Source organism: Chryseobacterium sp. FR048 (assembly GCF_056844665.1).
Genome location: NZ_JBXDSE010000014.1, coordinates 29,382 through 87,052, shown reverse-complemented (window position 1 = coordinate 87,052; position 57,671 = coordinate 29,382). Strand labels below are relative to the sequence as shown.

Sequence of the window (57,671 nt, the reverse complement as noted above, 5' to 3'; positions counted from 1 at the left end):
TTTTTCCAAAAGCAGGACCAAGCATATTGACAGCAGCTTCTCCCATTACATCTTCTTTTCCTGCGAGCTGGCTCACCGGAGCATGCTTCAGCATAATGTAATTGACCAGAATATAACTTACCGTCACAAAAACAGTTCCGATGATCAGAGATTTGGGAAGGTTTTTCTGAACATCATTGATCTCCCCTGCGATATAAGAAGCCGAATTCCAACCGGTATAGGAATAAGTAACAAAAACCAGGGACGTAGCAAATGCAGGAAGCATGATCTCATTCTGCCAGCTGTCCGTAAAATTCAGGCTATTTCCGATCTGAGGAGAATCCGAGAGTCCTACTCCCAGAATAATAAGCACAATAATAAATGCTATTTTAATAAAAGTAAAGAAGTTATGAAATCTGCTGGAAGTCTTTAAACTGAATGACAGACTGACTGCAATCAGAAAAATAGCAGCAATCGCAAAGCTATTTCCGAAATTGTACTCAAATACCGAAAGATATTTTGACATCGCCAGCGCTGCCAGTGCAACAGGTGATGAAAATCCTATAATGAGTGAGATCCAGCTTATCAGGTATCCGAACAATGGATGATAGGTTTCTTTAAGGTAAATAAAATCACCTCCGTTTCCTTTGAAATAAGATCCCAGTTCGGCATAACAGAATGCCCCGAACAAAGCCAGAATTCCTCCAATGATCCACAACAGAAAAATACTGTAGGTATTGGTAATATCAGACAGCTGGAATCCCAGAGTGGTAAAAATACCTGTCCCTATCATATTGGAAACCACAATGGCCGCAGCTGTTTTCCATCCAATTTTATGTGAAACTGTACTCATTTAATGATTAAAAATTAAAATTAAGCCTTCCGAAGAAATAACTTCCCAGTGTTCCCATCTGCACCGGTGCATATTTGAACACACCATAATACGAATTTTTATAGACCTGAAGATCCGGAAAAACATCCAATACATTATTGGCCCCTACGGTAAGATTGATTTGTTTGGTAATATCATATCCTACACTGATGTCTGTAACGACCTTGGGAGAAAATTCCTGTACTTCACCAAACGGAAAACCGTCTCTTATCACTTTACCAAAATAAGTATTTCTTACCAGAAAATTAAATTTCCCTATTCCATAATTCAAACCTAATGAGGCCTTTGTCTTGGGTGAAAGTGTTTCAATGATGTTGATCTGATCCGGTCCGAAATATTGATCTCTGGGTGTACTGATCTTTTCAGGGAAATGAAAATCTGTTATTTTGGTTTCCGTATAGTTTCCGGCAAGGTTAATATTCAGGTTTCCACCAGCCAATTTCCAGTCATAGGAAACCACCAGATCAACTCCTTTTGTTTCAGTATCAATAGCATTGGCAAAAAATCTTCCACTTTCTACCTCATTTCCTGTGCCTACGACCTCCGGATCTGATAGTCGGGGATCTGTAATATTACTTGTAATAACGATTCTGTCTTTTACTTTGATGATATAACCGTCTAGGGTAATGAATAAACCTTTGGCTGGTTTTAAAGTAAATCCGGCACTTCCATTCACCGAGGTTTCCTGCTTTAAATGATCAAATCCAAGAGCCTCGGCTGCTTTACTGTCATTTCTGAAAATCCCTTTGGTCACAATATTGGACCCTGAAGTGGATATATCCGCATAAGAATTATTAAAATACTGCTGTTGAAGAGAAGGTGCTCTGAAGCCTGTTCCTACAGCTGCCCGTACAGCATAGTTTTTTACAAATTCATATCTCACAGCCAGCTTTCCGTTCAGGGTATTTCCAAAGTCGGAATAGTTTTCAAATCTTGCTGCCGCATCAATATTCAGTTTTTTATCCAGATCATACGAAATATCAGCATATACCGCAGTGGAATATCTGTCTTTTTTCAATGCATTTCGGGGTGAAAAGCCTATAAATGACTGCGATCCTCCAACTCCACTCACCGTTGAGCCGTCAGTAGCGATGTTTCCATTAATATCATACTGTGCGTAAGAAGCCTCCTCTCCGGGCTTAATCTGATATTGTTCGAATCTGAATTCTCCTCCAAATGCAATATTGAATTGGTTTAAATTTTTAGAAACATCAAGGTTCACCGTATTTTGCAGAAAGCTATGAGCCCCTGCATAAAAACGGGTTGGAGATTTCGCTCCTAAGGATGCGTTATTTGTATTGCTGACATTATAATTGAAAGTATTGCTTCCAAAAGTATTGCTCAGATCCACCAGCCAGTCATTCACGTTATATTTCGCTCCCACGGCATAGGAAAAATCATAGATCTGAGATCCCAATACCGCCTGAAACCCATTCGGGTAAATGGATGCAACGACATTCGAGGTTTCACTCGGAAGTCTTCTGAAACCATATCCTTTTCCTTCTTTGATGCTGAATCCACCAAAAGAATAGATTTTCAGCTGATCATTCAGAGGGTATTCTGCATTAAAAAACAGTTGCCCCTGCCTGATCTGTGCATCTCCGATCTGAAAATTAAAATCATCACGAGTCAATCCTCTTGCTCTGATTGCGTCGTCATCTGCTTTTTTTGCATCATCAAAATTGGGTGCAAATTCATACGCAAAATGATCTCCGAAAATATCCAGGTCATGATTTTGGGTTCTTGTTGTTTTTCCTCTATGGCTAAGTTGTAATGAAAGGTTGATATAGCTGTCTTTTTTCCCCAGAGAAGTTCCGTAGTTGACCCCGGCCTGGTAGGTTTCTCCATCATTTCTTCCGCTCAGTCCATAGGTGGCGCTTGCAGAAGCTCCTATATCTTTTTTAAGGATAATATTGATGACTCCGGCAATGGCATCAGAACCATATTGGGCAGCCGCTCCATCTCTTAGAACTTCTATTTTTTCAATAGCAATCACGGGAATTGTACTCATGTCTGTTCCTACTGAACCGTTGCCCACCGTATTCTGATAATTGACCAGAGAAGTTGTATGTCTCCGTTTTCCATTCACCAATACCAAAACCTGATCCGGACCCATTCCTCTTAAAGTGACAGGATCAATATGCTCTGTCCCGTCTGATGCAGACTGCCTTACGGAATTGAACGACGGGATAACATAGTTCAGCAGATCCTGAACGGTCATCTGAGGTGAAGACTTCTGTATTTTTTCAATATTGATCACGTCTACGGGAACCGGTGTTTCCAGCTTTGTTCTTTTCGCGTTACGGTTACCTACGATGATAATATCTTCGATTTGTTTTCCTTTTTCCTCCTGCTCCTGGGCAGCAATCAGAATTGTCCCAAGCAGTAGTACGGCTGTACTTAATTTTTTCATTTTTTCTCTTGCCAGTTAATAATATATTCCAGCGGATCAATCCGCAGATTACACAAGACTTCAGGAAAAGGAATTCATATAAGAATATTGATTTCGCTTATCTCCCCCATCGGGTTGGAATTAGCACCTTTACACTTCTGGAATCGTGCAGGTTGCTAAGGTTTCTCAGGGCCAAATCCCTCCACCTTTCTTGATAAATCTACTGCAAAGGTAGAGTATTTTTTTAAATATGCAAAAAGGCAAATTCGCTGATTCGCGAATTTGCCTTTTCATTTTTTTTATGATTTAATGTTTAGTTTACTGAATGATCATCTTCTGTAAAGCAGTACCCGTGTCTGATTTCAGCTGAACAAGGTAAGTTCCTGCAGGATATTTTACATTCACTTCATAGGTTCCGCTTTCTTTATCCAGTTTGAAGGTATTCAGTTTTTTACCACTCATTTCAGAAATAATGATTTCCCCGTTTTTTGCTTTGCTAAAGATCAATTTTGCCTGACCATTCTTTACCGGATTATCTGCAATCTGAAGAGATAGTTTATTTGCCGCATTCACATCTGCTGTGGATAAAGATCCTGTATAATTTCCAAAGATTCTGAACTCTCCTGGCTGCAATGTAATCGGTACAGTTGTAGAAGTGATATTGGAAACGGTATCATCCATCAGATTCTGCCATTGTCCGGTATAAGGAAAATAGGGAACGACATTCTGTACTGAAGTGGAATAATTAGCCAGAACCACTACGTTTTTCATACCATTAAGCGTATTATCATAAACGTAAATTCTGGTAATCAGTCCATCCGGATCATTCGCCAGATTGTTCGACTCTATACTGTATGTTTTGGATTTAAAAACCTGATGGGTATTTCTGATATCGATGATCTTCGCCCAGGTATCATACACTGCTTTCCTGTTTATATCCGTATCATAGCCTAAGGTAAAAGCTATAGGTTTCTCATCTGTTCTGCATCCGCTGTTGATGGTTCCGTCTGCACATCTGTTAATACTGAATTCATAGCCCAGTTCTCCAAACTGCCAGATCATCTTCGGTCCTGGAATGGTAAAGAATGTGGCTCCGAAAGTTTTCATTCTTTCAAGGGCGGTATTCAGATTTTTTACATTGTAGCTTCCGTTGACTGCTCCATAGGCCAGATTTTTAAACATCAGTCTCTCTTCATCATGGCTTTCTCCATATCCCACGGCACGCATATCGGTAAAACCGTGAAGACTATGATTCATCCGGTCATAATTACTATTTTCCTTATAGCCCATCGTATTTTGATTATAAGGTTCTGTCTGTTTGTTCCAAAGCATTACTCCTTTTCCTTCTGCTACTCTGTAATTCGCCCATTGCTGCTCTTCAGCATCTGTGCCTAGATGTTCAAAAATCATATAAGAATTGGGATCAATGGACCATTGTCTGTCTGCATAATGTTTCATAATATCTACACGGTCCTGTTGATAAGCATTGGTACAGGTTTCATCGTTTTCGGAACAGCTTTGGGTAAATCCTTTGGTCAGATCCCAACGGAACCCATCGATACGGTATTCTGACAGCCATTGCTGAAGGCATCTTTCAACGTAATATTGCGTTGAAGAACTGGAATGGTTAAAATCATTGAACACATTATAGGAATGTTTCGGAACCTGGTTGAAGTAAGGGTTATCCGGAGCCACATCTCCATAGCCGTCACCATCCGGATCGATATTCCAAAGTCTTACTAAAGGGGACCGTCCTGTGGCATGGTTGAATGCTACATCAAGAATGACTGCAATTCCGTTCTGATGGCACAGATCTACAAATTCTTTAAATTTTTCAGGGGTTCCGTAGGCTTTATCCAATGCATAGTGGAAAGAGGTATTGTACCCCCAGGAAAGGTTTCCGTCAAATTCCATGATCGGAAGCAATTCGATAGCATTGATCTTTAAATTTTTAAGATAGGAGATCTTATTAATCAGAGACTGCCAGTTTTTCTCCTGTGTAAAATCTCTCAGTAATAATTCATAGACAATAAGGTCTTCTTTCGCCGGTCTCTGAAAGTTGGTCACCTGCCAGTTGTATGGAGTTTGTCCGGTTTTGAATGTTGAAACTTCAAAACCCTGCCCAGCAGGAAATGCCGGTAAATTCGGATAGGTAGAGGATGAAATCCATTGATCGTCATAGGAAGACAGGATTTGTGGAGAGTAAGGATCTGCAACTTTTCTTAAATCGTTTGTCCTGTATTGAAATGAATACAGCTGCTGTGGAGTCAACCCGGTTAGCTCGATCCAGTAAAGATCAGGATTGGTAGTATCTCTTTTCATCAGATAGGCATCATTTACCGCCCAGCCGTTGAAACTTCCGATTACATGTACAAAGTTTTTCCCGGGTGCATATAAGGCAAGGCCTGCTTTTGTCTGGTCTGTCGGATGATAGTTGATTCCTTGTCTGATCCAGCTTGGAACGGCTTCAGAAATGACATTCCTGGGAACCTGCAAAATGAATGAAGTACTTTTGGAGCTTGAGCCCTGAGTGGCAATCAACTCCATATTGGCATCCTGAGAAACTGTATAGTTATAGCTAAAAGCCTGTGAAGGAGTAGATATAGAGTTCACAACAATCCCATTGGCTTTCAACTGAAAGGTTGCATTTACGTTGGTAGAAGCGGTAATATTGATTGAATTTCCTGCCGGAACCGAAGTAAGACTATTCGCCAGAGGATGGGTTAAATTCAGGTTTAAAATCCCTACATTCACAAAAATATCCGGCATAGTCTGATGGCTTCCGGTTTTATCTTTTAATAAAAACCCGAACCGTCCGATTCCTGTTCTTCCGAAAAACGTAGTGGGCGTCAATGTCAGAGAATAGGTATCGGTTCCTGCATTATAGCTTAGCTTATTCTGGTCATTGGAGTTATTCCAGCTTCCGTTGGTAGGACAGTCCTGAGTATTCTGATAGTTGGTATCGAAAGACCACGACCAGATATAAATTGAATTATTGGATACGCCCCAGGCCGTTTCATCGATCTGATCTCCTGGTACCGTGAGCGTAATTGCATCGGTTTCATTAAAAGGAGAAGGGGTAATGGTATAATTAATCTGCCCAAAAGCCCCCATGGTAATGAGAAGAAAAACAACAAAATAAAACTTTTTCATATCTTTATTTTTATCGAATATAGTACTAATTTTCTTTTTTGACAGTCATTTTTACTCTCTCCTCAGCAAATCCTTCACTATTCATAAAAAAAGACCCATGAAAATTTCATGAGCCTTCCAATAAAAGTAATTGTAATGAACTATATTTTTTATATGAACGAAAATTTGGTCAATATATTGGTTGCTACCCTTAAAAAGGATCAGTCTTTTATAATCTTTTTAGAAATGGATTGTCCGTTTTTAAATGTTAACTCCAGCATGTATACTCCGGAAGGGAATCTGCTTATATCAACCCGGTTGTTCGAGAACTCAGTTTTCATCTTCTGACCTACCGCATTAAAGATATTCACCGCTTCTACATGAGCATCTGTTTTAATGGTAATAATATCTTTTACAGGGTTGGGATAAATGCCTATTGCCGGGCTGTTCAGTCTCACCTCAGCAGTTCCTAATGATGCTGCGGGTTTGATACATCTTACCGAAGCTCCCTGTCCTCTCGGTGCTCCTGCAGAAGCATTTGCAACTGTTGCTCCCACATACAGATATTTACCTCCAATACCTGTAGGATCTGAACTCCAGTAATATCCTCTTTTTCCAACAAAGGTAAAATCACCGTCTAAATTGCTTCGGTAACCTGCTGCCGGAAGTTTTAAATTACTTGCATGCGCTTTCCCCGGGCTCGTAATATTTTCAGTACTGGTAATTGTTTTCCATTCCGGTTGGGAGGGCATTTTCCAATCCGCTCCTATTGCTTTGCAGGGATCTATCCCTACTGCGTCCGTAACTTCTGTTACATTTTTTCCGGCCCAGGTATCCGACAGTGCATTTGTATCCCACCATCCGGACGAACCTATGATAAATGAATGTATTCCTGCCAGTCCATCAGGATTGTTCACTTGTGGAACGGATGCCAGAGGAGAGTTTTTGAGCTGATGACCGTCATCCCATCTTCCCCATTGGAAAAAATCTCCATAAGAATTTTCATCATCCATCCCGGTCGCCACCTGTGAGCTTCCTAGGTTCTGCTGAAGCCATATATTTCCATCTTTTGCTCTTACGGTAGCATACGTTACCTGCTGTCCCTGATATACAAATCTGACACAGCCGGTATCACCTACGTTACTTCCCGGATCGCTACAGTTTTGCGGAAGACCCGTCCCCTGGGCCTGCAAAGGAACTCCCGTCATAAGTGTGAGCAATATTCCAGCACTTAGATTTCGAATGGTAAGAGATAAATTTTCAATCATATCGATATTATTTTTATTTATTCTAAATTTAATTTAATTTTGCGCAAAAGTACCGTACATAATTAATCCCGGGTTATCATTTCCCAACTTTTAGTTATCCTGTTTCAAGAAAGAGGCTTGGAATGGGGGATGGTCTGTTAAAAATATGTTGTATGAGGAAGCAACCGAACAGAAGGATGGTTTTCAGTGCTGAAGAAATTGAAATTGTGCAGGATAATTCTGAAAATGAAGCCATTTCAGGGACTTATATTTCTGAAAATACAGCCAGCTTTCATCTCCTTTTTTTATTAAGTTCTGATATTTACCTGGAAGCTATTGACTCCCACCCTAAATTTCTATTCGGGAAAAACCAGTATATTCTGTACTATTCTCCGGAGAAAAAAGGGTCAGAACTATGGACAGAAGGCAGAGATCCTCTCAGATATTTACACATTCAACTCAGCTATCGTTATATTTCACAACTTCTCAGCCCTGAATCGAATCAGGAAAATGAAGAAATCATGAAGAATATGATGAATAATCACTTTGTATTTCTCCACAAGGAAACTCCTCCGGATATGACGGTTGAAATGCATATGATTCTTAATGAGATCGTAAAGTCTACCAAAAAAGGAATTCTTCAGAAATTATTTATAGAAGCTAAGATCAGCAAGCTTCTCATTCTTATTCTTGAGCAGTTCAATGAAAAAGACACTCTGGAATCTATTCCCAAAACGCCTGAAATGATCCGAAAGTTCATCGATGAAAATTACCACAGGAATATAAAGGCCGAAGAGATCGGAAAGCTTATCGGGATGAATGAAAATACGATAAGAAAGGAATTCAAGGCTCAATATCATACTACTATAGCCCATTATATTGCTGAACTCCGGATGCTGAAAGCTAAAAAACTGATCGCTGATAAGGAAATCATGATCAAGGAGATCGCCATTGAGTGCGGATATGAGTACCTCCAGAATTTCACAAGGGCTTTTAAAAAGAGATTCGGAATTTCTCCCGAGCATCTCCGGAACAATAAATAGAAAAACCGCCTAATTGCTTAAGCGGTTTATATATGTTGTTTTGCTTTGATATTACTTTTTCAGAATTCAGGTGAAAAAGCAATGACAATCAATTAATGATGATGTCCGTGATCGTGAATGAAAGGTCCGTTCCCTTTAGGCTGGCTGTAGATTGTTTCTACACCTTCCTGCTCAGTAATAAGCTTTCTTCTGATATCTTCTGGGTCGAAAGGTTTTACTTTTCCGAAATACTCTTTCAAACCTTCAGTTAGCCACATTGGGATTACTAATCCGAAGAACATGAAAATACACCAGAACCCTACTAAGAACATAGTAATGAAGAATACAGTCCATAGGAACTGGTAGAACGGCCAAAATGCTGATAATATCGTTATCATTCTCTTAAAGATTTTAGGCAAAAATAGAACTTTTTTCTTTTTTACACAAAAGATCAGCGTTCTATTTTTTTATTTATTTTGATTTTAAACTAATTAATGAGCAAGGTTTGCAAAGAAATCGTTCCCTTTATCATCGGTAATGATGAATGCCGGGAAGTCTTTTACTTCGATTTTTCTTACTGCTTCCATCCCCAGTTCCGGGAAGTCTACAACGTCTACAGAAACGATATTGTCTTTGGCAAGAATCGCTGCAGGTCCTCCGATAGATCCCAGATAGAAACCTCCGTATTTGTTGCAGGCATCGGTAACATCTTTACTTCTGTTTCCTTTTGCCAACATGATCATACTTCCGCCGTGGCTCTGGAATTCGTCAACATAGACATCCATTCTTCCAGCCGTAGTAGGTCCGAAACTTCCTGAAGCCATTCCTTCCGGAGTTTTTGCCGGTCCGGCATAATAGATCGGGTGATTTTTGAAATATTCCGGCATTGGTTTTCCGCTGTCGATGATCTCTTTGATCTTAGCGTGAGCAATATCTCTTGCTACGATCAATGTTCCGTTCAGTTTTAATCTTGTTTTGATCGGATATTTTGAAAGCTCAGCCAGAATTTCAGGCATTGGCTTATTCAGATTGATTTCAACGGCTTCTTCCAGGTGTGGTGGTGTATCTGGTAAGAATCTTTTCGGGTCCTGTTCCAATTGCTCAAGGAAGATCCCGTCTTTTGTAATTTTTCCTTTGATATTTCTGTCTGCAGAACAGGAAACTCCCATTCCTACCGGGCAAGAAGCAGCATGTCTTGGAAGTCTGATCACTCTTACATCGTGAGTAAGGTATTTCCCTCCAAACTGTGCTCCGATCGCACTTTCCTGGCAGATTTTCTGAACTTTAGCTTCCCACTCAAGGTCTCTGAATGCCTGACCGCCTTCGTTTCCTTCTGTAGGAAGGTTGTCATAGTATTTTGCCGAAGCTTTCTTTACTGCTGCAAGGTTAGCTTCTGCAGAAGTTCCTCCGATTACCAAAGCCAAGTGGTATGGCGGGCAAGCTGCTGTTCCAAGATCTGAGATCTTTTCTTTGATAAATTCTTCAAGAGATTTTTCGTTCAGTAAAGATTTCGTCTTTTGGTATAAGAATGTTTTGTTTGCGGAACCTCCTCCTTTTGTCAGGAACAGGAATTCATAATAATCTCCTTTTTTAGCATAAATATCAATCTGTGCCGGAAGGTTTGATCCTGAATTCTTCTCATCAAACATCGTTAAAGGAACGACCTGAGAATATCTTAAGTTTCTTTTTTGGTAAGTATTGTAGATTCCTTTGCTCAGGTATTCCCCATCATCTACTCCTGTGTATACATTTTCTCCTTTTTTACCCATTACGATTGCCGTACCTGTATCCTGACATGAAGGAAGAGCTCCCTCAGCGGCAACAGCAGCGTTCTGTAAAAGGTTATAGGCAACGAATCTGTCATTATCCGTAGCTTCCGGATCATCAATGATTCTTTTAAGGCTCTCCAAATGAGAAGAACGTAACATGAATGAAACGTCTGCCATAGCTTCCTCAGCCAATAATTCCAATCCTTTCGGGTCAACAGTCAAAATTTCTCTGTCCCCAAGTTTTTCAACCTTTACATAATCTGATGTAAGCTTTTTGTACACCGTATCATCTTTCTGAATTGGATACGGATCCTGATATCTAAATTCCATTCAATTTTTTGTTTGTACAAAAATACGGCTTCCTTTAAAAAAATATGAGTAAAATCAGTCATTTCCATTGATATTTATAATGATTATAAATTGTGAAATTCTTCGGTTATCAGTAACTTTATAAAAATTTCAATCACAATGAATTACAGAATAGAAAAAGACACCATGGGAGAAGTGCAGGTCCCTGCAGACAAGCTTTGGGGTGCACAGACGGAACGTTCAAGAAACAATTTCAAAATCGGACCGGAAGGTTCCATGCCTCATGAAATCATTGAAGCTTTTGCCTACCTGAAAAAGGCAGCTGCGTATGCCAATGCAGATCTGGGAGTACTTCCGGCGGAAAAAAGAGATATGATTGCCAGGGTTTGTGAAGAGATTCTGGAAGGAAAACTGAACGATCAGTTCCCGCTGGTCATCTGGCAAACAGGATCCGGTACTCAATCCAATATGAATGTCAATGAAGTAATTTCAAACAAAGCTCATGTAAACAACGGGGGAACTTTAGGGGAGAAATCAGAGATTCACCCGAATGACGATGTCAACAAATCTCAGTCATCCAACGATACCTACCCTACCGCCATGCATATTGCCGCTTATAAAAAGGTAGTGGAAGTGACCATTCCTGCGGTTGAAAAATTAAAGAATACGCTGGCCGGGAAGTCTCAGGCCTTTAAAGATGTGGTAAAAATCGGGAGAACCCACCTTATGGACGCTACTCCCCTTACACTGGGACAGGAATTTTCAGGATATGTAGCCCAGCTGGAATTTGGATTAAGAGCTTTAAAAAATACCTTACCTCATCTTTCCGAACTTGCTTTGGGAGGAACAGCTGTAGGAACCGGACTGAATACGCCCAACGGCTATGATGTAAAGGTTGCCGAATATATTGCTAAGTTTACCAATCATCCTTTCATTACAGCCGAAAATAAATTTGAAGCTCTGGCCGCTCATGATGCCATTGTAGAAAGCCACGGTGCTCTGAAGCAGCTTGCGGTTTCTTTATATAAAATTGCTCAGGATGTAAGGTTGCTTGCATCCGGACCAAGATCAGGAATCGGAGAGATTCATATTCCTGAGAATGAACCGGGATCATCTATTATGCCAGGGAAAGTAAACCCTACACAAAATGAGGCAATGACAATGGTTTGTGCACAGGTTCTTGGAAATGATACCACCATTTCTTTTGCGGGAACTCAGGGAAATTACGAACTGAATGTCTTTAAACCGGTAATGGCTTATAATTTCTTACAGTCTGCCCAACTGATCGCTGATGCCTGCATATCGTTCAATGATCACTGTGCCGTAGGTATTGAGCCTAATCATGAAAGAATTAAAGAGCTTGTAGATAAGTCTTTAATGCTTGTAACGGCTTTAAATACTCATATCGGATATGAAAATGCCGCTAAAATTGCCAAAACAGCTCATAAAAACGGAACAACTTTAAAAGAAGAAGCCATCAATCTTGGTCTTGTTACCGCTGAACAGTTTGATGAATGGGTGAAACCTGAAGATATGGTAGGAAGCCTGAAATAAAAACACCTGATTGTCTTCACAGACTTTACATAAAACTCCGGAGAAATACTTCCCCGGAGTTTTCTATGAATGTTAATATGAATGTCAATTATTCTAATCCAATCGCAATCCCGAATATCAGGGCTTTATCATTTTTAAATGCACTGTCTTTAAAGAAGTTGCTGAAATCTTTCTTTACAAATACACTTATACTGTTGTAAGAAACCGTCAGCTGAGCTCCATAGATATAAGGATTCACCTGATAATTTTCTCTGTTTCTAAGCTCTCCGTCGCTGCCGTCAATAATATTGTTGGTAGACATTCTTGCTCCACCGTATACATTGGCTCCTATTTTGAATCCATTGTAAAATCTTCTGTACTGAACATCCATCCCTGCATTTCTAAGCTTAGAAAAATTGTACTGTACGCCTAAAGGAACGACAATATAACCTGTTCTCAGTTTACTTTTATTGAGTTCTCCACCTGCCTTTTCCAGGTAAACTTCATTGTTGGCATTCTTTGTAAAGAACATATTATTATCCAAGCGAACGGTTCTCCATGAGAAACCCAAACCGGAAGTGATTGCCCATGGGCTGGTTCTGCTAAGCTGATAATTCAGTTTCAGTCCGAATTCAAGATTATTGGAATAGCCGATATTTTTATCCAGCGCATTATCTGAAAGATCATTCGTAAGGGTCATGATCCCATAAGAGAAGTATCCTGTAATGCTGCGGGTAGGGCGAAACTTTTTCAGCAGCTTTTCTTTCAATTCTTCTTTGGAGGCAGCATCGGTATTGAGAAGCGAATATCTTACCTGTTTTTGAATAACTCCATCCAGATCAAATCCTAATTCTTCAATTCTTTTATCGATCTTCTCTGAGTAACGGTCAGCAATCTGAGCTTTTTGTTTATCGAAATCCCCTTTTTCCAGGTTCTTGGTCTGAAGCGCCAGCAGCTCAGTCTCCATCAGTTTCTTTTCTTCCTGAATGATCGCGTTGATCTGTGTGGCATATTCTTCTATTTTATCTTTTACAATAGGGCTTACTTCTGTATCTTTTTTAGACGCCAGATTGATGTTCAGTCCCTTCTGTCCGTAAAATGAAGACGAAAAAAGACACACCAATCCCATCATGACAAATTTCTTGATCATCGTATTAATTTTTAAGGTTTAATGAATTATTTTCTATTGAGTTCTATGGTAGCCACATTGCTTCCATCTTTTGTTTTTTCAATCACATCTTTATGTTCTACAGAGAACAGTAATGTAGAGGGATCTACATATTTTTTCTTTTTCACCGGAATTTTTGAGGAATCTACTTTTGCGATGATTTTCGGATCCGAGATCTGAATAAGTTCCGCTTTTTTGTTAGAAACCGTTTCTTTCAGTATCAGTTTCTTTTCATCTACTGCCAATGGGGAAAGTTCATCACCTTTATGCTGAGCAGTAATTTTCTTCTCATTCTTTTTTTCTTTATCCTGAGCTGCTAAGGGAATATTTTGTTGTTCCGGGGCTACTCTATTCTGGTCATCATTTGAGGGCACAGCCTCTTTTACGATCTGCGGTTGATTTTCTGAAGGCTTCTGAAGAAAAAACAGAACGGTACCCAAACTCACTGTCAGAACCAGGCATGCAGCGATCAAAAACCAGTTTATTTTTGATTTGGGCTGGCTATTCATTGCATTCTGAAACTCAATTTCAGTCCACAGATCACGGGATGGGGTAACTTCTCTCTCTCTGATCTGTTTTTTTATCTGGAATTCGAGATGATCTTTAGACTTGTTCATTTTTCACTTTTTTTTGTTGTTGAAAGTAAATCTTTCTTAGTTTTTCTTTTGCTCTGAACAATTGTGTTTTGCTCACTGCAATAGAGATCTGTAAGGTATCAGCAATTTCCTGATGGGAATATTCTTCCAGAACATAGAGGTTGAAAACCATCCTGTACGCATCCGGAAGCTGATCCAAAAGTTCCTGCGCATTAAAATCAAAATCAATGTCCGGTTCATGAAAATCCTCCTGAAAAGATTGGTTGATCTCATCCAGATAGAAAACCGTTTTATGGCTTTTGATAAAATTCAGGCATTCGTTGACGACGATTCGTCTTGCCCAGCTCTCCAGATTCGATTCTCCCCTGAAGCTTTCTATATGCTTAAAGATTTTACAGAATGCTTTAATGAGGCAGTCTTCTGCCTGATACAAATCGCTGACATAGCTTTTGCTTACACTCAGAAATTTTTTCACATTCTGCTCATAGAAAAGCTTCTGTGCTGCCGGATCCTGTTTCTTCAGGCGGCTAAGCAAATCTTCTTTTTTATTTCCGAACAAAAGTTTCATTCTAATGCTGTTTCTATCTTAAAGACAATGAAAACTGAGAAAGGTTACACAAAAAAAAATATTTTTTATTCTTAAGTCTGTTGATTCATCAAAAAAGGCAGAAAAACATAGCTTTTCTACCCTTAATATTTTCTGATCTATCCGATGTCGGAAACTGAAACCTGATCTGCAAAATACTGCTCCAGATCTTTCAGAGTTTCCGGATTGGTCCGAATATCTTTTACCAGCTGTCCTTTGTTTACGACTACAATCCTGTTACAAACCTCGGTGGTATGTGACAGATCGTGGCTGGATATAAGAAAGGTTACCCCGTCCTGTTTAGACAGCTCTCTGATCAGGTTTTTAAGTTTGATCTGTGTGGATGGATCAAGATTGGCAAAAGGTTCATCCAGAATGATGATTTCCGGATTTCCGATGATTGCTCCTACGATACCCACTTTTTTCTGGTTACCCTTTGAAAGGTCACGGATATATTTTCCGGACTTAAGGATCTCTCCGTTGAAAAAATCATGAAAAGGTTTTATAAATTCATCTACAGAAGCCTTATTCTGCCCTCGCAGTTCACCGATGAAATAAAAATACTCTTCGGGTGTCAGGTAACCGATAAGAAAGGTATCATCTACAAAAGCTGAAACTTTATTCTTCCAGGCTTCAGACTCGCTGACTTTGATACCGTCAATACTTACAAAACCGGTCGTTGCCTGAATCAGATCCAGCATCAGACTGAAAAGGGTGGTTTTCCCGGCTCCGTTATTGCCTACAAGGCCAAATGTTTCACCATTAGGAATTTCAAGGTGTTCAATATTCAGAACTGTAGCAGTTCCGTATGTTTTGGATAGATTATTTATACTGATCATGACTTATTCTTTATTTTTAAAAGCATCCAATGTGCTGTATTTTTCTTTTTTATAATGTTTTACGATAATATCGAAGATTTTCTCTCTCAATATAAACCCTATAAATCCTATAATGGCAATACTTACCACAGCGGTAGTAATTCCGAAGAAATGTTTTGCTAAGGCAAAAACTGCCATAGGAAGTAACATTTTGGGAATCAGCAGAAACATTGCAACCATATTGAAGCTTCCTTTCTGCCCAAGTCTTTTTTCTCTTGAATTAAGATCGATCTGGGTTTTATTGAAGGCTCCCGACCATAATGTAAATTGGGAATTCACTCCAATATTATAAAGTCCTGCAGCCAAAAATGTGACATACAGTTCCCAGCCAAAGTAAGCATAAAACAAAGCGATGATCATCGATGCCCCCGTCACAATATTCATCAGCCACCATTTGGCTTTCAGATATTCTTTGTAAGGGACGTTCAGGGTCATCATCAAAGGAAAGTATGAACTGTCGAATGCAGGTACCCGCTGTCCAAAAAGGAATTGGAAGCCCCCTGTAACAAAAAGCCCCATAGCCATTATTATCGCAGGTGTTTTATAGAGCGGAGAGGTAAACATCAGCAATCCGTAAAAAAGAAACATAAAGCTACCCAACAGGATGTTTTTGGTTACCTTATTCCGTCTCAGCATTTTAATATCATTATTGATAAATGTTCCGATGGCTCCGTACTTATTTAGGAAAGCGATATTTTCAGTTTTTCCAACAGTTTTTTTGACTTCAAGTCCTTGGTCAAGATAAAACTCCTGTCGCAGGTATCTGAAGCATAGTGCCCATAATCCTGCAAATAAAGCAACCGGGATCAGTGCAAAGTAAGGTTTCTCATAAAGACTGAAAAAAGCGGATTCGAAATACGAAAGCACCGGTATAATATTGTAATACCCTAAAGCTCCCACACCCCCAAAGCATATCCCTACGATAATCGCTAAAGTTTCTTTACCATTAAAGAAAATATTGATAAAATTATTCAGATACAGTAATGAAATGATGCCAACCAGCCAAGCCAATACCCCGGAAACACTATACCCATTAAACAGGGCTATCATGGAAAAAGTGATAATGAAAAGTGAGCTCAGCCAACTGAATGCCGAAAGAAAAGTTTTAACCAGCATATAATTGACCAGCGTATTCTTTCTGATATTCATCGTGAGAAACGGCTTGATATTTTGGGTAGGAATATCCTGCCAAAGGTATTTTAGGGCAAGATCAACAATCCAAACTACGATCATAAATTTGGAGATCATCTTTAAAGGATTTTTATGCAGCTCTTCCTGTAAATAGAAAAAGGCAATAAAAGCACCACCCACAAGGCATCCTATCAAATAGAAAATTCCTATGAAGCGGAAAATTTTCATGACAAGATTGATCCCTACAGAACTGCCCCGGAAAAAGCTTTTGATTTCAAGCCGAAGGAACTTCAGAAACATATTTTAGTTTTTCTTACATTAGTAAGTAAAACAGTAAAAATGTTACGATATTCTATGTAAAATATTTTATCGAATACTAAACAGCTAACGAAGAAAGATTTTTATCTATTTTTCATAAATAAGTTCTCCATTTTTTCAGGAATACTTTTATCAACCTATCAATTCTTTAGCCTGTGCTAAAGCTGCCTCTGTAATTTTGCTTCCGGAAAGGAGCTGTGCTATTTCATTCAGTTTTTCTGAATCGCTCAGAGGAATGATCGTAGACTGGGTTCTTCCTGAAATATCCTGCTTGACTACTTTGTAATTGTCATTTCCTTTAGCGGCAACCTGTGCCAGATGAGAAATCACGATCAACTGCATATCTTGGGACATTTCACGCATCAGGTTTCCAATTTCTTCAGCGACTTTACCGGAAACTCCGGTATCAATTTCGTCTAAAATCAGGGTTGGAAGTTCATCACTTTCTGCAATAATCTTCTTTACAGCAAGCATTACTCTTGATCTTTCTCCCCCGGAAATAGCTGTCTGGATTGGTTTCAAAGGAAAGCCGGAATTGGCCTGGAATAGTAACTGAATATTTTCTTTTCCAAACAGGTTAAACTCAGGTGCATCCTGCAACTCTATGTCTACTTTTGCTTTTTCAAGTCCAAGTTTTTTAAGAAGTCCTTCTGCTTTCTTTACAAAAACAGGAACATTCTTTTTTCGGTTCTTTGACAGTTTCTCTGCAAGAATATGAAGCGTCTTTTCTTTTGAAGCGATATTTTCTTCTGTTTCCGTGATCTGAGCTTCCAGTTCAGAGGCTCCTCTCTGGTCTCCCGCCAATTGGTTTCTGATCTCAATCAGCTCATCAAGGTCTGATACATTATGCTTAAGGAATAGAGCATTGATTTTATTATTAAGCTCTGTAAGGTAGATCAGGTTTTCCGGATTGATTTCTACTCTCTCCGCTTCATGCTCCAGCTCAGAGATAATATCTTTTAATTCTACGAAAGAGGTTTCCAGTCTTCCGTCAAGCTCTGCAAAACTGGAAGAAACGCCGGAAATTTTCGAAAGTTTAGCCTTTGCCTCATTAAAGAATGACAAAATACCTATTTCCTCCTGATGAAAGCGGGATAAGATCTGTCCTACATTTTCTGAGATCATCCCTGCATTTTCCTGAATGGAAAGCTGATTCTGAATATCCTCATAATCTACATCATCCAGTTTCAGCTCTTCCAGCTCATTGAGTAAAAACTCTTTGTAGTCACTTTCTTTATTGGCTTCTGAAAGTTGGGTTTTCAATTTTTTCAATAGCATTTTCAGGCTCTGAAAGTCTGAAAATTCCTGCTGGTATTCTTCAATGATTTTCTTATTCTCAGAAAGGCCGTCTATAATTTTAAACTGGTATTCTGACGTAAAAAGATTTGAAGTTTCAAACTGGGAATGAATGTCGATCAGCTGAGAAGAGAGTTCTCTGAGAACATCCAATGTCACCGGAACATCATTGATAAATGCTCTGGATTTTCCTGAAGGAAGGATTTCCCGTCTGATAATGGTCTGAAGTTCGTAATCCAGATCATTTTCAATGAAAAATTTCTTAAACTGGTTGTTAAGTTCAAACTCAGTTTCCACCACACTTTTGTCTTCCGCTTTGGCAATGGATTTCACATCTGCTCTTTCGCCCAGAATAAGACGAAGCGCTCCTAAAATGATTGATTTTCCTGCTCCTGTTTCACCGGTAATGACCTGCAAACCATTCTTCAATGATACTTCAAGGGTATCAATCAAGGCAAAATTTTTAATGTAAATTCTCGAAAGCATTGATAAATGACGGGTTACTTTTAATGCAAATATAGAACTTTAGATGTGAGTATTCAATAGCTAAGATATGGCAATCTCATGAAATTTTTGTAACGCTAATAAATAGGCAAAAAAATAACCCTTACAGCTTTTTGAGGACTTTGAGGGTTACTTTTAAAATTTATTGCCGCGTTTGCAAGCAATTTCTTTTTTTGTGCGGGCTTTATCTTATATCGGATTGAGATCAAGTTTATAGGGTTATATCTCAATACAAAATTCTTATACCATACAACGGCAATCTCTGTTAGGAGGATAATATCCCATGCATGTCTTTACGCCATCCTGGGTTCCCCACAAGCAGCAGCCACTGCATCCATAAGAGATAGGGCCACTTCCTAAAATATTTTTCTGCTGGTCTCTGGTAAGCTTTTGTGCTTTGATCTTTGATTTCATATTATTTAATATTTGGTGATAATTTATAAATACTACAATAACAAATGTAGAAAATAATATCAAATTTATATAAAAAAGCCAAAAAACATCTACCCCAAGGAATTACTCACCTTAAACCTTCCATTTATTCCATTTATTATCAATATTTTTCGGAGAAAGGAGAATCATGGTCTGTTTCAAATCATTGAGCATAAGCCCCCCGTTATTTCCGGAATTGAAGATATTGAAGATCTCATCACTTTTGGTATCCATGAAAAGGTTGAAGAAATATGCTTGCTGGAACGTATTCTCATACATTTTCAGCTGCATCAGGGCATCAAAAATCACTTTTTTCCCGGCAGTCTGGTCCTGATTAAAAAGATTATCTAATCCGGCCCTGTGATAGGTATAAATTGTGGAACGCAGCTGGCTCCAGTTCGGGTTGATAATTTCATTGATCAGGATCGTACGGCTTCTTGGTTCATTGATGGTATTCCAGCCTTCATAGTTTCTGTTCTGAGAGTTCTGAGCAATTTGCTGTGCTTTTGAGAACCATTGGGTTCCGCCCATAGACTGGAAACTGTCTGCATCATATCCCAAAATAAGATAAATATAGAAGCTGATCACATCTGTAAGGTTCTTGCCAGAAAATTGTCTTTCATTGAAAATAAGGTTTTCATTCTCAATATATTCAAAAGCAAATCTCTGATCCTGAAGGTTCAGCAAAGGCGTTTCGTATGTTGTATTGTAAACAGGGCGTACCGCCTGTACAACAATTGACCCTTTGAATTTATTAACATCTCTTTCTGAAATCACAATTGCAAATCCGCATTTGATTTTTTCAAAGTTCTGAAGTTTCTTCCCCGTCCAGCTTGTATTATTGATAAAATCCCGAAGACTCTTCTCCAATGATTTAAAAGCCTGCTGGTTACTTCCTCCTATCTGTTGGGAATTGACCTGAACCGTCGCCAGTAATTCCTGGGAAAAACCTTGAGTATATAATAATAACAGAAAAAATAAACTGATAATTTTTTTCATATGGAGATACTTATTGCTTTTTAACTGTCATATGTAATCGTATCGTCTTCATGGTTATCTATCTTTCTAAGTTCTGACGATTGCATTGTCTATAAAAAATTGAGAACGGAAATTTATTAAAATTATTTTAAAAGTTGAGCCTCAACAAAATTGAGAATATCTCTTGCGACCTCTCCTTTTGATTTGAGATCAAATTCTTTCTTTTCCGTTTTGGTAAATATTTTGATCTTGTTGGTATCATTTTTAAAGCCGGCTCCTTCATCACGCAAAGAATTCAGGACAATCATATCCAGATTTTTCTTCTCCAGTTTTCCTTTGGCATTTTCTTCTTCGTTCTGGGTTTCCAGAGCGAATCCTACCAGAAACTGGTGGGTTTTCTTCTCGCCCATCGTTTTGAGAATATCCGGGTTTTTTACCAGTTCAATGGTAAGGTTTTCGTCATTCTTCTTGATCTTTTCTTTGGCTACTTCTTTCGGAGCGTAATCTGCCACTGCAGCACTTGCAATTCCTATATCGATTCTGTCATAAAATTCGAAAACTTTCGACAGCATTTCTTTGGCAGAGGTTACTTTATGCAGTTCCACATTCGGATCACTGATCGTCTGAACGCTTGGCCCGGAAATAAGAATAACTCTCGCCCCTCTTCTGGAAGCTTCCTCAGCAAGGGAGAACCCCATTTTTCCTGAAGAATGATTTCCAATGAACCTTACAGGATCAATGGCTTCATAGGTAGGTCCTGCGGTAATCAGAACGGTTTTGCCTTCAAGGCTTTTTGTATGATTATTTTCTGTAAAAAACTGTTCAACGGCGCTCAAAATAGTGGCCGGTTCTGCCATTCTTCCCTGGCCGATCAGTCCGCTTGCCAATTCTCCGTTTTCAGCAGGGATAATGATATGCCCGAAGCTTTCTGCAAGTTTCAGATTGTTCTTTGTGGAAGGGTGCACATACATATCCAAATCCATAGCCGGCGCAATGAATACGGGGCATTTGGCAGACATATAAGTGGCAATCAAAAGATTATCACATCCTCCGTGAACCATTTTAGAAAATGTATTGGCAGTGCAAGGAGCCACAATCATCACATCAGCCCATAAAGCCAGTTCCACATGGCTGTTCCAGCTTCCGTTATCACCATAAAAGTCTGAGTAGACCGGTTTTTTAGATAATGTGGACAAACTCAGTTTCGTTACAAAATGTTCTGAATCGGGCGTCATAATCACTTGTACTTCAGCTCCTTTTTTCACAAAATCTCTGATGAGAAAATGGATTTTATAAGCTGCAATTCCCCCAGAAACGGCAATCAGTATTTTTTTACCGGAAACACTCATTTAGTTTTAATTTTTTGAAACACTAAAATACTTATTTTTTACCACAATCAGGCTTTAAAACAGCAAAGGTCATAAAAGAACTCACTTCCTTTATGACCTTTGATTATAAAAAACACAGATGATTATTTTCTGTCTTCTGTTTTTCTGAAATAGATATCTTCGTTTAACCACTCTTCAATAGCAATTGAAGTTGGCTTTGGAAGCTTTTCGTAATGTTTAGAGATCTCAATTTGCTCTCTATTTTCGAAAACCTCTTCTAATGTAGAATTGTGAACCGCAAATTCATCCAATTTGTTGTGAAGTTCCGTACGGATCTCCGCATTGATCTGCTCTGCTCTCTTTCCCATGATAACAATAGCTTCATAGATTGAACCTACTTTATCTTCAATCTTATCTTTATCGTAAGTAATAGTATTTACTTCTGCTTTTGTATCTTTTACACTCATTTTGAGAAAATTATTTTTATTTTAAGATGGCAAATTTACGAATTATCTTTTAATTTTGAAAGTCGCAGCCGGAGGAGGGGTATTAAGTGCCGCACTGTCCCTCTGCATCTGCTTTGCCTGCTTTTCGTTACTGATCTGATCTTTGATTTGCTGTTCTGTTTTATTCTGACTAGCCAGCTTTTCCGCTTCTTTTTTCTGTTTTGCATTCAGAGCAGCAAGTTTGGCTTCTGTTTCTTTTTTCACTACAGCAAAGTTTTGTTTTTCTTTCTCCAGTTTTCCTCTAAGTTCAACTGCTGTTTTTGAATATTCTGTGTTCGGAAGCTCTTTTTCTACGACTCTTGTATAAGTAAGGGCACTTTCGATACGCTCTTCTTTAAGGGTATAAATGGATTTCAATGCCAATTCATAACGGGCCTTCATGATGTAATCATAAATTTTCGGACGAAGTTTTGTACTTGGAAAATCTTCCAATACATTCTCCAAAGCAACACTTGCTGCCTTATATTCCCCCATATTAAAGTACTGGCGCCCGTTTTCATACGCTTTAAACTCCAGTTTATAAGCCAGCTCGTCAATAAGCTGGGTAATATTCTTAGATCTTTCAGAATTCGGGTAATTGGTCAGGAATTCCTGAAGCTCATTGATCGCCAATTCTGTACTGGACTGATCCAGGTTGTAATCCATAGATCCTTCATAATAGCAAAGTGCCGACATATACGCTGCTTCTTCTGCTCTCGGATCTTTTGGGAAACTAACTGCAAAATTTTTAAACTGATGACCTGCCAGTTTATAACTTTTGTCATAATAGTTGGCATAGGCAGTATTGAAGCCCACGTTCGGGAAATCATCTGTTCCTGCTACAAGGTTAGCAAGTCTGTCGTAAAGAGCTAATGCATTTTTCCACTTTTTCTTAGCAAAGTTTTCATTAGCTACTTTTAAGATAAATTCTTTGTCTGCACTTCTCATTGCTCTTTCCTGCTGGCTTACACAAGATGAAATCACCGCTACAGCGAAAAGACCTAAAATATATTTTTTCATATAAAAAATTCAACAGTTTTCGGATTATACAGCCGATTTACTAATTTGCAAAAATATAACTTTTTTGTCAATAGATTTTTTTTTATGAATATTTAACGTAATTTTAGTCTGCAGCGTATCCCAAAATCGCAAAAACACTTAATAAAAGATTCATTCTCACCTTTTTCTCAGCTTCTTTGGTATAGGTTTCCTCATTTTTACTCGGAACATACAGCTCGTAGAAATTTTTATTTCTGATCACAAATAAGGTGGAACCTATGATCATGGTAAGAATATCCTCAGGTTTGGGTGTAAATGTGAAAACCCCTGAAGCTACGCCTTTTTTGATCACTTCATCAAGCTTTTTGACAAACAGCTGGTAGAAATCAAGTAACTCGTCTTTCAGATTTTCTGTGTGGCGGAGTTCCTGGGTTACAAACCCATGAAAATAATTGTATTTGAAGAGTTGAGAAACGATGTATTTGATCATTTCACGCATCTGCATTTCAGGCTTTCCTTCTTTGATGGTATCTGCAAATTCCGAAAAATTCTCCCTTGTCTTCAGTACTCTGTACTGATAGAGATAAGACATCATTTTCTCTTTAGAACCGAAGTAATAAGAGATCATGGCAACATTAATATTTGCCTTGGAACATATATCCCTTACAGAAGTTCCTTCATATCCTTTTTTTGCGATCAGTTCTTCCGCAATATCCAATATGTGAATCTGTTTTTCTGTAAATTTTTTTTTCATGAAGTGTACTTTGAGTAAAGTTAAGAAATTTTTAACACATTTATAAACGATCGTTTAATAATTTTAAATTAATTCTGGAAAATAGTATTTTTGAACATGGATTTTTTTGATTTTCACCACCATAAAAAATACATCAGAAACGGAATTTATAACTTGGCGAAAGGAATTCCGCCTGACTTTCCGTATTCTATCGGAATTCATCCTAACGATATTGATGTGAACAATATAGAGCAACAGTTTTCATGGATGAGAAGTATGATGTTTAAAAGCTGTTTTGCTATTGGCGAATGCGGACTGGATTCTATCGTTCCTATTGATCAGAAAATTCAGGAGGAAGTATTTTTAAAACAGATCCATATTGCCAATGAGGTGAAAAAACCCATTATCGTTCATTGCGTAAGAAAATTTTATGAGGTGATTTCTTTTAAAAAGAAAGCCGAACAGCCCATGATTATTCATGGTTTTAATAAGAAGCAGCAAATTGCAGCGGATCTTCTTGCCAATAATTTTTATCTGAGTTTTGGAAAAGCTGTTTTGTATAATCTATCTTTGCAGGATGTTGTAAAAAATACGCCATTAGATAAAATCTTTTTAGAAACGGACAATGAAGACTTTAAGATCGAAGATTTGTACCTCAAAGTTTCGGAAATAAAAGAAATTTCTTTGGAACGACTCAATGAACACATTTTAGAAAATTTACACACGATAAAAAATGGATAAATACTGGCTGGAGAGAACGGAACTTTTGATCAAAGAAGATGGATTGGAAAAGCTGATCAAAGCGAATGTGCTGGTTGTAGGCTTAGGCGGAGTAGGTTCTTTTGCTGCGGAATTCCTTGCCAGAGCCGGAGTAGGAAATATGACGATTGTGGATGGTGACACGGTAGATATTACCAACATCAACAGACAGCTTCCCGCTTTGCATTCTACTGTGGGAAAACATAAGGTAGAAGTAGTAGCAGAAAGACTTCTGGACATTAACCCACAGCTTAATCTGATCAAAATCAATGAATTCCTGAATCCGGAAAGAATGGATGAAGTGCTTGATTCCGGAAAGTTCGATTATGTACTGGATTGTATCGACAGTGTAACTCCAAAGATCTGCCTGATCAAAGCAGCCAGAAGGAGAAAAATTAAAATCGTAAGCTCAATGGGTGCCGGAGGAAAAGCCGACCCGAGCATGGTGATGGTAAGAGATATAAGCAAAACCCACAATTGCTTCCTTGCCAAACAAGTGAGAAAAAGATTAAAAAAGGAAAAAATCAACAAGGGCATCCGTTGTGTATTCTCTAATGAGATTCAGAAGGAAGAGAGTCTTAAAATGACTGACGGAAGCAACTTCAAGAAATCATTCTACGGCACGATCAGCTTTATTCCGGCTATTTTCGGATTGTATGCTGCTGCTGAAGTGATCAATTATTTAGTGAAAAAAGATTAATGCAGAATTCCCAATATCCCAGAGCGGAAAAGCTCAAAAAAAATACAGAGATCAGTTTACTTTTTGATAAGGGTAAATGGAGAACTTCTGGAAATCTGCGGATCATCATCCTGAAGGACAAGCCTAATATTCCAATAGAAGCCGGCAGATTCGGGGTTTCTGTTTCTAAAAGGTATTTCAAGAAAGCGGTACACAGAAACCGTATAAAAAGACTTTTGAGAGAGTGTTACCGTTTGAATAAAGCTTTGTTTAAGGAGGCTTTTGGAGAGAAGACAATAGCTATGCTGTTTTGGGTTTCTTCTGAAATGCCGCCAAAGTATCAGGATGTGGAAGCACAGTTTAAAAAGCTTTGTGAAGCGCAAAAGAAATAAGGTTATTCTTTGTCTTCCGCTCACCTCAGATCATCTGCTGAGGCTCATTCATGCAGGATTTTCTTGCGGATTGAAGTTTCTATTCAGTTTTCGGATAGTTTTTGTAATTTTAATGAAAACAATAAATCTGAAAATTAACATGTTAGATCATATTCCCTATTTTTCTTATATACTCAGTGCATTTATCGGCATTGGATTAGCCGCGGCCACAGGTTTCCGGGTCTTTCTCCCAATGTTTATCGTAAGCCTGGCTTCTTATTTTCACTGGATTCCTATGAATGAAAGTTTTGAATGGCTTTCGGGATTACCTACGCTGATTACAACAGGAATAGCAACGGTAGCGGAGATTCTTGCCTATTATATTCCGTTTATAGATCATTTGCTGGATACGGCATCTATTCCTTTGGCTACTGTAGCAGGTTCCATATTATTTGCCAGCCAGTTTGCCGAGTTGGGAACTTTCCCTCAGTGGGCACTGGCATTAATTGCAGGTGGAGGAACGGCAGCAACGATCAGCTCAGGTTTTGCGGGCATCCGGGCAGCTTCTACCGCAACAACGGGAGGACTGGGAAATTCCGTTGTAGGAACTACCGAAACAGCTGGTGCAGGGATCATGTCTGTTCTTGCCATGGCAGCCCCTGTTATTGCTGCAATAGCCGCGATTATTTTAATGATTCTTATCGTTGTCTATGGACGGAAAGCATGGAAAAAATTACGGAGGAATAAAAGTTCCTCTTAAAGGTAAATAAAAAAAGGTACAGCGTCTGAACTGTACCTTTTTATTTTAGTTTTTACTTCTGAAATCTTTAATATCCTGAATCTTTGATTCGAAATATTCTTTCTTTTCAGGATTCTTTTTGATCAGTATTTCAAATGCTTTGATGGCTTTGGTATAAAGTTTCTGTTCGAAATAAAGATTGGCAAGAGTTTCTGTCATCAAGTGGGAAATATCATCATTTTTCTCTTTCACCACATAGGTACTCTCTTCTTTTAACTGACTGATTTTAGGGTTATTTTCGATAAAAGTTTCAATAGCTTTTTCTTTAATCACCTCTTTTTCTTTTTCAACTTCTTCTGTTTCTGTTTCTGTTCTGTCGATTTTCAGCCAGCTTTGCCATGTATTGATAAACCCGGGAACATTACTGTCAGCGACAGAGGGAGCTTCATTCTTCATAACGGCTTCCTGAACAGGCTTTTCTTCTGAAGATTCTTTTTCTTGATCAGCCTGTTGTCTTTGTTCAACGCTGAGACTCGAAATATCTGTTCCAAAGAATGAAACATTCATTACCGGAACTTCTTCGTCTTTTACAACAGGAACATCAGTATGTTCTGTAATATCTTCTGTATTCTGAGGCAATTCTTCCTCTTCGGTTATTTCTTCTACAACAGGCAGCTCTTCTTCAGGAGCAGCTTCTGGTTCGTTTTCTGCTTTTTTAGAGTCTGTATTTACTTCTTCAGTAACAGGGATCTCTTCTTCTGAAACTTTTGCTACAGGCGCTATTTCAGCTGTTTTGTTGAGTAAAGAATCCGGTACATGAGCCTCTACACTCATTGGTTTCCATGCAGATTCAACTTCAGGGGCTTCTGGTTCTGCAATTTTTTCTTCGGAAGTTTCTATAGCTAACTGATCCTCAACCTCAATGTTTTCTTCCTGAGCCTGTTGATCTTTTGTTTCTTCAGATACCGGAGAATCATCACTGGTAGACCAGAAATGGAAATTCTGTGTTTCTGCAAAGCTGATTTCGTGATCCGCAACCTGTTCTGCTTCCTCTTTTTCCTGTTGAGGAACAGCTTTGGTCTCCTTCATCTTTTTCTCCACCTCCTCAATCAGGCGTCTCATTTCCTCCTCATGTTTATTGACATTCGGGGAGGTAATTTCAGCCGTTTCTGTAACTTCTTCGTTGTTGGTCTTTATTTTTACATCTGGTAAGAAAGCATCGGTTCCATGGAAGCTTACTTCAGATTCAGATTCAACCTCAGGAGCTTCTGTTTCTTCCACTGAATCTACCTGATTTTCAGAAGCTGTTTCAACTTCTATTGGCTCTGAAGCTGTTTCTTCAGTATTAACTTCCTGAGATATAGGTTCTATTTCCTGAAAGCTTACGTGATCTTCTTCTTCAACTTTTACCTCTTCAGGTTCAGATGAAATTTTATCTTCGTTAATTACCGTTTCAGCGCTAAAGTTTTCTCCTGCATTTTCTTCTGTTTCCGTTTGTACTTCTTCTGTACTCAGGACAGGTTCTGCTTCTATTACCGCTTCAGCTGTACTCTCTTCAACATTTACTTCCGGAAGTATAGGTTCCGTCTCCTCAAAGCTAACATGGTCTTCTTCTTTAACTTTTGCTTCTTCAGACTCAGATGAAATTTTATCTTCGTTAATGACAGTTTCAGCACTAAAGTTTTCTCCCGTATTTTCCTGGATTTCTGTTTGCTCGCTCTGCTGTTCGTTCTGTACAGAATTTGCAACGAGTTCAGCTTTCTGTGTTACCAGTGTTCCTGATTCTAATGTGGATTCAAGATCGATTGTGTCAGAATTTTCTTCGTTCAGGAAGTTTTCCTCACCTTCAAACAGAATTCTGTTACGCTCTCCATTTATATAGATATGCTTTATCTCATGCGATGTTGGTAATGCACATGCTTCCTCCTCTGTATTCTTTTCAGCAGAATCTACTTCTCTCTGAATAGGGAAGGCTTTATTTTTATAAGCCAATTGAGCCGCCTTTTCAAGCGTTTTGGAAGGAATTGCTTCTACAACAGGTTTTTCCTGTCTGATCTTTCCGTTGATCAGCTGATAAAGAATCTTTTTATCTGTGGTATAAGCAGCAGTGGTAGAAAGCTCTTTCTGATAATTTTCTTTTTCATACAGGTGTACTCCATACAGATGAAGTGCCCTGATATTTTGAATATAAGGAAAAGTATGAATCTCCTCTTTCAGAAGACCAAGATCTTCCAACTGAATATTTTTCGGATTTTTTATTAATTCTAAAACTCTCGGATTCATCTTACCAATTCGCTACAATGTCATTAAACATCTTATTAATAATCCTATCGGTAACAATTTTCACCTGTGAGGTTTCAATATCACTCTGTGATAAATTGCTGTTGAAAGCTGCTTCATCAGTATACGTTCTGTCAAAACTTTTATCCGGCTGTACTTTGTTTTCACAATGTACTTTCACCGTGATGGTCAATTTATTCTGAGCCTGCTGTATAACACCACCTGAAGGATTCGTCTGGGTGTTTGAACTGATCGTGGTAGGCGTGATTGAATAATCTGTAATCTCTCCTTCTATCAGAATATCAGGATTTTCTTTGGTTCCCTTCAACGTTGTTCTCTGTAAGAATCTGTTTTGAACATCTGTAGAGAACTGTTGTGATAAGGCAGGGTTTACAAGAGGGGCATTATTAGGGAATTCATTGATCTGAATCGTCTTTTCGCCTTTCAGGGATGATCCCGCCGTAAAGCTATAGCATGAATGTAAAGTTCCCAGCAAGGCTAAAAGTACCCCTACCAGCATAGACTGTCTCAGATTAATATTTTTGATCTTACTATTCATTTTTCTTATTTATTTCGCATCTTAGTTGAATCCCGGAATCCTTTTAGGCTCAGGATATTAATCTTCCAGATTATACTGTTTTATTTTTCTGTATAAAGTTCTCTGTGAAATTCCCAATTCATCAGCAGCTCTGTTCCTACGTCCTTTATGCTTCTCCAGCGCCTTGATAATGAGATCTTTTTCATTATTCTGAAGGGAAAGAGACTCCGGTCTGTTTTCTTCCACTTCAATATCCTCAATATCTTCATAGCTATCTTCCGGAGCTGAAATGATTGTTGGAGTCTGAACAGCCGGTGAATCGTTATTGTTTTCAAAATACAGCAAAGAGCCTGAGTTTACCTGCGGCTGGCTTTCCGGAGTATAAATCCTGTTGATCAGGTTCTTCTCATGACTGCTCAGGTCACCGGCACCTCTGTTTTTGATCAATTCCGAAGTTAAGGATTTTAAATCATTAATATCATTCCTCATGTCGAAGAGAATTTTATACATAATTTCTCTTTCGCTTCCGAAATCATTTTGCTTGGGTGTACTCGGTGTATTTACCACCATCGGAAGGTGGGTTTCCATTGGAATATACTCAGCCAGTTTCTCGGCTGTGATATTTCTGTTTCTTTCCACAACGGTCATCTGCTCAACCAGATTTCTCAATTGGCGGACATTCCCCGGGAAAGCATAATTTTCGATATAATGAACGGCACTTGGCTCCAGCTCGAGCTCCGGCATTCTGTATTTTTCTGCAAAATCTATTGCAAATTTTCTGAACAGCAAATGAATGTCTCCTTTTCTCTCTCTTAAAGGCGGCATATCGATCTGAACGGTATTCAGACGATAATACAGATCCTCACGGAATCTTCCGTCATGGATGGCCTTCATCATGTTGACATTGGTAGCTGCCACAATTCTTACATTGGTCTTCTGGACCTGGGATGAACCCACTTTCATAAATTCTCCGCTTTCCAAAACTCTTAAAAGACGAACCTGCGTCTGCAATGGCAGCTCTCCTACCTCATCCAGAAAAATAGTTCCACCGTCTGCTACCTCAAAATATCCTTTTCTGGTCGCTGTAGCTCCTGTAAAAGCTCCTTTCTCGTGCCCGAATAATTCGGAATCAATTGTTCCTTCGGGAATCGCCCCACAGTTCACCACAATATACGGTTGGTGCTTTCTTCGGGATTCTGAATGGATAATCTTCGGAATAAATTCTTTTCCCACTCCACTCTCTCCGATAACCAATACGGAAATGTCTGTGGGAGCTACCTGGATTGATTTTTCCAGGGCTCTGTTGAGTGCCGGAAAATTCCCGATAATTCCAAAGCGGTTTTTTATGTTTTGTAACTCGTTGCTCATAAGTAAATTTTTGATTATTGATCTAATGTTAATCTTCTACAGTTCAGCGATCTGCTTTCTGTAGACTTTGTTGAAATGATGAGTGTAAACGTCCTTCATAACCTTTCCATCATCATAGGTTTTTAATGCTAACATTTTCAAATCCAAATAATCTTTGTTTCTGATCTTAGAAACTTTACTTTTAAAGTATATGTTCTCGGCAAAGTCGTATTCTTTGCTTTGTTTTTCAAAATTTTCCAGGGCTTTGTCATATCTTCCCAACTCAAAATAGGTCACCCCCAGTTGGTAATGATCAAACAAACCTTTTACATAGCCTCTTGTAACCAGAAGTCTTTCAATAATTCCTGCCGCTTTTTCTTTCTGTCCTAAAGCACTATATGACATCGCTTTTACGACTTCCAGATGGTAATCTCCATTTAAGGATCTTCCTAAATCTTCAGGATAATATTGTTTAAGGGTTTCCAGATCCTGAATAGCACCGCTATAATCCCTCAGAAACTGGAATTTGCACCAGCCTCTGTAGCCAAGATGTATTTTAGGATCTAAAGCAACAGCCTTATCAATCAGAATCTTCCAGGTAGAAAAGTCCCCGTTTTTAAGGTAGGGAACCGCTTTCTCCATATAAGCACCGGAGAAATCCGGACAGAGCTCAATCGCTTTATCAAAGCCTTCCTGTGACTCTGCAGAACCTTGTAAATCTGAAGCCCAGTTGTATAACTCACAAGCTTTTTTGCAGTTCTCACCCTCTACTGCATTACAGTTGACCTGTGCAATAGTATTGGTGTAAACGATAAGCAACAAAAAGCTAAGGTAATACCTCTGAAACTTTTCCATTTTCAATTTTATAGGTTAAATACTGATAATAATCTACTTTTAAACCTTTTATCTCTTTCGGCATCCAGCCATCCAGTGATTTTGTGAACTTTAACAGCTTATTTTCCAGTTCTTCATCCAGGCGCATCTCTTTCAAATCCGAATTCAAATGCGTGAGTCTGAATCCCCCTGTCTTTCCTTCACAATTTACTAAAAATCTAACGGTAATATAACCATTGATCTTTTTTTCTGAGAATATATTTTCTTTTTTAAGTTTTTCTACGATGGCGATCTTTTCTCCCTTATAATCAAATTCCTTTGAACCATGATAATATTGAAAGCTAAAAGGTCTGTCCTTTCCTGCTCCACATTTCTTAAAACCAGCTTCATCAGATTTTTCATCAAAGGATATATCTCCTACAGTCCCCGGGTACTTACTGATGTTCTTCTCTGTCTGGCAGGAGACCAGACTAAAAGAAAACAAAGCCAACAGGCAGACCGCTTTTGTCAAAACTTATTATTCTGTAATCCTACCTAAAAGTGTGCCCTGGGTGTTGTCATAGACAAAAACGTCCACAATGTCACCTATTTTCTGACCTTCAAGTTTATCGAAAACACATACAGCATTCTGAGAATTTCTTCCCTTCCACTGATTTTCGTTTTTCTTGGAAGTTCCCTCGATCAGGATCTGATGCCTCTTTCCTACATAAGATTTCATTCTCATTCTGGAAAGTTCTCCCTGAAGGGCAATCACCTCAGCAAGACGTCTCTGCTTCACATCAGCAGGAATATTGTCTTCCATTTTCTTGTGAGCAGGCGTTCCTGGTCTCTCGGAATAAGCAAACATATAACCGTAGTCATATTCTACTTCTCTCATCAGGCTTAGTGTATCCTGGTGATCTTCTTCTGTTTCATTGCAGAATCCTACGATCATATCCTGAGAGAAAGCTACTTCCGGAACAATTTCTTTTGCCTTTTTGATCAGCTCAAGATATTCTTCACGGGTATGCTGTCTGTTCATCGCTTCAAGCATATTATTGCTTCCGCTCTGTACAGGAAGGTGTACATATTTACAGATATTATCATGTTTTGCCATCATCCTGAACACCTCCAGGCTCATGTCCTGAGGGTTGGAAGTGGAAAATCTGATTCTCATTTCAGGAACTGCTTTTGCCACAAGATCAAGCAGGTGTGCAAAATCTACTGCTGTAGCTTTCTGCATTTCAGAAGCTTTTGCAAAGTCTTTTTTAGGACCTCCTCCATACCACAGGTAAGAATCTACATTCTGTCCTAAAAGGGTAATTTCTTTATATCCGCTATTCGCGAGATCTTTACATTCTTCAATGATAGAATGCGGATCACGGCTTCTCTCTCTTCCTCTGGTAAACGGAACGACACAGAATGTACACATATTATCACAACCTCTGGTAATGGTTACAAAGGCCGTAACTCCGTTTCCTCCTAAACGTACAGGATTAATATCGGCATAAGTCTCTTCTTTGGAAAGAATAACGTTGATAGCATCTCTACCGTCATCTGTTTCTTTCAAAAGGTTTGGTAAGTCTCTGTAAGCATCCGGTCCTACCACAAGGTCAACCAATTGCTCTTCTTCCAGGAATTTTGTTTTTAGCCTTTCCGCCATACAACCCAAAACACCCACCGTCATGTTGGGTTTTTCTTTTTTCAGGTTTTTAAACTGGGAAAGACGCATTCTTACCGTCTGCTCAGCTTTTTCACGAATGGAACATGTATTCAACAGGATAAGGTCAGCTTCTTCTACTTTCATTGTTGTATTGTAGCCCTGTTCGTTTAGAATGGATGCAACAATTTCAGAGTCAGAGAAGTTCATCTGACAACCATAGCTTTCTAAAAACAGTTTTTTAGAATTTTCCGGTCTTTCAGCAATAGCAAATGCTTCGCCCTGTTTAGTTTCGTCTATATATTTTTCCTGCACGACAATCAATTTTGGGTTCGTAATTGGAGATCACGAACAAATGAGTCTGCAAAGATACAAAATATTGTGACAGAATGTCAGGAGATTATCGGTATCTGTTATTATGAAAATTTCGATTCATGATTCGGTCCTTGTCATCCAACTCTACCTGAAGGTCAAACTGCTGAAGAAGAGGCTGTCTGATTCTATATCTGACTGGAATATTATTAAATGTAGCAGGATTCCATTTCCCTTTTATCTTAGATAGGCTATTGATAATATCTTTCTTGTCATAGTCAGAAAAATCACCTTCAATCTTGAAGTCTTCCATTTCTCCATTTTCATTAACAACAAATGTCAACCAAGCTCTTTTGTCTTCATTTTTCTTTATGTATCTCTCAAAAATGGATTTAATCTCAAATCCAAAAGCTTTCATTCCTTTTTTATAAGTTGCAATTTCCTTTTCGTTTTTACTTGGATCATCTTTGGAATTGACTAAATAAAAAGGATTTATTTCAATTTTGGCAATTGCCCCAATGAATTTCCCGTCCTCTTTTGCTGGCATCCATCTTTTGAGGTGGGGAATAATTTTACGGCTGAAGTCAAATGCACATTTGTTTTTTTGAATATTTATAGTATCAAAATCTTTAACATAGTTGATGGTTGAATTTTCATACACAAGAATCTGTACACTATACCGTTCTTCACTTCTTTCACAAGGCTGCAACTTTTGTTCTTTAACAATCTTTACAATCTCTTTATTTAATTGATTTAATCCACCAGCGTAAAAATCTTGACCGTAGGGATATTTATCCAAAACCTCATTTTGAGCAAAAATTAATTTTGTTGTAAAGAAAATAATAAGAAACAAAATTTTTTTAATCATGATCATAGGTATTATTATTAAACCTGATTTTCATGATGGCCTTAGAATCTACCGGAACACCGCCTTTTGTTGCAGGACTCCATTTTCCTTTTACTTTTTTAAGGGCATACTTCATATCATCAACGAACATTTCATTGTTTTTGAATTTAGGAAGTACATCCAGTTTATCAATTTTACCTTTTGAATTAATATTAAAAATGAAGGTCACTTCGCCCTGGATTGCATATAAAGCCACATCAATATAAGCATGAACCATGTTCAGAAATTCTTTTCTGAATGCTTCTTCCCCACCAGGAAATTCTGCTTTTTGGAAATCAGCGCTGCTTTGGTATTCGTATTGGGCTGTTGCGGCCTGCGAAAATGCTTTACTGCTTAGCATCAGTAAAGGTAAAATTAAAAGATATTTTTTCATGGTTAAAGTTAGATGATCTTACATATCCACTGATACGGAAGAAAAGTTTATATTCATTTTTATCTGTGAAGCTACAGGTTTTCCTCCACATGATGCAGGCGTCCAGTTCTTCTTGATTCTTCTTACAACATACTGCATATCGTCAAAGAAAACACCGCTGTTCGCTACTTTAGGCATTCCTTTCATATCAATGACTTTTCCTTTGGCATCAAGGATTAAGGTAAATGTAAAATCTCCTGCCAACGAATAAAAATCCGAGTTAAGGTAAGCATACATATATTTGTTCAGTATATTTTTATAGGCAGCAACTCCTCCTTCATAGGCTGCAGGTTTAAAGTCATTACATTTCACAGCAATCTGCATAAACGGCTCTTTAATATCTATTTTTAAAATATTTTTATTGTTTTCATTGATAAAAGAGTCATCTCGTTCTTCCTGATCCTGAGCAAATGAAAAATTTGCTACGCAAAGAGCCAAAAATAAGAGTATCGTTTTCATAATTTATTTTATTATAAGTTAAATATTAAGCAAAGGTAAATATTTACCTGATGTATAAAAAAGAAAAACTTCACACAAAATGTGAAGTTCTATAGGGCTCTTTATAAAAACAGCCCTCTATCATTATGTATTCCTATCTACAAAAGTCCTTTGATGTGTTTATAATTGCTTTTTACCGTTTCAAACACCTCATCCATTTTTCCGCCGAGCATGAGTTGTGTCATCGACTTTGTCATCCCCATAATCTGCTCAAATTCAATTTTGGGAGGAAGTGCCAGGGCATTAGGATTGGTGAAAATATTCAAAAGGTAAGGACCTTTGTGCTCCAGACATTCCTTGATTGCTCCTTCCACCTCTTCGGGCAGGTGAACATTTCTCCCAGGATACCCCATTGCATGGGCCACCATGGCAAAATCCGGATTGATCATATCCGTTTCATTATCAGGCATTCCGCCGACCTCCATTTCCAGCTTTACCATTCCTAAGGTTCTGTTATTGAAAACGATTAACTTTATTGGTAATTTATACTGAAAAATAGTAGCCATATCTCCCAATAACATAGAGAGTCCGCCATCTCCACACATGGCGATCACCTGTCTTTCCGGATGTGACAACGCTGCTCCGATAGCCATTGGCATTGCATTGGCCATCGACCCATGATTAAATGATCCTAACATTTTCCTTTTACCCGTTCCTGTAATAAATCTGGCTCCCCAAACACAACACATTCCGGTATCTACGGTAAAAACAGCATCCTTTTCGGCCAGACGATCTAAAGTATGGGCTACATATTCAGGTTGGATTGCATTCTCTTTTCCAAAATCTTTTACATACTCCAATTGATTTTCTTTCACTTTATCATAAAAAGCCAATTGTTCATTAAGAAAATGAGCATCTGTTTTTTCTTCCAGAAGAGGAAGTAATGCTTTAATGGTTTCCCGGACATCTCCTGTAAGTCCCAATTCCAGTTTTGCTCTTCTTCCTAATCTCTCTGCACTTTCATCGATCTGTACAATCTTATTTTTTACCGGCATGAATTTCTGATACGGAAAGTCTGTCCCTAAAAGAATAACAAGATCTGCTTCATGCATCGCATGATAAGCTGATGGAAGCCCCAATAGCCCGGTGAGTCCTACTTCATTAGGATTATTAGGCTGAATATCCATTTTTCCACGGAACGAATAACCTACAGGTGCTTTTAAAAGTTGAGCCAGTGTGATCACTTCAGCACTAGCCTCGGCAGCTCCTATCCCGCAGTAAAGGGTTACCTTCTTACTTTCATTTACAAGGCCTGCAAGACTTCGAAGCTCATCATCTGAAGGTCTTATAACGGGATTGGTTTTAAAGATTTGTGTGGAAGTAGTCGCTTCTTCTGCTTCCAGCTCAGAAACATCTCCCGGAAGGCCGATTACAGCCACTCCTTTTTTAGATATAGCATGTTGAAGGGCCGTCTGAACGGTTCTCTGCACCTGCTCCGGACGGGTAATCATCTGATTATAATAGCTGCAATCATCAAACAGTTTTATGGTATTAGTTTCCTGAAAGTAGTCCATTCCCATTTCGTCACTGGGAATTGTAGAGGCAATCACCAGCATAGGAACATGAGACCGGTGCGCTTCATAAACCCCATTGATCAGATGAACATGTCCCGGACCACAACTGCCTGCACATACGGCCAACCCATCCAGCTCTGCTTCTGCGGCAGCGGCATAAGCCCCAACTTCTTCGTGTCGTACATGAATCCATTGGATACTGCTTTTTTTGACCGCAATATTAAGATGATTGAGACTGTCTCCCGTTACTGCGTAAATTCTTTTCACATTGGCATTTTCGAGCATTTCAACAATCTGCTCTGCTATGTTTTTCGCCATAATTATTCTATTTGGTGGTTGTTTGTTATGAATATTGGTGTTCGGCAGGAATACAAATACTCCTATCTCTATCAAATTTAGCTAATTAAATCGGATTTCTAATATGACATTACTGTTAAAACCTGTTAGGTTTAATATAAAGAATTCATAAGGATCTTTCAATATGACAAACAACACAGAACACGCATTGCTACTGGCATTAAAAAAGGATCGGCTGCCCTTTGGGCAGCCGATCCTTCTATTGTCTATTGACTTACATTACCACTTCGATCTGGTTTCTCAATAAGTCTTCAAATTCATCTCTCTTACGGATCAGGTGAGCTTTTCCATCCAGGAATAGAACTTCTGCAGGTTTCAGTCTTGAATTGAAGTTGGAACTCATTTCAAAACCATATGCTCCTGCATTGTGGAACGCCAGAATATCACCTTCTCTTACTTCATTCAGTTTTCTGTCCCACGCAAAGGTATCTGTCTCACAAATATTTCCTACTACTGTATAAATTCTTTCTGCTCCTTTAGGATTAGAAAGGTTTTCAATCATATGGTAAGAATCATAAAACATCGGGCGGATCAGATGATTGAACCCTGAGTTTACTCCTACAAATACGGTAGCGGTAGTCTGCTTGATCACATTAGCTTTTACTAAAAGGTAACCGCTTTTCCCTACCAGGAATTTCCCTGGCTCAAACCATAATTCGAATTTTTTTCCTGTAGATTTTGAGAACTCAGAAATCACTTTTTCTACTTTTTTCCCTAATGTTCTCACATCAGTTTCTTCTTCGCTGTCCTGATAAGGAATCTTGAACCCACTTCCCATATCCAGGTATTTCAGGTTCGGGAAATGCTCAGAAAGTTCCAGCATAATCTCCAGCGCCTGAAGGAATACATCAGGATCTTTGATTTCACTTCCTGTATGCATGTGAAGTCCTTCTACATTCAGGTTGGTACTTTTCATCACTCTTTCGATGTGACGCACCTGGTGAATGGAAATACCGAACTTGCTATCGATATGCCCTGTTGAAATTTTATAGTTTCCCCCGGCAAAAATATGCGGGTTGATTCTTACTAAAATAGGATATGTATTTCCGTATTTATTCCCGAATTGCTCAAGAATAGAAATGTTATCAATGTTAATATGAACTCCGAAAGTCATTGCCTCTTCTATTTCTGCCAGGTCAACACAATTGGGTGTAAACAATATTTTTTCTTTCGAAAAACCTGCTTTTAATCCAAGTTTAACTTCATTAATAGATACACAATCCAAAGAAGCACCCAGGTTCTTGACATACTTAAGGATATTGATGTTCGTCAATGCCTTCGCTGCATAGAAGAACTTCGTATGTTTTAAAAAAGAAGATGTAAGTTTCTCGTATTGAACTTTGATAGACTCAGCATCATAAACGTACACGGGTGTGCCAAACTCATTGGCAATCTTTAATAATTCTTTTGAATTCATAATTTCATTTTAACATAAAAAAAGGCAGATTCTTCGTAAAAGAGCCTGCCACATTGATTATTTTTTATGCAAGACAAGTCTTTTAAATATTCCAAACCTTAGAGAACTTTACAGCTCCCTTTTTTCCAGTTTTATTTTGTTTAAAATTTTGCATTGCTTCTACTTATTTTTTTACAAAAATACTATTTATTTTTTATTTCGAGAAAATTGATTTGAAAACCATCTTCTTTCTGAGAACATATAAGGTATGAATTCCTTTATTATTTCGGCAACGGTAACGTCTCAAAATCACCACGTAAAAGAGCCAGCTGCAATTCATTATTCAAATCTGTGGAAGACAGCGGAAGGTCTATTTTCAGTTTAGCCAGCTTACTCAGCGTTTGAATCTGGGTAAACAGTTCATAAAAACCAAAGGACACCACTTTTCCGTTTTCAATAATCAAAAACAGTTTTTCACCCAGTTTTCTTCCTGTTCCCAACCAAAGCTCATTTCTTTTTCGGAACTCTATCTTTTGTTTCAGAACTGCAAAGTCATTGTACTCTTCCTGAGCGCTCAAAAACTGAACCGCTTTTGTTCCCTGGGTAAAGGATCTGAATTTCAGTACAGGTTTTTCGGTTTTATTAAGTTTATTTTTTTCAACAACATATTTATTGTTTCTGAAATAAAGACCGAAAGGTAAAACCTCTTTCTTTTTAATATTCTTGGAGTTCAGAATCAGCTTGGCAATAATATCCGTTCCTGTAAGTTCAAAATTGATCTGTTCAACGCCTTTCTGGATCGGTTCCCATTTTTTTGATTTGGAATTAAAAACTTTTTTTGAAAATTTATTAATATCCTGAACATAATCTGAAAATATAATCCTGCCGACTTCATCCTGGAAATAGACAAATCCTTTTTCGTTAGGCAGATCCTGCGTCAGTTCTTTGATCTTATTGATATAAGTTTTTGCATTAGATTCCTCATGCTGCTTCTGGATGATCTCGTTTTCGGTATCTTTCGAGATCAGCAGTTTGAAAAGCTCTAATGTCGCTCTAGCATCCCCTTCTGCCCTATGGTGATTGGTCAAAGGAATTCCTAATGATTTTACCAGCTTGCCAAGAGAATAACTGACTTCATCCGGAATCAACTTCTTAGCTAACGGAATGGTATCTAAAGTGTTGATTTTAAAATCATAACCAAGCCTTTTGAATGATTGGCGAAGCATTCTGTAATCGAAATCGATATTGTGCCCTACCAACGTTGTATTTTGCGTAATCTCAATGACTCTTTTGGCTATTTCATGAAATTTCGGGGCAGTTTTTACCATTTTGGGAGTGATACTGGTCAGTTTCTGAACAAAAGGAGTAATATCACCTTCCGGGTTTACCAGTGAGATAAACTGATCTGTAATTTTCTGACCATCATACCTGTAGATGGCAATATCGATAATGCACTCATTTCTATAACCTGCACCATTACTTTCTATGTCTATAATTGAATACATTGATTTTCCCGTTAACTGCTTTTTTATTTATTAATTTCTATCTCTACTTTTTTTCGCCATGTCGGCAAAACTTTCCCCATTTGTAAAGTATAACCTGCTAAAGTAACAAAAAATATGTCAAAACATAGCAGGTTACAGTAGATTATATATTCATCATTATCTTTTTCGGCCTCCCAATCCCAACATTCCAAGAATAGCTTTTGCGCCTTCTCTCATTAATGTATTGGTAAAAGTTCTTCCTGCCGAGCTTTGCAATACCTGCTCAAACATTCCCGGTTCTTCTTTTACCGGTCTTGATCTTTGGGTAGAAGTAGGATTCTGAGCGGCCTGCTCCATTCTGCTGGTCAGCATTTCGTAAGCAGATTCTCCGTCTATAGCCTGTTCATATTTGGCCACCATAGGAGATCTTCCTGTCAGCTCTGCTATTTCTGCTTCATTCAAAACATCCATTCTGGATTCCGGAGAGATCAGGTAAGTATGCACCAATGGCGTAGGAATTCCTTTTTCATCCAGTGCAGTAACAAATGCCTCACCAATTCCCAGATTCTGGATCAGACTTGAAGCATTATAATATTCTGTAGTAGGATAGTTTTCAACTGCTTTGGAGATTTCTTTTTTATCTTTTGCGGTAAACCCTCTCAAGGCATGCTGTATTTTCAATCCCAGCTGAGACAATACATTTTCAGGAACATCCCCTGGAATCTGAGTAATGAAATAGATCCCTACTCCTTTGGAACGGATCAGCTTTACCATTGTTTCGATCTGTGAAAGAAGGGCTTTTGAAGCTTCGTCAAAAATCAGGTGAGCTTCATCAATAAACAGAACAAGCTTCGGTCTTCCGCTATCTCCTTCTTCAGGGAAAGTCATATAAATCTCAGCAAAAAGCGAAAGCATAAAGGTAGAGAACAGCTGTGGTTTATTCTGAATTTCTGCTACTCTCAGGATATTTACCACTCCTTTTCCATCTCTTGTCTGCAGAAGATCCTGTACATCAAAGCTTAATTCACCGAAGAAATCCGTTGCGCCCTGTTGCTCCAAAGCCACAATAGATCTCAAGATCGCCCCTAAAGAAGCCGGTGCTATCGATCCGTAATTGGCAGCAAGTTCGGCTTTTCCCTGAGCATTATCGGTAACATATTGTAATACTTTTTTCAGATCTTTCAGATCGATCAACGGCAGACCTTTATCATCGCAATATTTAAAGACAATAGACATAATGCTTTGCTGGGTATCATTCAATTCCAGAATTTTACTTAGCAAAACAGGTCCGAATTCTGTAACCGTAGCTCTTAGTTTCACTCCTTTGCCTCCGGAAATAGTCATTAATTCAACCGGAAACCCTTGTGGAGTATAAGGCAGCTGTGTTTTGGCATATCGCTCTTCAATGATTGAGTTCATCTGCCCCGGTTCTGCAATTCCGGAAAAATCTCCTTTAATATCCAGTACAAGAGAGGGAATTCCTGCATGGGAAAGCTGTTCTGCAAATACCTGCAGGGTTTTGGTTTTTCCTGTTCCGGTTGCTCCTGCAATAAGGCCATGACGGTTAATTGTTTTCAAAGGAATGGTTACATTCACTTCAGGTATCACTTCCCCATCCAGCATTCCTTTTCCTAATATAATATGTTCTCCTTTTGGAGTATATCTCGCGTTTAATTCTTCAATAAATTGTGCTTTGTCTGCCATTTGATCGCTTTTTTTAACTTATAAATATAAAAGTTTTTGTAAAATATTTAATCATTAAAGTAATATTAAACCGTTAAGTTTTATTTTTAGCTTTAATCAATTAATGTTTACCTTAGTCATTAAAAATAATGCCATATCTACTCTTATATGATTCTATTTAAAAAAAAATTACTCCTTGTTTTTTTGCTTTTATCTGCAATTCTATTTTCCCAGCAACGGAAAAGCCCTACAGATTTAAAGGTAAAAGGAGATTTTACACACCCTTCTACGTCTGTTGTTTTCCCTGCTTTATGGTCTGGATTCCAAAGAGAATCAGTCTATTCCTATGACCTTCAGAATAATCATTTAGCGATAGGCTACGTTCAGCAAAAGGACAAAAAAAACCGGACCGCCATCACCCTGTACATCTATCCAAAAAAATCAATTGACAACCAAATTCTCAGGGATTCTTTTTCAGCGTATGAATATGCCCTTAATCAGAACTCAAATAAAGGGACTGATCTGAAGCCTTCATTTGGAAGCATATCCAATGATCAGGTAAAAATACATTACATCTACTCCATATTTGATCATTCAATGGGTTCTCCGGATTTTTTTAGAGGCACAAAATACACGGCAAAGCAATCGCTTCTTTCAATTTATGAATGTGGCGGATGGAGTTTTAAAATACGGGTATCAAGTGATGATATGACCAAAGATCAATTGGCTGAATTAAAAGATAAGATAGAAAACTATTTTGAACTCCTGAGTATTGCTACAAAAAGACCACTTCCTATCGAAAAAACGCCGGACATTATTCTGTCGCCGGTTATAAAAAGAGACTCCATGATGATGAATTCAACGATTGCTGCTGCGCAATCCAAAATTGAATGGCTGGGTAAAAACTTAGAAAAGAGAGAGCTTTTAACTGGTTTTAATGACATGAAGATTGAATCGGAAGTTTACGCTATTGAAAAAATGCTGGAGTTTTATAAAACCCACGAAAAAGACTGGCCGATGCATGATGATACTAAAAAATATTTTACAGAAATGCTCAGGATTGCTGACAATGACAGGATTAAAGATCATATTTATTACAAATATAACGGACTGATCAACTATGAAGAAGGCTTTTCCAAAAAGGACGATTATATTCAGTTCAAAATAGATAAAGACATTTCAGAAAACACCAATGAGCTATTCTATAAAATATTCTATAGACTGGAGTAAATAAAGACTTTACCGATTGGCTTGGCAAGAAGAACATGATAAAAAACAGCATTTCCCGATTACCATTATGTAAGGCATTCTTTTTGCTGAAAAATAAAGAACATTAAACGTACGTTTAACACAGTATTGAAAGAAACTATCAATGGGATTTAACATTTCATTTAGAATTTATCTAATACTTTGTATCTTTAACTCATTAAAAAAAGACCCCAATGAAAATTGAACAAATATATACGGGCTGTCTGGCTCAGGGCGCCTATTATATTGTATCAGAGAACGAAGCGGCTATTATTGATCCGCTGAGAGAAGTAAAACCTTATCTGGATCGTCTGGAAAAAGACAATGTCACTTTAAAATATATTTTTGAAACTCACTTTCACGCAGATTTCGTTTCAGGACACCTGGATCTAAGCAAAAAAACAGGAGCTCCTATTGTATACGGACCTACTGCAGCACCGGAATTTGAGGCTATCATTGCAGAAGATCAGCAGATCTTTGAAATTGGAAAAATAAAAATAAAGGTTCTGCATACTCCTGGTCACACTATGGAAAGCAGCACTTACCTTTTAATTGACGAAAATGGTGTTGAAACTGCTATTTTTACAGGAGACACCCTGTTTTTAGGAGATGTAGGAAGACCAGATCTTGCTCAGAAAGCAACCAACCTTACTCAGGAAGATCTTGCAGGGATTCTGTATGACAGCCTTCAGAACAAAATTATGCCGCTGGATGACAGCATTACGGTATATCCGGCTCACGGTGCCGGCTCAGCATGTGGAAAGAATATGCAGAAGGAAACCGTGGATATTCTTGGGAATCAGAAAAGAACCAATTATGCACTTAATCAGCCTGACAAGGCTTCTTTCATCAAAGAAGTATTGGATGGCCTTACTGCTCCACCTCAATATTTCGGAATGAACGTAGCTATGAACAAAGGTGGCTATGAGAGTCTGGATGTGGTAATGAACAAAGGTCTAAACCCGGTAGATCCTAAAGATTTTGAAGCATTAGCTGAAGAGACAGGAGCATTAATTTTAGATACCAGAGGAGCAGCAGATTTTCATAAAGGATTTGTTCCGAACGCTATCAATATAGGACTAAAAGGAGACTTTGCCCCTTGGGTGGGTGCTATGATTGTAGACGTGAAGCATCCTATATTATTGGTAACCGATGAAGGAACTGAGGAAGAAGTTATTACAAGACTCAGCAGAGTAGGTTTTGATCATGTAGTAGGCTATTTAAAAGGAGGCTTTGAAGCGTGGAAAAATTCGGGTAAAGAAACTGACGAAGTTAAAAGAATTTCTCCGGCTGAATTTGCTGAACAGTTTACAGAAGGCTCAACAGTAATTGATGTCAGAAAACTGACTGAATATTCTGCAGAACATATTGACAATGCTTACAACAGACCATTAGATGCGATCAATGACTGGGTAAGAAGTATTGATGACAAAGAATATTTCTTCCTTCACTGTGCAGGAGGCTACAGAAGTATGATTGCAGCAAGTATCCTGAACGCACACGGAATCAGAAACTTCACTGAAATTGAAGGCGGTTTTAACGGCATCAAAAAAACAGAAAAATTCCCGACAACGGATTTTGTCTGCCAATCCAAAACATCATAAGGTTATGAAGATTTCAATTTCCGGAATTCTTCTGGCATTGGTTTTTACGCTAAGTGCCTGTAATACATCTCATGTAGCAGATATTCCAAAAGCCAACATCAAAGAGGTAGTAACCAGTTCTGATGTCACTTTGGTAGACGTAAGAATCCCGGAACAGTATGCTGCAGGAACGGCAAAAAATGCGATCAACATTCCTTTGGCCGATATTCAGAACAATATTGAATCGTTAAAAGGAAAAAAAGTAGTTGTTTTCTGCAACAAAGGAATTCAGGCGGATCAGGCCATGGAGATATTGAAGAAAAATGGTGTAGAAGCTTATGACGGGACCACCTGGAAAAACGTAAAAGCGATCCAGGAGGAAGCCAACCGAAAATAAATGAATAAAAAAACAAAACTATGTCACAGAAATTTCAGGAAATCATCAACTCCGAAAGGCCCGTACTTATTGACTTTTTTGCCACATGGTGCCAGCCATGTAAAGTACAGTCTTCGGTTTTAAATACAGTAAAAGAAAATATTGGCGAAGGAGCCAGAATCATCAAGGTGGATGTAGATCAGTATCCTGCTCTGGCAGCCCAATATGGGGTACGGGGAGTTCCTACCTTAGCAGTCTTCAAAAACGGAGAGCTTCTTTGGAAGGAAAGTGGTGTACATGATGTCAACACTCTGACACAACTTCTACAGCAATATATTTAAGATATTTAAGCTAAAAATAAAGGCTGGGTTTCAATGAAGCTCAGCCTTCATTTTTTGTCTATGTTTATAAATCGATGGAGAAATGATCTCTGTCATTCAGAAACTGGAAGTGGTTTCTAAAGTCCCTCAGCTCATCCAGATCTAATTCTGCTGTGATGATATTACCTTCTTTTTGAGAAATTTCCTTCCCGTCTGCAAAGAAACAGTGAGAGCTCTCCTGATACAGCAGATTATTTCCATCCGTTCCTATTCTGTTTAATCCGAAAACATAAGAAAGATTTTCGATTGCCCGTGCTTTTAAAAGATGTTCCCACGCTCCCACTCTTTTTTCGGGCCAATTGGCAACATATAATATTGCATCGTAATCATCATTATTTCTTGCAAAAACAGGAAAACGAAGATCATAGCAAACCTGAAGCAGGAATCGGATTCCATGATATTCAACGATTATTCTATCTTTTCCTGGGGTGTACACTTTATCTTCTCCTGAAAAGGAAAACAGGTGTCTCTTATCATAAAAATCGGTTGTACCCTCTGGTTGTACAAAATACATTCTGTTGTAAAAGTTCCCATTTTCTTCTACGGGAGCGCTTCCGCAAAAAGCTGCATTTTTTTCTTTTGAAAGTTTTTTCAAAAACTCCAGTGATTCTTGATTCTTGTCTGAAACTTCGGCAGCATCCATACAGAAACCTGTTGAAAACATCTCGGGAAGAAGGAACAGATCTGCCTCTACCTTATGGAATTCTTTTTCTATGATGTTAAAATTTTCAGTCTTATTTTTCCAGATAATATCCAAATTAAGTCCTGCAATTTTCATTTTTTTGTTTTTTAAAGTTATTTCAATAATCCTATGTATAAAAATACGGCTTTTATCATTACCAAAGAAAAACTTAAGTGAAAGAACGGATAAAGAATAGTGACAAATTCTAAGCTAAGGTGCAGAGATTCAAAATTCTTAAAAACTATTAAAGTCTTTTATTTTCGAAGGGTTGATCTTGTTTCGGTTTCATTTTTGATGGAGATAATTTTTATTAAAATCATTAAAAATTAAAAAATTTATGAAGAAATTGGTTTTTATGGTGATGATATTCTTTTTTGGAACGATGGCCAATGCTCAGGCTTATACCGGGAAAGGAGATCATAAAGTACAGCTGGGTCTGAGTGCCTGGGGATACGGAACAGGTATCACAGGAACTTATGATTACGGAATCAACAAGCTTATCTCAGTGGGAGCAGGGATCAATGGCTATTTTGACAATTATAAAAACAATGATAAGGATAATCGTGTTTTTGTTTTCGGAAGGCTGAATTTTCACCTGCAGGACGCTCTGAATCTTCCTCCAAAATTGGATATTTACCCAGGGGTAGATCTTGGAGTTCTTGGTAAGGACTTCGGAATAGGGGCTCATATTGGGGCACGCTACTTCTTTACAGACAAAATAGGGGTCTTTGCAGAGGTGGGTAACAACGGAAGCCTTGGTGTTTCATTCAATTTATAATCAAAACGTCTTTAAATATGACAAAGCTTCTCGTTTCGAGAGGCTTTTTTATTTGGCATAGTTTTGATAATTGTTACCTTTGCAAATTAAAATCTAAAATTTATTAATGGAAATAGCAATCAAACTCTTCCAGTTCATTCTGAGTATCTCTATACTTGTAGTTCTTCATGAGCTTGGACACTTCCTGCCAGCAATATGGTTCAAAACCAGAGCAGAAAAGTTCTTCCTGTTTTTTGATCCTTACTTCTCCATATTTTCTATGAAGAAGATTAACGGAAAATGGAAGTACAAGTTCTTTTCTCAGAATCTGCCTGATACTGAAGTGACAGAGGTAAACGGAAAAAAGGAAGAAGTTCCTATCGATATATCAAAACTTCCAGAAGATGACTGGAGAAAACATCCGGAGCAAACCAAATATGGTATTGGATGGCTTCCTTTCGGAGGTTATGTGAAAATTGCCGGAATGGTGGATGAAAGTATGGACACTGCCCAAATGAAAAAGCCTGCAGAGCCATGGGAGTTCAGATCTAAACCGGCATGGCAGAGACTGATCATCATGCTAGGTGGGGTTACGGTAAACTTTTTCCTGGCTTGGATTATCTACGGATGTCTTTCGTACTTCAACGGGGAATCTTCATTTGAGACTTCAAAGGTAGATGCTCCTATGCACTATACTCAGGTTGCCAAAGCAATGGGCTTTGAAGATGGTGATAAAATCTTAAAAGTAGACGGAAAAGTTCAGAACAGCTTAGATAAGCTTTCACTGGATATTTTGCTAAGTGACCAGATCACTGTTTTAAGAAACGGAAAAGAAGTAACCTTCAATACCAACGATGATGGAAAAGCACTTGCCTTCCGTGATGACAACCCGAGAGCATTCCTTACCCCGAGATATGCAGCCATAATAGATACGATTGTGAATCCTAAAACAGCTGCTGCCGGTCTAAAAGTTGGTGATCAGGTAGTTTCTGTAAACGGACAGAAGATCAATTATTATGACGAGCTACAGGGTACGGTAATAAAAAATGCAGGAAAAACATTAGATGTTGATGTTTTAAGATCCGGAGCTATACAACCACTTAAGCTTGAAGTTTCTAAAGAAGGAACTTTAGGAATCAGTTCTTATAAGCAACTGGAAAAATATGCAACGACAAAGCATTTTACATTTGCTGAATCTATTGGGAGAGGATTTACGAGAAGTATAGAAAGTTTAACGTATCAGATTAAACAGTTCAAACTTGTATTCAACAAGAAAGTACAGGGATACAAAAAGGTAGGTGGTCCTCTTGCGATCATCAAAAATATGCCTGTGGAAAAATCGAAAAGCGGGGCTGTTTCTATTAACTGGACCATGTTCTGGAGCTTTACAGCAATGTTCTCTGTATGGTTGGCATTCCTGAACCTTATTCCTATCCCGGGACTTGACGGTGGCCACGTTTTGTTTACCTTGTATGAAATGATCGTAGGGAAACCTGTTCCTCAAAAAGTATTGGAAAACGCTCAGATGGTGGGAGTTATCTTCCTTCTAGGCTTAATGCTACTGATTTTCGGAAGCGATATTTTCAAAGCAATCACAGGAAGCTTGTAATTTTTTTGAAAATTTTTCTAAAAATATTTGTAGGGTATAAATATTCGTCCTATATTTGCACCACTTAAAACAAAGGACATTCCTCCTTAGCTCAGTTGGTTAGAGCATCTGACTGTTAATCAGAGGGTCGCTGGTTCGAGCCCAGCAGGAGGAGCAAAAAAGACCTACAGAAATGTAGGTCTTTTTTTATGCTTAAAAATTGATTGATACCTTATCAGAACTCGTCGACAACAAAATTTCACGAATTGTCTCCCACTCATTTTCACCAATATACTTTACCAATTGCTATTGATGGCTAATTAAATACAAGCTACAGGTCTTTAATTTTGTATTTCCATATCTAAACCTAACAGGTTTTGGAAATCTGTTAGGTTTACCCGTATTTCTCAGTTGTTTACAGGCATCTATCTTCCTTTTCTTTTGTCATTCTCTAAAAAATAAGATATTTGTAGTTATTATTGAGTTATATGTTAGAACCCCTTATTTGAGATGATCAATTTCACTGTTAAAGAGAAAAAATTGTCTTTTTAAGCACTTCACATATAACTTATACATCAAAAAGCAATCAAACCAGCTTTAAAGTATTGCCTAAATATCGAATTAATCCATGAAAAAAACTATTATTTCATTATTGACAGCCTTTGCTATTATACAGGTATCAGCACAGGAAAAGTCTTATTTTTTATCAACACCTTCCCTGAGCCCTGATGGCAAAACAGCTTATTTCGCTTACGACGGAGATCTATGGAAAGCCGATTCTAATGGAGGAAATGCCTCAAGAATAACAGCCCTGGATGGGGAAGAAATCAATCCCCGTATTTCTCCTGACGGGAAATGGCTTGCATTCAGTTCCAATCAATACGGAAACTATGATGTATATGTAATGCCGGCAGAAGGAGGAACGATCAAGCAACTTACCTTCCATACCGGAAAAGATGAAATGGAAAGCTGGGGATGGGACAGTAAAACCATTTATTTTACCTCAAGCAGAAATAATAATTTCGGAAGTTTTAAAACGACAATTGAAGGAAAAACTCCACAAAAGCTTTTCAACAATTATTTTAACAATACCAATGGCCTTGTAGAAACTCCAGCCGGAGAATATCTTTTCACAAGTTCTTCAGAAAGCGCCAACCAGGTACACCGTAAACGCTACAAAGGAGAAAATAATCCTGATATTTTAGGCTATAATCCAAAGAACAGTGCCTTTAAGCAGTACACCAACTATGAGGGCAAAGATTTTAACCCAAGTGTAGATAAAAACGGGACTATTTATTTTATTTCGGATGAAAATAATAATGAATACAATCTTTACAAAATAGAAAACGGTAAAAAGACAGCTTTAACTCAATTTGATACTTCCATAAAAAAGCCTTTTGTAGCTGCAAACGGATCTAAAGTAATATTTGAAAAGGATTATCAGCTGTATGTGTATGATGTAGCTTCCAAAAGCACCAAAGTCCTTAACACCAGCCTCAACACGAATAAAACACTGGAAAAGGAACAGAATTTCAGCGTAGAAAACAATATTTCTTATTATGATGTTTCTCCTGACGGCAAAAAAATGGCTTTTGTAAGCCGCGGTGTGCTGTTTGTTTCGGATATTGAAGGGAAGTTTACCCAACAGATTTCTGATGGAAAGGAACGGGTAATGGATGTGAAATGGCTGAAAGACAACCGTACCTTAATTTTCAGCCAGACCTACAAAGGGTATCAAAACTGGTTTACGATTTCTGCAGATGGAAAAGGCCAACTGAAACAATTGACCCAGGACCTTCGCAATAACCGAAACATCACGCTCAATAGTGATCTTACAAAAGCAGTATATTTAAGCGGTCGTGATGAAGTAAGATTAATGGATTTAACCAACTTCAATTCCACAACGATCGTAAAAGATGAAATCTGGGCTTTCCAAAATTCAAAACCTTCTTTTTCGCCCAACAACGAGTATGTATTATTCTCGGCAAAAAGGAATTTCGAACTGGATATTTTCGTTTATAACATCAAAAAAGGCCAGACCATCAACCTTACCAATACCGGAGTTTCTGAAGAAGATCCTTATTGGTCTCCTAATGGCAAATACATTTATTTTACCAGCGACAGAACCAATCCGTCTTATCCTTTAGGCTTACAAAAATCCAATATTTACCGCATGGCGCTGGATTGGTTTGATGAGCCTTATAAGTCTGAAAAATTCGACAGCCTTTTCGTTGAAGAAAAAAAGGAAGCCAAGCCGGACAAAGCTGAAAAAGATAAAAAGGACAGCAAAGACAAAAAAGAAGACAATAAGGAGAACAAGGATAAGAAAGAGGAAAACAAGGAACCTGTCATCAAAGAACTGAAAGTAAATCCGGAAAACACACTGGAAAGAATTGAGTTGGTGACAGACCGATATGGTTATCAGGATGATCCTGTAGTTTTTGCAAGTGATAAGAAGGAAATTCTATTTTTCAATTCGAATCAGGATAATGGAAAAAAACAGCTGTTTAAAAAAGTGTTCGCTGATTTTGAGCCTGCCAAGTCTGAAAAAGTTTTTGATAAAGCCGCTTATAATATCAGCAAAGTCGATAAGAACGTTTTTGCCATTATAGAAGGTAATATCTACAAAATGGCCCTGGAAACCACAAAACCGGAAAAAATAAATATTCAATATACATTCAATAAGGATCTGGCATCTGAATTCACCCAGATGTATGATGAAGCCTGGACGGGTGTGGAGGAAAACTTCTACGATGAAAAATTCCACGGAATCAACTGGAAAGCAAAGAAAGAGCAGTATGCCAAGTATCTGCCTTATGTAAACAACAGAAACGATCTTCGAATCCTGCTTAATGATCTTTTAGGTGAGCTTAATTCTTCTCATATCGGGTTTTCGTCAGCCGGAAAGGAAGAAAGTACTTACCTGAGCTATTTTACCAATGAAACCGGAATTGTCTTTAAAAAAGATGAACCTTATACCGTAGAAAGTATTGTAAGGAAATCCCCGGCGTTCCGTTCCGGAGTTGACATTAAGCCAGGAGACCAGCTTATTGCAGTTAACGGAAAAAATATTGACTCCCGTGAAAACATTGAAACGTATTTCACCACTCCTAAAAAACAGGATGAACTTATTCTTACCTTAAATCGTAGTGGAAAGAATATCACTACCAAAGTACACCCTATCTCTAACCCAGAATTGAAAGGACTGCTTTATGACAACTGGATCTACAACAACCGCCAACGTGTAAACAAACTGAGCAATAACCGCATTGCCTATTCTTATATGAAGAATATGTCTACTGATGAGCTGGACCGCTTCCTTCTGGATATGGTGGAGCAGGAAAATCAGAAAGATGCTGTCATTCTCGACTTACGCTATAATACAGGTGGAAATGTTCATGATAAAGTATTAAATTTCCTTTCTCAAAGGCCTTATCTACAATGGAAATACCGTGAAGGAAAAATGACTGCGCAGCCTAACTTCGCTCCTTCCGGAAAGCCAATTGTTCTTCTGATTAACGAAGCTTCACTGAGTGACGCTGAAATGACAGCCGCAGGTTTCAAGGCCCTGAAATTAGGAAAAATTATTGGCCAGGATACCTATCGATGGATTATCTTCACATCCGGAAAAAGTCTTGTAGACGGGTCTTATTACAGACTTCCTGCATGGGGAACTTATACTCTGGACGGGCAGAATCTGGAGAAAACCGGGGTAAAACCGGACATCTACGTCAAAAATACCTTCGTAGACCGACAGCTGGACAATGATCCTCAACTGGAAAGGGCTGTTCAGGAAATTATGAAAGATTTAAAGAAATAAAAAAACAAGGCTTACAGAAATGTAGGCCTTGTTTTGTATAGACTGCCTACCTATTAATTATCAGGTCATTAAATATTCTTTATATTAGCAATAAAAATCAGCATGAAAAGAATATTATTCGGAATGCTCATCTTTTGTTGCCTGATTATTTCTTCCCTGAATCTTCAAGCGCAAAATAATAATCTCGATATAGAGCGTATACAATACCTCCACACTTTAAAAAAGCACCTGAATAAGGTATGGCCAACGTTCGGATCCTCTGAATACACTGCTGATATTGCTTATTTTACTCCTACAAAAACCTTCATAACAGGCAGACCCATTTCAGAAACATTAAAAAAACACCCAATAAAAACTTACAGAAGGGGAAATATTTTGATTGAAGAAACAGAACGTCTGGACACGCTCGCATTTCATATGTTTACAGCTTATGAAAATACAGACAGCAGCAAACTATGGTATCATTATCCTGTTATTCTCTGTAGTGATTATGATACAACCCGTAAGCATATTGAAGATATTACCAATACCCAAACCTGGGCAACAGTCATTTTACATGAGTATTTTCATGGCTTTCAGTTCCGTCATCCGGAGTTCATCCGATATGCTAATGATTCAATAACTGTCAGCATAACGAGACTGCAATCTTATTATGATCATTATTCATGGTTCAAAGAAAGCATAGACAAAGAAAATCAAATTTTATTAGAATGCTTAGCCAGTAAAAACATACAAAAGACAAAAGCTCTTTTTAAGGTCTATAAAATGCAAAGAGCTCAGAGATTATCAAGATTCTCCCAGACTGAGAAATTCGATCTCACACATCAGGAAGAATTTCTGGAAAAAATGGAAGGAAGCACAAGGTATATTGAGTACCAACTCTACCTTCTTTTTAAAAATATACCAACCAATAAGGAACTTATGAGTATTGATAAGCAGTATGATCCTTCAGCTTTCAAAACATTTAAACTGGTAGATAAACCCTGGATGTACAACAGCAATTCTATTCGCTATTTTTATTCTACAGGCTTCAATATGATGCGATTACTGGATCAGTTAAAAATTAAATACAAGGAACGTTTTTTTGATGACAACAAGATTACCCCATACAAATTATTAGAACAAAAGCTATCTGATTAATTTTTTTATAAAGACCAATCTCTCTGTTGTAAACGAACCATAAGCAGATTTATATCTAAAAATAACCCCAAAATGCAAACCTTCGCCACATGATAATGATTTTCCCTAAAATTTTCAATCACATTTCTACCGCTTATTTGAAAATATTGAGAATTGAATTAAAAAAAAATCAAAATATTTCTTATTGAAATTCAATACATTTCTTAAAATCCGCCATGAATAAAGCAAAAAAACTTGCTTGGTACGGATATTCATATTATATTTGCACCACTTAAAACAAAGGACATTCCTCCTTAGCTCAGTTGGTTAGAGCATCTGACTGTTAATCAGAGGGTCGCTGGTTCGAGCCCAGCAGGAGGAGCAAAAAAGACTTACAGAAATGTAGGTCTTTTTTTATGCTTAAAAAATCCTTTTTTGAAGAGACTCTCAAACGTTGAAAACCAACACATAGACATTAATTATAAAGCTCAATAATTCAACCCATTTTTATCTTTCAATATTTTATTGCAAATTTTTAATTACCTTAGTCGTTGACTAAAAGCCACTTAAGGAAGTATATGTAAAACAGCTTTTCAATACGATGCCTTAGCACAACACAGCATTAAAATGGGAATAAGATATAATTGGAAGAAAAGCACATTTTCAAACACTTACAAAATATACCTAGCCACCAAACCAATTGGTATCATCCGCAGACGTATTTTTTCTTTAAACGCTGCTTCAGAAATAAACAATAAGAAATATTCTTTCAGGCAGAAAAGTTTTCTAAAAAAGGAAGCTGAAATATTCAACAGCCAAAATCAAGTAATCGGAACCATTCAGTACCGTTTTTGGGGAAATAAAGCCATTATAAAAACCGAAAAAGACTCATTTGTGTGGCAGTATACTAATATACGGTACTCAAGGTGGGAAATACAGAATGGGAATAATTCCGGAATACGCTATTCAAGCATCGATAATTCTATTGAGTCTGATATAAATGATGATTTACAGGTTTTAATCGGACTTCATCTATTCAATTACAACCGCCAAGGTGCAACTATTATGATGATTGTCTTATTTATTCTTTTGTTTCTGGTCATACGATAAAAACATAGAGTCTGATTTGTGCTTAAGGTTTAAAAAAAATTATAGAGAAACACTTATCAACATTTTAAAATTCAGCTTAATTTAAAATTGAGTCATTAAAATCTAAAAACAACTTACATTTTGAAATCTATAACAAAAGCAAAAATATTTGACTTCATCATCTTATCTTTCAGATGGTACCTGGCCTTCTACATGGTAGATTATGGCATCAGTAAAATGACTGGAAACCAGTTTGGACATCGAAGCGCCGAAATTCTAAATACTCCTTTAAAAGATGTAGGCAAATTCGATCTCGCATGGCAGCTTTTCAGCATGGATACTACTTTTGATATTGTTGTCGGTATCACTCAGATTCTAGGGGCAATTTTGATCGTCATCAACAGAACCGCTCTGGTGGGAGCCATATTATTACTTCCCATTCTTGGACAAATATTTCTGATCGATCTCGCATTCACAATGGATATGTTTGGAGCTTCCCTCCCCATCCGGCTGGCTTGTATGATCTTCGCCGACCTCCTCATTTTATTTTATTATAAAGACAGAATGATTTTGGTCTGGAATAATCTCATCCAAGGAATGACTACAAAATTCAAATACAAATGGTGGATCTTTATTCTTCTTCCCATTATTGGGTTTCTCACCGATTTTGTTTTTGGCCTGTTAACCTACCCTATAAAACTTCTGATAGCGTGGCTGATGAAATGAAAGTTGCCGCCTGTTATTTTGCGCTTTAATTTCAAGAAAAACACCATTGAATAATTCGTAAATAAGGTGACTTTTGATCTTATATTTAATTCACTGATTCTTATATTTTAAGCGCCAAAATTTCCTCTTTAAATTTCATAAACTGTAGTATTATTTTCGTTACATTTGCTCTTTTATTCCGAACAATAAAAATATTTTATTTTTTTATGTTTTTTTTAAATAAACTGCATACTTTTTGTTTGTGCTAATTGCCTGAAGAAACGAATGATGTTAAACAATAACTCTAAAAAACACTATTTTTTATTTTTCCTCCTGATCCTTGCCGGTTCTGCCTACGCTCAAAACCGTGTCAGCGGTAAGATTGTCGATGAAAAAACCAATAAAGAACTTAGTAAAGTTGACATTTTTATCAACAATAATACTAAGCCTACCCTTACCACCTCGTCTGGAAGCTTTAGCGTTCAGTCAGACAGCATTATTCATCAACTAAAATTTTCCAGAAAAAGCTATACTACCGAAACCTTGGAAATCACCCCTGAGACTGCCGAAAATATTTTCGTACAGCTTTCCCAGGCTAAAGTGAGCAACATCCAGGAAGTAGTTTTGCAGGCAGGAAAAACCAAATACAAAAACAAAAAAGAAAACCCGGCTTATGCGATCATGCAAAAGGTATGGGCTCAGAAAAGAAATAACGGATTGGATAAATTTGACACGTACTCGTTTAAAGAGTACGAAAAGACTCAATTTGATCTCAATAATCTGGACAGCGCATTCATGAAGAAAAAGATCTTCAATAAGCTGGATTTCATATTCAGCTATGCAGATTCTACAGCCAGCGGCAGACTGGGACTTCCTATCTTCCTGAATGAAGCCGTTTACGAAAATTACGGAAAGAATAGACCGGATAAAGACAGCAAAAGAACATTGGTCGCTCAGAAAACATCAGGATTTCAGGACAACCAGGTGATCACGGTTTCTGCAAAAAACCTATATCGGGACATCAATATTTACGACAATACCCTTAACTATTTTGATATAGGCTTCCAGAGTCCTGTGGGGACAGACGGGTTCAGCACCTATGATTACAGCCTGGTAGATACCATTTCCATCCGTGGCGAAAAAGCTTTTCAGATCAGGTATCAACCCAAAAGAAAAGATGTTCTTGCCTTTCAGGGTAATCTTTATATTGATACGGATACTTATGCCGTTTTAGGAGCTACTTTGAAATCGACTCAGAAGATCAATGTCAACTTTGTCAACAGTGTATATACTCAGCTTGAATACGACAATCCGGACGAAACAACTTTTCTTCCTAAAAAGCTGGTTACGGAATTTGAAATGAGCCCTTTTTCAAAAAAGAAAGGCTCTAAAAGCATTATTGCAAAGAGAACCGTAGATTACTCAGATTATCAGTTCAATAAGCCTCTTGATCCTAAGGTATTCAAAAGGACAGAGGCAGAATATGAGGATAAATTTACCGATAAGGATGAAGCCTATTGGACGAAAGCAAGACCCGACACTCTGTCGAAGGCGGAACAGGGAGTTTACCAAATGCTTGATCAGCTTCAGCAGACCCCAAAATTCAACAGAATGGTAAAACTGTTTGAAACTCTTGGTTCCCGTTACTACAATGCCTTTAAAGGGATTGATATTGGCCCTATTTTCTCCATATACGGAAGAAATGAAGTGGAAGGAGACAGGATAAGATTAGGGGCAAGATCCTACTTTGGCCTTAATGATCCTTGGAGAGTTCAGTTTTATACAGCATACGGATTTAAAGATCACCAGGTAAAATATGGTGTTGAAGCAAGATATATGTTCAACCGACTAAACCGTTTCATGATCGGAGCAGGAACCAGCAGGGACATTGTTCAGCTTGGCGGACAGCTTACATCAGGTGACGGAGTGGCCTCCCGCTCTCTTTCTTCCAGTACCTTCTTTGCCAGAGGAGAAAATATCTCTTTAAGTTCTGTCAATCAAACGAATGTTTTCGCAGCCATTGAGCCGTGGAAAAACTTCCAGATCAGGGTGGACGGAGTGATGCAGAGCATTAAATCTGCTATTCCTGAGAAATTCAACCTGATGTATTATCAGGATGGAAACCTGAGAAAAACAGTCAATGACTCTCATGTCACCATCAGCTTAATTGCAAAACCGGGAGCGAAGTTCTCACAAACCGGAATAGACCGTTATCAGGCAAGAAACCTCGCCCCAACCATTGTTTTGCGATATACCAGAGGGATAGAAGGGCTTTTCAACGCTGACTTCAATTATGACAAGCTTCAGTTCATGCTTTACAAGCCGTTTTTAATTGGAAATCTTGGAAAAATGGTTGTTAATTTTGAGGCAGGAAAGAACTTCAATACCGTACCATTGGCATTGCAGAATATCATTCCGGCCAATTTATCATATGGTTTAGCTCCTAATACATTTTCTCAGCTTAATTATTATGAGTTTGTTGCAGATGCTTATACGACTCTTCATCTGGAGCACCATTTCAACGGAAAGATCCTTTCTTATATTCCTTTGATCAAGAAACTAAAACTTAGGGAAGTAGCATTTATCAGAGGAGCTTACGGAACATTAAGTGATGCTTCTAAAGCTATCAATGTAGAAGGTTATAAATATTCGGCCCCAAGCGAGCAGATCTATTTTGAATATGGATTTGGGATTGAAAATATAGGAATCGGGAATCTTAGAATTTTCAGAGTAGACTTCAACTGGAGAGGAAATTATCTTGACAGACCGGACATATCCAAATTTGGAGTTAAGGCTGGTTTCCAGGTAGGATTCTAAAGAAAAAATATAATAAATAGAATCGGGGGGGGGGGGGGGGGGGGGGGGGGG

49 protein-coding genes, 2 tRNA genes and 1 riboswitch (1 of these 52 only partly in view) are annotated in these 57,671 nt (G+C 38.1%); of the genes, 19 read left to right on the top strand and 32 right to left on the bottom strand.

Features of this window, described 5'->3' with window-relative positions; translation table 11 throughout:
- The 4 genes from AC106K_RS26715 to AC106K_RS26700 form a co-directional block, all read right to left on the bottom strand.
- A protein-coding gene (locus AC106K_RS26715; protein ID WP_482448669.1) for an APC family permease crosses the window boundary here: on the bottom strand, window positions 1-832 show its 5' portion. Its footprint begins 467 nt before the window's first position; the window shows 832 of its 1,299 coding nt (coding positions 1-832); it begins with the start codon at window positions 830-832; its stop codon lies beyond the left edge, outside the window.
- 7 nt (window positions 833-839) lie between these two features.
- Complete coding sequence (locus AC106K_RS26710) at window positions 840-3,284, bottom strand: TonB-dependent receptor plug domain-containing protein (protein WP_482448668.1); 2,445 nt, start codon at window positions 3,282-3,284, stop codon at window positions 840-842.
- A 94-nt stretch (window positions 3,285-3,378) separates the two neighbouring features.
- A riboswitch (SAM riboswitch) is annotated at window positions 3,379-3,484 on the bottom strand.
- 97 nt (window positions 3,485-3,581) lie between these two features.
- On the bottom strand, window positions 3,582-6,416 hold the full coding sequence (locus AC106K_RS26705; protein WP_482448667.1) for an alpha-amylase family glycosyl hydrolase: 2,835 nt from the start codon (window positions 6,414-6,416) through the stop codon (window positions 3,582-3,584).
- Window positions 6,417-6,616: 200 nt separating this feature from the next.
- Window positions 6,617-7,663, bottom strand: a complete 1,047-nt coding sequence (locus AC106K_RS26700) for a T9SS type A sorting domain-containing protein (protein WP_482448666.1) — start codon at window positions 7,661-7,663, stop codon at window positions 6,617-6,619.
- A gap of 152 nt (window positions 7,664-7,815) precedes the next feature.
- On the opposite strand from AC106K_RS26700, the gene AC106K_RS26695 reads away from it, so the two are divergent.
- Entirely contained in the window at window positions 7,816-8,685 is an 870-nt protein-coding gene (locus AC106K_RS26695) for a helix-turn-helix transcriptional regulator (protein WP_482448665.1), read from the top strand.
- 92 nt (window positions 8,686-8,777) lie between these two features.
- Here the strand turns inward: AC106K_RS26695 and AC106K_RS26690 are convergent, their stop codons facing one another.
- Together AC106K_RS26690 and AC106K_RS26685 are read right to left on the bottom strand one after the other, a co-directional pair.
- Complete coding sequence (locus tag AC106K_RS26690) at window positions 8,778-9,062, bottom strand: hypothetical protein (RefSeq protein WP_174715423.1); 285 nt, start codon at window positions 9,060-9,062, stop codon at window positions 8,778-8,780.
- A gap of 93 nt (window positions 9,063-9,155) precedes the next feature.
- Window positions 9,156-10,763 carry a fumarate hydratase gene (locus AC106K_RS26685; RefSeq protein WP_482448664.1) on the bottom strand — a complete coding sequence of 536 codons (1,608 nt, stop codon included), beginning with the start codon at window positions 10,761-10,763 and terminating at the stop codon, window positions 9,156-9,158.
- Window positions 10,764-10,901: 138 nt separating this feature from the next.
- Between AC106K_RS26685 and fumC the strand changes: the two genes are divergently transcribed.
- Complete coding sequence (gene fumC / locus AC106K_RS26680) at window positions 10,902-12,296, top strand: class II fumarate hydratase (RefSeq protein ID WP_482448663.1); 1,395 nt, start codon at window positions 10,902-10,904, stop codon at window positions 12,294-12,296.
- A gap of 88 nt (window positions 12,297-12,384) precedes the next feature.
- Here the strand turns inward: fumC and AC106K_RS26675 are convergent, their stop codons facing one another.
- The 12 genes from AC106K_RS26675 to AC106K_RS26620 form a co-directional block, all read right to left on the bottom strand.
- Window positions 12,385-13,425 (bottom strand): outer membrane beta-barrel protein, encoded by a 1,041-nt coding sequence (locus tag AC106K_RS26675; RefSeq protein WP_482448662.1) that lies wholly within the window; start codon window positions 13,423-13,425, stop codon window positions 12,385-12,387.
- Between the two features lie 26 nt (window positions 13,426-13,451).
- Complete coding sequence (locus AC106K_RS26670) at window positions 13,452-14,060, bottom strand: hypothetical protein (RefSeq protein ID WP_482448661.1); 609 nt, start codon at window positions 14,058-14,060, stop codon at window positions 13,452-13,454.
- Complete coding sequence (locus AC106K_RS26665) at window positions 14,047-14,607, bottom strand: RNA polymerase sigma factor (RefSeq protein WP_482448660.1); 561 nt, start codon at window positions 14,605-14,607, stop codon at window positions 14,047-14,049. The genes AC106K_RS26670 and AC106K_RS26665 overlap by 14 nt, the downstream gene beginning before the upstream one ends.
- A gap of 137 nt (window positions 14,608-14,744) precedes the next feature.
- Complete coding sequence (locus tag AC106K_RS26660) at window positions 14,745-15,464, bottom strand: ABC transporter ATP-binding protein (RefSeq protein WP_047097228.1); 720 nt, start codon at window positions 15,462-15,464, stop codon at window positions 14,745-14,747.
- 3 nt (window positions 15,465-15,467) lie between these two features.
- Entirely contained in the window at window positions 15,468-16,934 is a 1,467-nt protein-coding gene (locus AC106K_RS26655) for a DUF5687 family protein (RefSeq protein ID WP_482448659.1), read from the bottom strand.
- Between the two features lie 150 nt (window positions 16,935-17,084).
- Window positions 17,085-18,734 carry a DNA repair protein RecN gene (locus AC106K_RS26650; protein WP_482448658.1) on the bottom strand — a complete coding sequence of 550 codons (1,650 nt, stop codon included), beginning with the start codon at window positions 18,732-18,734 and terminating at the stop codon, window positions 17,085-17,087.
- 258 nt (window positions 18,735-18,992) lie between these two features.
- Window positions 18,993-19,166 carry a hypothetical protein gene (locus AC106K_RS26645; RefSeq protein WP_482448657.1) on the bottom strand — a complete coding sequence of 58 codons (174 nt, stop codon included), beginning with the start codon at window positions 19,164-19,166 and terminating at the stop codon, window positions 18,993-18,995.
- Window positions 19,167-19,277: 111 nt separating this feature from the next.
- Window positions 19,278-20,183 carry a type IX secretion system protein PorD gene (porD, locus tag AC106K_RS26640; RefSeq protein ID WP_047097231.1) on the bottom strand — a complete coding sequence of 302 codons (906 nt, stop codon included), beginning with the start codon at window positions 20,181-20,183 and terminating at the stop codon, window positions 19,278-19,280.
- A gap of 122 nt (window positions 20,184-20,305) precedes the next feature.
- Entirely contained in the window at window positions 20,306-21,511 is a 1,206-nt protein-coding gene (gene coaBC, locus AC106K_RS26635; RefSeq protein ID WP_482448656.1) for a bifunctional phosphopantothenoylcysteine decarboxylase/phosphopantothenate--cysteine ligase CoaBC, read from the bottom strand.
- Between the two features lie 122 nt (window positions 21,512-21,633).
- Window positions 21,634-21,957: a DNA-directed RNA polymerase subunit omega gene (locus AC106K_RS26630; RefSeq protein ID WP_027372958.1), complete on the bottom strand. Its 324-nt coding sequence runs from the start codon at window positions 21,955-21,957 to the stop codon at window positions 21,634-21,636.
- 42 nt (window positions 21,958-21,999) lie between these two features.
- Window positions 22,000-22,995, bottom strand: a complete 996-nt coding sequence (locus AC106K_RS26625) for an outer membrane protein assembly factor BamD (protein ID WP_482448655.1) — start codon at window positions 22,993-22,995, stop codon at window positions 22,000-22,002.
- Window positions 22,996-23,098: 103 nt separating this feature from the next.
- Window positions 23,099-23,728 carry a TetR/AcrR family transcriptional regulator gene (locus AC106K_RS26620; RefSeq protein WP_047097234.1) on the bottom strand — a complete coding sequence of 210 codons (630 nt, stop codon included), beginning with the start codon at window positions 23,726-23,728 and terminating at the stop codon, window positions 23,099-23,101.
- A gap of 96 nt (window positions 23,729-23,824) precedes the next feature.
- Between AC106K_RS26620 and AC106K_RS26615 the strand changes: the two genes are divergently transcribed.
- The 4 genes from AC106K_RS26615 to AC106K_RS26600 all read left to right on the top strand — a co-directional run bounded on the left by AC106K_RS26615 (window position 23,825) and on the right by AC106K_RS26600 (window position 26,276).
- A complete protein-coding gene (locus tag AC106K_RS26615) occupies window positions 23,825-24,448 on the top strand; it encodes a TatD family hydrolase (protein WP_482448654.1) in 624 nt (207 codons plus the stop codon).
- Entirely contained in the window at window positions 24,441-25,166 is a 726-nt protein-coding gene (locus AC106K_RS26610) for a tRNA threonylcarbamoyladenosine dehydratase (RefSeq protein WP_047097236.1), read from the top strand. The genes AC106K_RS26615 and AC106K_RS26610 overlap by 8 nt, the downstream gene beginning before the upstream one ends.
- Window positions 25,166-25,537 carry a ribonuclease P protein component gene (gene rnpA, locus AC106K_RS26605; RefSeq protein WP_482448653.1) on the top strand — a complete coding sequence of 124 codons (372 nt, stop codon included), beginning with the start codon at window positions 25,166-25,168 and terminating at the stop codon, window positions 25,535-25,537. The genes AC106K_RS26610 and rnpA overlap by 1 nt, the downstream gene beginning before the upstream one ends.
- 139 nt (window positions 25,538-25,676) lie before the next feature.
- Window positions 25,677-26,276 carry a DUF4126 domain-containing protein gene (locus AC106K_RS26600; protein WP_482448652.1) on the top strand — a complete coding sequence of 200 codons (600 nt, stop codon included), beginning with the start codon at window positions 25,677-25,679 and terminating at the stop codon, window positions 26,274-26,276.
- A 45-nt stretch (window positions 26,277-26,321) separates the two neighbouring features.
- Here AC106K_RS26600 and AC106K_RS26595 read toward each other — a convergent pair whose 3' ends face one another.
- From AC106K_RS26595 to AC106K_RS26535, 13 genes are all read right to left on the bottom strand, one after another.
- On the bottom strand, window positions 26,322-28,538 hold the full coding sequence (locus AC106K_RS26595) for a hypothetical protein (RefSeq protein ID WP_482448651.1): 2,217 nt from the start codon (window positions 28,536-28,538) through the stop codon (window positions 26,322-26,324).
- 1 nt (window position 28,539) lies between these two features.
- Window positions 28,540-29,094 (bottom strand): LptE family protein, encoded by a 555-nt coding sequence (locus AC106K_RS26590; protein WP_482448650.1) that lies wholly within the window; start codon window positions 29,092-29,094, stop codon window positions 28,540-28,542.
- 57 nt (window positions 29,095-29,151) lie between these two features.
- Entirely contained in the window at window positions 29,152-30,441 is a 1,290-nt protein-coding gene (locus AC106K_RS26585) for a sigma-54 interaction domain-containing protein (protein WP_482448649.1), read from the bottom strand.
- A gap of 36 nt (window positions 30,442-30,477) precedes the next feature.
- Window positions 30,478-31,275: a tetratricopeptide repeat protein gene (locus AC106K_RS26580; protein ID WP_482448648.1), complete on the bottom strand. Its 798-nt coding sequence runs from the start codon at window positions 31,273-31,275 to the stop codon at window positions 30,478-30,480.
- Window positions 31,247-31,765, bottom strand: a complete 519-nt coding sequence (locus tag AC106K_RS26575) for a hypothetical protein (protein ID WP_482448647.1) — start codon at window positions 31,763-31,765, stop codon at window positions 31,247-31,249. Before AC106K_RS26575 ends, AC106K_RS26580 begins: the two co-directional genes overlap by 29 nt.
- A 6-nt stretch (window positions 31,766-31,771) precedes the next feature.
- Window positions 31,772-33,208, bottom strand: coding sequence for a tRNA (N6-isopentenyl adenosine(37)-C2)-methylthiotransferase MiaB (miaB, locus tag AC106K_RS26570; protein WP_185290183.1), 1,437 nt, complete (start codon window positions 33,206-33,208; stop codon window positions 31,772-31,774).
- Between the two features lie 85 nt (window positions 33,209-33,293).
- Complete coding sequence (locus AC106K_RS26565; RefSeq protein ID WP_482448646.1) at window positions 33,294-34,073, bottom strand: hypothetical protein; 780 nt, start codon at window positions 34,071-34,073, stop codon at window positions 33,294-33,296.
- Entirely contained in the window at window positions 34,066-34,485 is a 420-nt protein-coding gene (locus tag AC106K_RS26560) for an energy transducer TonB (protein ID WP_482448645.1), read from the bottom strand. The genes AC106K_RS26565 and AC106K_RS26560 overlap by 8 nt, the downstream gene beginning before the upstream one ends.
- Window positions 34,486-34,503: 18 nt before the next feature.
- Window positions 34,504-34,983 (bottom strand): hypothetical protein, encoded by a 480-nt coding sequence (locus AC106K_RS26555; RefSeq protein WP_482448644.1) that lies wholly within the window; start codon window positions 34,981-34,983, stop codon window positions 34,504-34,506.
- A gap of 137 nt (window positions 34,984-35,120) precedes the next feature.
- Window positions 35,121-36,854 carry a thiamine pyrophosphate-dependent enzyme gene (locus tag AC106K_RS26550; protein WP_482448643.1) on the bottom strand — a complete coding sequence of 578 codons (1,734 nt, stop codon included), beginning with the start codon at window positions 36,852-36,854 and terminating at the stop codon, window positions 35,121-35,123.
- A 253-nt stretch (window positions 36,855-37,107) separates the two neighbouring features.
- Window positions 37,108-38,310: a diaminopimelate decarboxylase gene (lysA, locus tag AC106K_RS26545; protein ID WP_174774481.1), complete on the bottom strand. Its 1,203-nt coding sequence runs from the start codon at window positions 38,308-38,310 to the stop codon at window positions 37,108-37,110.
- Window positions 38,311-38,570: 260 nt separating this feature from the next.
- The gene (locus AC106K_RS26540; protein WP_482448642.1) at window positions 38,571-39,794 is read right to left on the bottom strand and encodes a 3'-5' exonuclease; all 1,224 of its coding nucleotides are present in this window, start codon (window positions 39,792-39,794) and stop codon (window positions 38,571-38,573) included.
- A 156-nt stretch (window positions 39,795-39,950) separates the two neighbouring features.
- Window positions 39,951-41,477 (bottom strand): helicase HerA-like domain-containing protein, encoded by a 1,527-nt coding sequence (locus tag AC106K_RS26535; protein WP_482448641.1) that lies wholly within the window; start codon window positions 41,475-41,477, stop codon window positions 39,951-39,953.
- A 183-nt stretch (window positions 41,478-41,660) separates the two neighbouring features.
- Here AC106K_RS26535 and AC106K_RS26530 point away from each other — a divergent pair, with 183 nt between their 5' ends.
- The 4 genes from AC106K_RS26530 to AC106K_RS26515 all read left to right on the top strand — a co-directional run bounded on the left by AC106K_RS26530 (window position 41,661) and on the right by AC106K_RS26515 (window position 45,004).
- Window positions 41,661-42,686, top strand: coding sequence for a hypothetical protein (locus AC106K_RS26530; protein ID WP_482448640.1), 1,026 nt, complete (start codon window positions 41,661-41,663; stop codon window positions 42,684-42,686).
- A gap of 212 nt (window positions 42,687-42,898) precedes the next feature.
- On the top strand, window positions 42,899-44,308 hold the full coding sequence (locus AC106K_RS26525; RefSeq protein WP_482448639.1) for an MBL fold metallo-hydrolase: 1,410 nt from the start codon (window positions 42,899-42,901) through the stop codon (window positions 44,306-44,308).
- Window positions 44,309-44,312: 4 nt separating this feature from the next.
- Complete coding sequence (locus AC106K_RS26520; RefSeq protein WP_482448638.1) at window positions 44,313-44,684, top strand: rhodanese-like domain-containing protein; 372 nt, start codon at window positions 44,313-44,315, stop codon at window positions 44,682-44,684.
- A 20-nt stretch (window positions 44,685-44,704) separates the two neighbouring features.
- Window positions 44,705-45,004, top strand: a complete 300-nt coding sequence (locus AC106K_RS26515; RefSeq protein WP_047097250.1) for a thioredoxin family protein — start codon at window positions 44,705-44,707, stop codon at window positions 45,002-45,004.
- Window positions 45,005-45,068: 64 nt separating this feature from the next.
- Here the strand turns inward: AC106K_RS26515 and AC106K_RS26510 are convergent, their stop codons facing one another.
- Window positions 45,069-45,821, bottom strand: coding sequence for a nitrilase-related carbon-nitrogen hydrolase (locus AC106K_RS26510; protein WP_482448637.1), 753 nt, complete (start codon window positions 45,819-45,821; stop codon window positions 45,069-45,071).
- Between the two features lie 241 nt (window positions 45,822-46,062).
- Here AC106K_RS26510 and AC106K_RS26505 point away from each other — a divergent pair, with 241 nt between their 5' ends.
- The 9 genes from AC106K_RS26505 to AC106K_RS26465 all read left to right on the top strand — a co-directional run bounded on the left by AC106K_RS26505 (window position 46,063) and on the right by AC106K_RS26465 (window position 57,620).
- Window positions 46,063-46,503 carry a DUF6646 family protein gene (locus tag AC106K_RS26505; RefSeq protein ID WP_047097252.1) on the top strand — a complete coding sequence of 147 codons (441 nt, stop codon included), beginning with the start codon at window positions 46,063-46,065 and terminating at the stop codon, window positions 46,501-46,503.
- 106 nt (window positions 46,504-46,609) lie between these two features.
- The gene (rseP, locus tag AC106K_RS26500; RefSeq protein ID WP_482448636.1) at window positions 46,610-48,091 is read left to right on the top strand and encodes an RIP metalloprotease RseP; all 1,482 of its coding nucleotides are present in this window, start codon (window positions 46,610-46,612) and stop codon (window positions 48,089-48,091) included.
- Window positions 48,092-48,171: 80 nt separating this feature from the next.
- Window positions 48,172-48,245 (top strand) — tRNA-Asn (locus tag AC106K_RS26495).
- A 453-nt stretch (window positions 48,246-48,698) separates the two neighbouring features.
- A complete protein-coding gene (locus AC106K_RS26490; protein ID WP_482448635.1) occupies window positions 48,699-51,890 on the top strand; it encodes a S41 family peptidase in 3,192 nt (1,063 codons plus the stop codon).
- A 102-nt stretch (window positions 51,891-51,992) separates the two neighbouring features.
- Window positions 51,993-53,030, top strand: a complete 1,038-nt coding sequence (locus AC106K_RS26485; RefSeq protein ID WP_482448634.1) for a hypothetical protein — start codon at window positions 51,993-51,995, stop codon at window positions 53,028-53,030.
- Window positions 53,031-53,317: 287 nt separating this feature from the next.
- Window positions 53,318-53,391: transfer RNA gene (locus tag AC106K_RS26480), tRNA-Asn, on the top strand.
- A 245-nt stretch (window positions 53,392-53,636) separates the two neighbouring features.
- Complete coding sequence (locus AC106K_RS26475) at window positions 53,637-54,119, top strand: hypothetical protein (protein ID WP_482448633.1); 483 nt, start codon at window positions 53,637-53,639, stop codon at window positions 54,117-54,119.
- 120 nt (window positions 54,120-54,239) lie between these two features.
- On the top strand, window positions 54,240-54,824 hold the full coding sequence (locus tag AC106K_RS26470) for a hypothetical protein (protein ID WP_482448632.1): 585 nt from the start codon (window positions 54,240-54,242) through the stop codon (window positions 54,822-54,824).
- 264 nt (window positions 54,825-55,088) lie between these two features.
- The gene (locus AC106K_RS26465; protein WP_482448631.1) at window positions 55,089-57,620 is read left to right on the top strand and encodes a DUF5686 family protein; all 2,532 of its coding nucleotides are present in this window, start codon (window positions 55,089-55,091) and stop codon (window positions 57,618-57,620) included.
- Window positions 57,621-57,671 lie beyond the last annotated feature (51 nt).

Coding starts and splice junctions, on each gene's coding strand:
- AC106K_RS26710 (WP_482448668.1), bottom strand. CDS start 3,284: ATGAAAAAATTAAGTACAGCCGTACTACTGCTTGGGACAATTCTGATT.
- AC106K_RS26705 (WP_482448667.1), bottom strand. CDS start 6,416: ATGAAAAAGTTTTATTTTGTTGTTTTTCTTCTCATTACCATGGGGGCT.
- AC106K_RS26700 (WP_482448666.1), bottom strand. CDS start 7,663: ATGATTGAAAATTTATCTCTTACCATTCGAAATCTAAGTGCTGGAATA.
- AC106K_RS26695 (WP_482448665.1), top strand. CDS start 7,816: ATGAGGAAGCAACCGAACAGAAGGATGGTTTTCAGTGCTGAAGAAATT.
- AC106K_RS26690 (WP_174715423.1), bottom strand. CDS start 9,062: ATGATAACGATATTATCAGCATTTTGGCCGTTCTACCAGTTCCTATGG.
- AC106K_RS26685 (WP_482448664.1), bottom strand. CDS start 10,763: ATGGAATTTAGATATCAGGATCCGTATCCAATTCAGAAAGATGATACG.
- fumC (WP_482448663.1), top strand. CDS start 10,902: ATGAATTACAGAATAGAAAAAGACACCATGGGAGAAGTGCAGGTCCCT.
- AC106K_RS26675 (WP_482448662.1), bottom strand. CDS start 13,425: ATGATCAAGAAATTTGTCATGATGGGATTGGTGTGTCTTTTTTCGTCT.
- AC106K_RS26670 (WP_482448661.1), bottom strand. CDS start 14,060: ATGAACAAGTCTAAAGATCATCTCGAATTCCAGATAAAAAAACAGATC.
- AC106K_RS26665 (WP_482448660.1), bottom strand. CDS start 14,607: ATGAAACTTTTGTTCGGAAATAAAAAAGAAGATTTGCTTAGCCGCCTG.
- AC106K_RS26660 (WP_047097228.1), bottom strand. CDS start 15,464: ATGATCAGTATAAATAATCTATCCAAAACATACGGAACTGCTACAGTT.
- AC106K_RS26655 (WP_482448659.1), bottom strand. CDS start 16,934: ATGTTTCTGAAGTTCCTTCGGCTTGAAATCAAAAGCTTTTTCCGGGGC.
- AC106K_RS26650 (WP_482448658.1), bottom strand. CDS start 18,734: ATGCTTTCGAGAATTTACATTAAAAATTTTGCCTTGATTGATACCCTT.
- AC106K_RS26645 (WP_482448657.1), bottom strand. CDS start 19,166: ATGAAATCAAAGATCAAAGCACAAAAGCTTACCAGAGACCAGCAGAAA.
- porD (WP_047097231.1), bottom strand. CDS start 20,183: ATGAAAAAAATTATCAGTTTATTTTTTCTGTTATTATTATATACTCAA.
- coaBC (WP_482448656.1), bottom strand. CDS start 21,511: ATGAGTGTTTCCGGTAAAAAAATACTGATTGCCGTTTCTGGGGGAATT.
- AC106K_RS26630 (WP_027372958.1), bottom strand. CDS start 21,957: ATGAGTGTAAAAGATACAAAAGCAGAAGTAAATACTATTACTTACGAT.
- AC106K_RS26625 (WP_482448655.1), bottom strand. CDS start 22,995: ATGAAAAAATATATTTTAGGTCTTTTCGCTGTAGCGGTGATTTCATCT.
- AC106K_RS26620 (WP_047097234.1), bottom strand. CDS start 23,728: ATGAAAAAAAAATTTACAGAAAAACAGATTCACATATTGGATATTGCG.
- AC106K_RS26615 (WP_482448654.1), top strand. CDS start 23,825: ATGGATTTTTTTGATTTTCACCACCATAAAAAATACATCAGAAACGGA.
- AC106K_RS26610 (WP_047097236.1), top strand. CDS start 24,441: ATGGATAAATACTGGCTGGAGAGAACGGAACTTTTGATCAAAGAAGAT.
- rnpA (WP_482448653.1), top strand. CDS start 25,166: ATGCAGAATTCCCAATATCCCAGAGCGGAAAAGCTCAAAAAAAATACA.
- AC106K_RS26600 (WP_482448652.1), top strand. CDS start 25,677: ATGTTAGATCATATTCCCTATTTTTCTTATATACTCAGTGCATTTATC.
- AC106K_RS26595 (WP_482448651.1), bottom strand. CDS start 28,538: ATGAATCCGAGAGTTTTAGAATTAATAAAAAATCCGAAAAATATTCAG.
- AC106K_RS26590 (WP_482448650.1), bottom strand. CDS start 29,094: ATGAATAGTAAGATCAAAAATATTAATCTGAGACAGTCTATGCTGGTA.
- AC106K_RS26585 (WP_482448649.1), bottom strand. CDS start 30,441: ATGAGCAACGAGTTACAAAACATAAAAAACCGCTTTGGAATTATCGGG.
- AC106K_RS26580 (WP_482448648.1), bottom strand. CDS start 31,275: ATGGAAAAGTTTCAGAGGTATTACCTTAGCTTTTTGTTGCTTATCGTT.
- AC106K_RS26565 (WP_482448646.1), bottom strand. CDS start 34,073: ATGATTAAAAAAATTTTGTTTCTTATTATTTTCTTTACAACAAAATTA.
- AC106K_RS26560 (WP_482448645.1), bottom strand. CDS start 34,485: ATGAAAAAATATCTTTTAATTTTACCTTTACTGATGCTAAGCAGTAAA.
- AC106K_RS26555 (WP_482448644.1), bottom strand. CDS start 34,983: ATGAAAACGATACTCTTATTTTTGGCTCTTTGCGTAGCAAATTTTTCA.
- AC106K_RS26550 (WP_482448643.1), bottom strand. CDS start 36,854: ATGGCGAAAAACATAGCAGAGCAGATTGTTGAAATGCTCGAAAATGCC.
- lysA (WP_174774481.1), bottom strand. CDS start 38,310: ATGAATTCAAAAGAATTATTAAAGATTGCCAATGAGTTTGGCACACCC.
- AC106K_RS26540 (WP_482448642.1), bottom strand. CDS start 39,794: ATGTATTCAATTATAGACATAGAAAGTAATGGTGCAGGTTATAGAAAT.
- AC106K_RS26535 (WP_482448641.1), bottom strand. CDS start 41,477: ATGGCAGACAAAGCACAATTTATTGAAGAATTAAACGCGAGATATACT.
- AC106K_RS26525 (WP_482448639.1), top strand. CDS start 42,899: ATGAAAATTGAACAAATATATACGGGCTGTCTGGCTCAGGGCGCCTAT.
- AC106K_RS26520 (WP_482448638.1), top strand. CDS start 44,313: ATGAAGATTTCAATTTCCGGAATTCTTCTGGCATTGGTTTTTACGCTA.
- AC106K_RS26515 (WP_047097250.1), top strand. CDS start 44,705: ATGTCACAGAAATTTCAGGAAATCATCAACTCCGAAAGGCCCGTACTT.
- AC106K_RS26510 (WP_482448637.1), bottom strand. CDS start 45,821: ATGAAAATTGCAGGACTTAATTTGGATATTATCTGGAAAAATAAGACT.
- AC106K_RS26505 (WP_047097252.1), top strand. CDS start 46,063: ATGAAGAAATTGGTTTTTATGGTGATGATATTCTTTTTTGGAACGATG.
- rseP (WP_482448636.1), top strand. CDS start 46,610: ATGGAAATAGCAATCAAACTCTTCCAGTTCATTCTGAGTATCTCTATA.
- AC106K_RS26490 (WP_482448635.1), top strand. CDS start 48,699: ATGAAAAAAACTATTATTTCATTATTGACAGCCTTTGCTATTATACAG.
- AC106K_RS26485 (WP_482448634.1), top strand. CDS start 51,993: ATGAAAAGAATATTATTCGGAATGCTCATCTTTTGTTGCCTGATTATT.
- AC106K_RS26475 (WP_482448633.1), top strand. CDS start 53,637: ATGGGAATAAGATATAATTGGAAGAAAAGCACATTTTCAAACACTTAC.
- AC106K_RS26465 (WP_482448631.1), top strand. CDS start 55,089: ATGATGTTAAACAATAACTCTAAAAAACACTATTTTTTATTTTTCCTC.